Annotated in this window: 45 protein-coding genes and 1 pseudogene (1 of these 46 running past the window's edge); 16 read left to right on the top strand and 30 right to left on the bottom strand. The window is 69.4% G+C overall.

Features of this window, described 5'->3' with window-relative positions; translation table 11 throughout:
- A protein-coding gene (locus P696_RS0114505) for an ABC transporter ATP-binding protein (RefSeq protein WP_084337494.1) crosses the window boundary here: on the bottom strand, window positions 1-1386 show its 5' portion. 633 nt of this gene lie to the left of the window's left edge; the window shows 1386 of its 2019 coding nt (coding positions 1-1386); the start codon lies at window positions 1384-1386; its stop codon lies beyond the left edge, outside the window.
- 556 nt (window positions 1387-1942) lie between these two features.
- Window positions 1943-2797, bottom strand: coding sequence for a helix-turn-helix domain-containing protein (locus P696_RS0114500; RefSeq protein ID WP_157429713.1), 855 nt, complete (start codon window positions 2795-2797; stop codon window positions 1943-1945).
- Window positions 2798-3313: 516 nt separating this feature from the next.
- On the opposite strand from P696_RS0114500, the gene P696_RS0114490 reads away from it, so the two are divergent.
- Complete coding sequence (locus P696_RS0114490; protein WP_026412904.1) at window positions 3314-4054, top strand: peptidylprolyl isomerase; 741 nt, start codon at window positions 3314-3316, stop codon at window positions 4052-4054.
- A gap of 543 nt (window positions 4055-4597) precedes the next feature.
- Here the strand turns inward: P696_RS0114490 and P696_RS0114485 are convergent.
- The 12 genes from P696_RS0114485 to P696_RS0114430 all read right to left on the bottom strand — a co-directional run bounded on the left by P696_RS0114485 (window position 4598) and on the right by P696_RS0114430 (window position 17755).
- Window positions 4598-5464 (bottom strand): hypothetical protein, encoded by an 867-nt coding sequence (locus tag P696_RS0114485; RefSeq protein ID WP_026412903.1) that lies wholly within the window; start codon window positions 5462-5464, stop codon window positions 4598-4600.
- Window positions 5461-5805 carry a PadR family transcriptional regulator gene (locus P696_RS0114480; RefSeq protein WP_026412902.1) on the bottom strand — a complete coding sequence of 115 codons (345 nt, stop codon included), beginning with the start codon at window positions 5803-5805 and terminating at the stop codon, window positions 5461-5463. The genes P696_RS0114485 and P696_RS0114480 overlap by 4 nt, the downstream gene beginning before the upstream one ends.
- Window positions 5806-6187: 382 nt before the next feature.
- On the bottom strand, window positions 6188-8152 hold the full coding sequence (locus P696_RS45485) for a hypothetical protein (protein ID WP_034484961.1): 1965 nt from the start codon (window positions 8150-8152) through the stop codon (window positions 6188-6190).
- The gene (locus P696_RS0114470) at window positions 8149-9306 is read right to left on the bottom strand and encodes a 5'-methylthioadenosine/S-adenosylhomocysteine nucleosidase (protein WP_026412901.1); all 1158 of its coding nucleotides are present in this window, start codon (window positions 9304-9306) and stop codon (window positions 8149-8151) included. Before P696_RS0114470 ends, P696_RS45485 begins: the two co-directional genes overlap by 4 nt.
- Window positions 9303-10037 carry an NUDIX hydrolase gene (locus P696_RS45480; RefSeq protein ID WP_034484959.1) on the bottom strand — a complete coding sequence of 245 codons (735 nt, stop codon included), beginning with the start codon at window positions 10035-10037 and terminating at the stop codon, window positions 9303-9305. Before P696_RS45480 ends, P696_RS0114470 begins: the two co-directional genes overlap by 4 nt.
- Window positions 10038-10238: 201 nt before the next feature.
- A complete protein-coding gene (locus P696_RS45475) occupies window positions 10239-11204 on the bottom strand; it encodes an ABC transporter ATP-binding protein (RefSeq protein WP_084337583.1) in 966 nt (321 codons plus the stop codon).
- Window positions 11205-11230: 26 nt separating this feature from the next.
- Window positions 11231-12076: an ABC transporter permease gene (locus P696_RS0114455; RefSeq protein WP_342669014.1), complete on the bottom strand. Its 846-nt coding sequence runs from the start codon at window positions 12074-12076 to the stop codon at window positions 11231-11233.
- A complete protein-coding gene (locus P696_RS0114450) occupies window positions 12069-12857 on the bottom strand; it encodes an ABC transporter permease (protein ID WP_026412899.1) in 789 nt (262 codons plus the stop codon). The genes P696_RS0114455 and P696_RS0114450 overlap by 8 nt, the downstream gene beginning before the upstream one ends.
- Window positions 12858-12958: 101 nt before the next feature.
- On the bottom strand, window positions 12959-14113 hold the full coding sequence (locus P696_RS0114445) for a Gfo/Idh/MocA family protein (RefSeq protein WP_026412898.1): 1155 nt from the start codon (window positions 14111-14113) through the stop codon (window positions 12959-12961).
- A gap of 10 nt (window positions 14114-14123) precedes the next feature.
- Entirely contained in the window at window positions 14124-15191 is a 1068-nt protein-coding gene (locus P696_RS0114440) for a substrate-binding domain-containing protein (RefSeq protein ID WP_026412897.1), read from the bottom strand.
- Between the two features lie 69 nt (window positions 15192-15260).
- Entirely contained in the window at window positions 15261-16232 is a 972-nt protein-coding gene (locus tag P696_RS45470) for an ABC transporter permease (RefSeq protein ID WP_051467715.1), read from the bottom strand.
- 5 nt (window positions 16233-16237) lie between these two features.
- A complete protein-coding gene (locus tag P696_RS0114430; RefSeq protein ID WP_026412896.1) occupies window positions 16238-17755 on the bottom strand; it encodes a sugar ABC transporter ATP-binding protein in 1518 nt (505 codons plus the stop codon).
- A gap of 437 nt (window positions 17756-18192) precedes the next feature.
- Between P696_RS0114430 and P696_RS0114425 the strand changes: the two genes are divergently transcribed.
- Window positions 18193-19203: a sugar phosphate isomerase/epimerase family protein gene (locus P696_RS0114425; protein WP_026412895.1), complete on the top strand. Its 1011-nt coding sequence runs from the start codon at window positions 18193-18195 to the stop codon at window positions 19201-19203.
- Between the two features lie 179 nt (window positions 19204-19382).
- Here P696_RS0114425 and P696_RS0114420 read toward each other — a convergent pair whose 3' ends face one another.
- From P696_RS0114420 to aceA, 4 genes are all read right to left on the bottom strand, one after another.
- Complete coding sequence (locus P696_RS0114420) at window positions 19383-20549, bottom strand: ROK family transcriptional regulator (RefSeq protein WP_026412894.1); 1167 nt, start codon at window positions 20547-20549, stop codon at window positions 19383-19385.
- A gap of 534 nt (window positions 20550-21083) precedes the next feature.
- Window positions 21084-21824: a DUF7873 family protein gene (locus P696_RS0114415; RefSeq protein ID WP_026412893.1), complete on the bottom strand. Its 741-nt coding sequence runs from the start codon at window positions 21822-21824 to the stop codon at window positions 21084-21086.
- A 118-nt stretch (window positions 21825-21942) separates the two neighbouring features.
- A complete protein-coding gene (locus P696_RS0114410) occupies window positions 21943-23451 on the bottom strand; it encodes a M1 family metallopeptidase (RefSeq protein ID WP_051467594.1) in 1509 nt (502 codons plus the stop codon).
- Between the two features lie 364 nt (window positions 23452-23815).
- Window positions 23816-25099 carry an isocitrate lyase gene (gene aceA, locus P696_RS0114405; protein ID WP_026412891.1) on the bottom strand — a complete coding sequence of 428 codons (1284 nt, stop codon included), beginning with the start codon at window positions 25097-25099 and terminating at the stop codon, window positions 23816-23818.
- 198 nt (window positions 25100-25297) lie between these two features.
- On the opposite strand from aceA, the gene P696_RS0114400 reads away from it, so the two are divergent.
- On the top strand, window positions 25298-26734 hold the full coding sequence (locus P696_RS0114400; protein WP_026412890.1) for a helix-turn-helix domain-containing protein: 1437 nt from the start codon (window positions 25298-25300) through the stop codon (window positions 26732-26734).
- A 152-nt stretch (window positions 26735-26886) separates the two neighbouring features.
- Entirely contained in the window at window positions 26887-28116 is a 1230-nt protein-coding gene (locus tag P696_RS0114395) for an acyl-CoA dehydrogenase family protein (protein WP_026412889.1), read from the top strand.
- Window positions 28117-28225: 109 nt separating this feature from the next.
- Here P696_RS0114395 and P696_RS0114390 read toward each other — a convergent pair whose 3' ends face one another.
- From P696_RS0114390 to P696_RS45465, 4 genes are all read right to left on the bottom strand, one after another.
- The gene (locus P696_RS0114390; RefSeq protein WP_026412888.1) at window positions 28226-28960 is read right to left on the bottom strand and encodes an amino acid ABC transporter ATP-binding protein; all 735 of its coding nucleotides are present in this window, start codon (window positions 28958-28960) and stop codon (window positions 28226-28228) included.
- Window positions 28957-29715: an amino acid ABC transporter permease gene (locus P696_RS0114385; protein ID WP_026412887.1), complete on the bottom strand. Its 759-nt coding sequence runs from the start codon at window positions 29713-29715 to the stop codon at window positions 28957-28959. The genes P696_RS0114390 and P696_RS0114385 overlap by 4 nt, the downstream gene beginning before the upstream one ends.
- Window positions 29712-30566 carry an ABC transporter substrate-binding protein gene (locus P696_RS0114380; RefSeq protein WP_026412886.1) on the bottom strand — a complete coding sequence of 285 codons (855 nt, stop codon included), beginning with the start codon at window positions 30564-30566 and terminating at the stop codon, window positions 29712-29714. The genes P696_RS0114385 and P696_RS0114380 overlap by 4 nt, the downstream gene beginning before the upstream one ends.
- A gap of 160 nt (window positions 30567-30726) precedes the next feature.
- Entirely contained in the window at window positions 30727-31239 is a 513-nt protein-coding gene (locus tag P696_RS45465; protein ID WP_034484953.1) for an acyl-CoA thioesterase, read from the bottom strand.
- A gap of 178 nt (window positions 31240-31417) precedes the next feature.
- Between P696_RS45465 and P696_RS0114370 the strand changes: the two genes are divergently transcribed.
- Complete coding sequence (locus P696_RS0114370) at window positions 31418-32047, top strand: TetR family transcriptional regulator (RefSeq protein WP_051467592.1); 630 nt, start codon at window positions 31418-31420, stop codon at window positions 32045-32047.
- Between the two features lie 66 nt (window positions 32048-32113).
- The gene (locus P696_RS0114365; protein WP_051467714.1) at window positions 32114-33088 is read left to right on the top strand and encodes a phosphotransferase family protein; all 975 of its coding nucleotides are present in this window, start codon (window positions 32114-32116) and stop codon (window positions 33086-33088) included.
- Between the two features lie 2 nt (window positions 33089-33090).
- Here the strand turns inward: P696_RS0114365 and P696_RS0114360 are convergent, their stop codons facing one another.
- On the bottom strand, window positions 33091-33372 hold the full coding sequence (locus tag P696_RS0114360; RefSeq protein WP_026412883.1) for a hypothetical protein: 282 nt from the start codon (window positions 33370-33372) through the stop codon (window positions 33091-33093).
- A 76-nt stretch (window positions 33373-33448) separates the two neighbouring features.
- Here P696_RS0114360 and P696_RS55910 point away from each other — a divergent pair, with 76 nt between their 5' ends.
- Window positions 33449-33601: a hypothetical protein gene (locus P696_RS55910; RefSeq protein ID WP_157429712.1), complete on the top strand. Its 153-nt coding sequence runs from the start codon at window positions 33449-33451 to the stop codon at window positions 33599-33601.
- A 614-nt stretch (window positions 33602-34215) separates the two neighbouring features.
- Here P696_RS55910 and P696_RS59295 read toward each other — a convergent pair.
- The 4 genes from P696_RS59295 to P696_RS0114330 all read right to left on the bottom strand — a co-directional run bounded on the left by P696_RS59295 (window position 34216) and on the right by P696_RS0114330 (window position 37740).
- Window positions 34216-34395 (bottom strand): dihydrofolate reductase family protein, encoded by a 180-nt coding sequence (locus tag P696_RS59295; RefSeq protein WP_026412882.1) that lies wholly within the window; start codon window positions 34393-34395, stop codon window positions 34216-34218.
- 258 nt (window positions 34396-34653) lie between these two features.
- Window positions 34654-34833, bottom strand: a complete 180-nt coding sequence (locus P696_RS58100) for a dihydrofolate reductase family protein (RefSeq protein WP_026412881.1) — start codon at window positions 34831-34833, stop codon at window positions 34654-34656.
- 799 nt (window positions 34834-35632) lie between these two features.
- Window positions 35633-36730 (bottom strand): hypothetical protein, encoded by a 1098-nt coding sequence (locus P696_RS0114335; RefSeq protein WP_157429711.1) that lies wholly within the window; start codon window positions 36728-36730, stop codon window positions 35633-35635.
- 80 nt (window positions 36731-36810) lie between these two features.
- A complete protein-coding gene (locus P696_RS0114330; protein WP_157429710.1) occupies window positions 36811-37740 on the bottom strand; it encodes a hypothetical protein in 930 nt (309 codons plus the stop codon).
- Window positions 37741-38110: 370 nt separating this feature from the next.
- On the opposite strand from P696_RS0114330, the pseudogene P696_RS55905 reads away from it, so the two are divergent.
- Both P696_RS55905 and P696_RS58095 read left to right on the top strand, forming a co-directional pair.
- Window positions 38111-38287, top strand: a pseudogene (locus P696_RS55905) (IS5/IS1182 family transposase); the annotation flags it as partial.
- A gap of 451 nt (window positions 38288-38738) precedes the next feature.
- Window positions 38739-40589 carry a S1 RNA-binding domain-containing protein gene (locus P696_RS58095; protein ID WP_245627664.1) on the top strand — a complete coding sequence of 617 codons (1851 nt, stop codon included), beginning with the start codon at window positions 38739-38741 and terminating at the stop codon, window positions 40587-40589.
- Window positions 40590-40712: 123 nt separating this feature from the next.
- On the opposite strand, the gene P696_RS0114315 is transcribed toward P696_RS58095, so the two are convergent.
- Window positions 40713-41228, bottom strand: a complete 516-nt coding sequence (locus P696_RS0114315) for a hypothetical protein (protein ID WP_084337490.1) — start codon at window positions 41226-41228, stop codon at window positions 40713-40715.
- A 274-nt stretch (window positions 41229-41502) separates the two neighbouring features.
- On the opposite strand from P696_RS0114315, the gene P696_RS45450 reads away from it, so the two are divergent.
- The 3 genes from P696_RS45450 to P696_RS55900 all read left to right on the top strand — a co-directional run bounded on the left by P696_RS45450 (window position 41503) and on the right by P696_RS55900 (window position 44940).
- Complete coding sequence (locus P696_RS45450) at window positions 41503-42129, top strand: DUF2867 domain-containing protein (protein WP_051467712.1); 627 nt, start codon at window positions 41503-41505, stop codon at window positions 42127-42129.
- Between the two features lie 75 nt (window positions 42130-42204).
- The gene (locus tag P696_RS0114305; RefSeq protein WP_211245750.1) at window positions 42205-43035 is read left to right on the top strand and encodes a CE1 family esterase; all 831 of its coding nucleotides are present in this window, start codon (window positions 42205-42207) and stop codon (window positions 43033-43035) included.
- A gap of 402 nt (window positions 43036-43437) precedes the next feature.
- Window positions 43438-44940, top strand: coding sequence for a hypothetical protein (locus P696_RS55900; protein ID WP_157429708.1), 1503 nt, complete (start codon window positions 43438-43440; stop codon window positions 44938-44940).
- Here the strand turns inward: P696_RS55900 and P696_RS0114295 are convergent.
- Entirely contained in the window at window positions 44852-45661 is an 810-nt protein-coding gene (locus P696_RS0114295; protein WP_157429707.1) for a hypothetical protein, read from the bottom strand. The genes P696_RS55900 and P696_RS0114295 overlap by 89 nt on opposite strands.
- Window positions 45662-46020: 359 nt before the next feature.
- Here P696_RS0114295 and P696_RS0114290 point away from each other — a divergent pair, with 359 nt between their 5' ends.
- The 4 genes from P696_RS0114290 to P696_RS58750 all read left to right on the top strand — a co-directional run bounded on the left by P696_RS0114290 (window position 46021) and on the right by P696_RS58750 (window position 56502).
- Window positions 46021-47445, top strand: coding sequence for a hypothetical protein (locus tag P696_RS0114290; protein WP_157429706.1), 1425 nt, complete (start codon window positions 46021-46023; stop codon window positions 47443-47445).
- 454 nt (window positions 47446-47899) lie between these two features.
- Window positions 47900-48454, top strand: coding sequence for an EF-hand domain-containing protein (locus P696_RS56925; RefSeq protein ID WP_170026452.1), 555 nt, complete (start codon window positions 47900-47902; stop codon window positions 48452-48454).
- A 13-nt stretch (window positions 48455-48467) separates the two neighbouring features.
- Complete coding sequence (locus P696_RS0114280) at window positions 48468-53855, top strand: type I polyketide synthase (RefSeq protein WP_026412872.1); 5388 nt, start codon at window positions 48468-48470, stop codon at window positions 53853-53855.
- 19 nt (window positions 53856-53874) lie between these two features.
- The gene (locus tag P696_RS58750; protein ID WP_157429704.1) at window positions 53875-56502 is read left to right on the top strand and encodes a beta-ketoacyl synthase N-terminal-like domain-containing protein; all 2628 of its coding nucleotides are present in this window, start codon (window positions 53875-53877) and stop codon (window positions 56500-56502) included.
- A gap of 875 nt (window positions 56503-57377) precedes the next feature.
- On the opposite strand, the gene P696_RS0114270 is transcribed toward P696_RS58750, so the two are convergent.
- The coding region (locus tag P696_RS0114270) for an IS5/IS1182 family transposase (protein ID WP_026412871.1) at window positions 57378-57671 on the bottom strand (294 nt) is incomplete at its 5' end.

The raw sequence follows: 57671 nt of genomic DNA, 5'->3' as shown, positions 1-57671 counted from the left end.
GGAGATGATCTTGGCGAGGGTGGTCTTCCCGGACCCGTTCTCGCCCACCAGCGCGACGACCTGACCGCGCCGCAGGCGCACCGACACGTCCCGCAGGGCCGGTTCGTCACCGCTGGGGTAGGTGAAGGTGACGCCGTCCACGGTGATCTGCCGGAAGTCCCGCAGCGGCCGGACGGCCACGGCGTCGGCCCCGGCCCCGCCCCCGGTCACCGCTCCTGGCTCGGACGGCCCGGCCAGGGGCTTGCGCGTGGTGGACTCCTCGGCCATCTCGACGTAGGCGAGGTAGTCGGAGAAGTACAGGCCGTCCTCGTAGGTGCGGTTCAGGGCGTGGACGAGGTTCAGCAGGGACTGCTGGCCGGCACGGATCGCCAGGACGGCCGTCCCGGCGACGGCCAGCGGCATCATGCCCCGCCACAGCAGCACCCCGAGCGTCGCGTACAGCGCGGCGGTCGCGAGTCCGCGCAGCACGTCCCCGTACGCCTGGGTCAGGGTGCGGCTGCGCGCCACCCTCACCAGGACGCGGCGGACGTGGTCGGCCAGGATGCCGTACTGGCGGAGCAGGTACGGCCGGACGGTGAAGGACCGGACCTCGGCGGCGTGCCGGCGCCCGGTCATGAGGTCGGAGAGGATCCAGGAGCGCCGCCGGACGGCGATCAGCGACAGCTGCGCGCGGTACCCGAGCCGCGCCGAGCGGACCGCCGCCCACGCCTCCGGGAGCGCGGTCAGCATCAGCAGCGGCAGCAGGACCGGATGCAGGATGCCCAGAGCCCCGCCGGCCGCGGCGACGCCGATCGCGGCGGTGCCGAGATCGACCGTGTTGTCCACCATGGACGTGGCGGACTGAAGCCCGCGCACCTGCGCCCGGTGCAGCGCGTCCTGGTGGTCGCTGTCGTCGAAGCGCGCCAGGTCGATCGCCGTGGTCGTCGCGTACAGCCGCTGCTCGACGATCCGCTCGACCTGCGGGCGCAGGCGGGCCTGCGACCACTGCGCCAGCAGGGTCAGCGAGGCGCGGACGGTGATCGTCCCACCGACCAGGGCGAGCGCCGGCACGGCGGCGCGCACCCGGTCGGGTGTGGGCCCGGCCGCGAACAACGCCGTGAGCACCCGCGTCGTGGCGAGCAGCCCGAACGCGGTGAACACTCCCGCGACGGCGTTGAACGCGACGGTGATGACCAGGTCACGCCGGCTGGCCCGCCAGCCGAGACGGCCGACCTGCCCGATCAGGCGCGGCAGCCGGCGGGTCATGGTGAGCGTGCTGGTCTCGGCCATCTCCTGCGACCGCCGCGCCCACCCTTCCCACGCGGCCAGTTCAGGACCCAGGTCCCTCGGGTCCTCCTCCTGGCCGGGCGGGCGAAGCCGTGCCAGCAGCCGGACGATGAGATTCATCGGCAGCCCTCTCATGTGGTGTCGCGGTACGGGTGCCGTCCGGTGGTCCGGCCGGTGCGAGCGTCAACGCGGCCTCCGAGAGCCGGACCGAATCCCCGGGTGCCCTGGGGGTTCGGCTGCTTCGGAGGTGCTGCACGGGCGTCCGCCTCCAACGGCTGTGCCTTCGTTCGCGGAGGACCCGCGAACCCGGCTGCGTCCTAGCTGACCTCGACCGCCCGCGCCGGCGCCGGGCAACGGACGTACTCGGACACCCGGGCCGTGGACCCGCCCCGGGCGCGGCCGTGCGACCTTCGAAGGCGAGCCCTCCGGCACTGCCTCGGACACCTCCGGACAGGCAGCGGACGGCGACCGGCATGCGACACCTTCATGACGACATCCAGGCCTCCGTCCAGGGGCGAACGGTGCTCCCGTCCGGCGAGCACCCGCCTGACGAGGTGGAGGACAGGCGTCATCCGTGCCGAGCAGTGCCAGCCGTACAGCGGACAGCGACCTGCATCCGGACGGCGGCCTGCATCCGGACGGCGGCCTGCATCCGGACGGCGGCCTGCAGCCGGGGTTACCTGGCGGGGCGGCTTCCGGCCTCGATCGCCGCCAGCTCGCCCTTGACGAACTGGAACAGCTCACCTGGCTTGGCGCACACCAGCACCGGCACGGCCACGGCGCGGGACCGTCCATGGCTGTAGAGACCGAGGACCGCGGTGTCGTCGAAGCGGTAACAGGAGAACGCCCGGTCGCCGGGCCAGTAGCGCACGTCGATCGCGGCGCCGCCCGGCCGGGCCAGGGCCTGGTAGTCGCGTCTGGTGCTCTCGATGCGGCTGACCAGTTCCTTCCGGCCGATCGCGAACCTGTCCGACAGGACCCGGACGGTGAGCGCGTCGGCGGGGTCGGCGAGGAAGACGCGGATCCTCGCTCCGGAACGTCGCGAGAGCCTGTTCAGCTCCGGGGCGTGCAGATGCCGCCAGGTCTGGCCGTAGACGACGAAGATGTCCAGTTCGCTGACCGTCGCGAACAGCTGCTTCCATTCCAGGTCGGGAAGGTAGGCGGTTCCGATCCGCAGCAGCCCGGCCGCCTGGACGTCAGCGGCCAGCCGCTCGGGAAGGTGCTCCGGCGGCGAGGCGGCGGCGCTGCGGTGGGCGGCGAGCAACGTCCACGCGGCCAGCCACCGGGTGTCCTCGGTCGGGTCCACCCCGCAGGCCTCCAGGAAGGCCAGGAACAGCTCTCGTGACGGCAGCCGCTTGCCCCGCAGCAGGTCCGACACGCTGCTGCGCGCCAGCGCCCTGCGGTTCCGCTGCCCCCACGACTCGAGCTGACGCAGCGACGGGTTCCCGGCGCTCGCTCGAAGCCACCGCAGGCACTCCGCCAGCCCCTCGACGGACTTCCCGTCGTTCAGCGGATCAAGGTCCTCGCCCATGACGGTCACCTGTCGGACGGCGTTGCCGGGTGCCGGAATCAGGCCCGGGTTCGAGTGTCGGCGCTCGCCCCGTCCACGCGGAGGGCGTCCTCGCCACCGAGGCCGGCCAGGCTCCGTCCGGCCCTCTTCCTGGTGACGTGTCCGTCGAGGGTGGCGCGGTGACAGAGCAGCTCCATGCTGGCCTCGCTGAGGGTGGTGGTGTGGTCCCAGGGCTGGAGAGGCTGCGAGGCTAACAGCCGATCTCCGTGTTGCGAGGGCCGACGCACGGGCCCACCCGGAGTGTGTCGTTCCGTGGTCTGCGGCGGTCGGTGACCGGCGGCGCAGCCGGCCGCGCGCAGGTGGCGGCCATGCGGCTGGGGTGGTACACCGACGACGACCCGGTCGGCCAAGCCGGTGACGCCGCCGCGGCAGTCGGCCGCTATGGACATGTGACGAAGCTCCGGACGGCCCCTGTCGGACGGGACGGAGGCGCCCTAATGTGTGGCTCCCCGAAGATCAGCAGAGAGGCATCCCCCCATGCTTCAGCCCGTTCGGATCATCGCCGTCTCCGTCGCCGCCGTCGCCCTCACCGGTTCGGTGTACGCCGCGACCGCGGTCTCGGCCACGCCCGGGGGCGGCACCGCACCCCACGCCCGCATCGCGCGTCCGACGGTCGACGCGGACGCCGTCGCCGCCCCGGCCAAGGCCGCGGCGCAGGCGTGTGCGTATACGCGGGTGAAACCGGTCAGCAAGTGGGTCGGGCTGCCCGTCTTCGACCCCGCCAAGGCCGCCGAGCCCTACATCGCGCGGCTGCGCACCACCCAGGGCACGATCGCGTTCAAGGCGCTGACCGACCAGGCGCCCTGCACGACCCACTCGTTCCGCTTCCTCGCCGAGCGCGGCTTCTTCGACAAGACCCACTGCCACCGCTCCACGACCCAGCGGATCTTCGTCCTGCAGTGCGGCGACCCCACCGGCACCGGCAGCGGAGCCCCCGGCTACCAGTTCCCGGACGAGAACCTGACGGGCGCCACCTACCCCGCCGGGACGGTGGCGATGGCCAACGCCGGCCCCGACACCAACGGCAGCCAGTTCTTCTTCACCTGGAAGGACACCAAGCTCTCACCCGCCTACACCCCGTTCGGCCGGATCACCGAAGGCCTGGACGTGCTGCGCCGCATCGGCGAGGCCGGCAACGACGAGCAGAACAACCCCGGCGACGGCTACCCGAGCCGCTACACCGAGTTCCACAAAGTCCAGATCAGTCGAGGCCGGTAGTTCCGAATCTTCACCGTCACCGGCCCGGGGGTGCCCAAGGTCCCGCTGGTCGGGCTGCCGACCAACGACGGCCCGGCAGCGGACCGCCCGCGGTGTTGAATGAACACCCACATGAAGGGTGCTCAGGCAGCTTGTACCTGAGCACCCTTCGGGCTGTTCCCGCCTACCAGCAGCCGATGCAGGCAGGGCCTCCGCTGGGGCTGGCAGTCGCAGCCGTGGCGGTTCCGGCGAATCCCGTGAGGGACAGGAGGCCGATCCCCAAGGCGAGTGCCATCCGGATGGTGAGCTTCTTCTTCATCTACCGTCTCCCGTCAGCGCGACGTCCTGGCCTTTCCGATTCTGCGCCCGACGCGGCTCTGGTCAAGGGATGAGCAGGATGACCGTGGCCGTCGATTTCCAGGGCGACCCGGCCGGCCCCGCTCTCTCGCAGGGATCCATCTCGCGTGTGACAAGGCACCGTTCTCAGCGGTGCCCCCTCGGATTCTCCGTCATGGGAGGTCGATGAGTTCCGTCAACGGTCCGGCTCTGCGTTCGACGGTTCGGCTATTGCGAGTGGCGACGTTCGGGGAGGGGCTGGGGGCGCCATGCTGTCGCGATCATGGCTAGCAACAGCGCGATGAGGGTCAACCAGTAGCCGGTGTCCTGCGCGTTCGACGGCGGGTTGATCAGCGGGGAGGCCGCACCGGGCAGGATGTAGATCGCCGCCGCCAGTGCCCAGCGTGGGCTGCGCGCGATCGCGGTGGTCAGCACGCCGGCGAGCAGGAGGACGCTCTCGGTGCCAGCCCTGACCAGTTGCCAGGTCTCGCCGTATTCGTGGTCCCCGGGCATGTAGGTGAGCGTCAAGGAAGCCGCAGGGATCACAAGCCACCACAACGGTCGTACACGGAGACCCTGCGGCAGGGCCGGCCGGCTGGCCGCGAGTGCTACGGCCCCGATCGCCAGCACGCCGTAGGGGGCCAGTGAGACCCAGTTGTGGTTCGCCGGTCCGAGGATCTGCGACGGTGAGGATGTGGTCCCCAGGAGCATGGCCCGGCTGGTCGAGAGCGCTACGGCCAGGGCGAGTGGTAGGGCCACCAGCGCCCAGCCGCGCAGCAACGCCGCCACCAGCGCTGCCGAAGCGGCGAGCCACCAGGGGGAGGAATGGTCGGCGATGCCGTAGGCCATATTCGCCAGCGCCAGCGTCAGCAGGCCGAGTTGCAGCCCGTCGGCCCACCACGGGGTGGCGGCGGCGCGGGCCCGGGCGACGAAACCCGCGGTGAGGAGCCCGGCGGTCTCCCGCAGTGAGGGGGCGCGGCGAGGGGTGCCGTTCAGCAGTGTGCCGATGATCTCGGTGCCGTACTCGGCGCGGTGACCGCGTGGGAACGCCCGCAGGAACAGCCGGTACCAGCCTTCGGTGAATGCTCCGCTCATGCTCCGGCTTCCCCCGTCGCCAGGGGGGTGCGGCCTGTGACGACCCGGGCGGCCTGCTCCAATCGCAGAGCCTCGCGGGTGAGGGCCAGGCGCCCGCCCTCGGTCAGTCGGTAGTAACGACGCGGACGGCCCTGGATGGTCTCCTCGCGGTCCACGACGATCAGTCCGTCGCCCGCCAGCCGGTCCAGAGCTCCGTAGAGGGTGCCGACGGCCAGCCGGATCCGCCCGCCCGACTGCTCCTGCGCCCACTTGATGATCCCGTATCCGTGCACGGGCCCGTCGAGCAGCGCGGCCATCACGAAGTACGTGGGCTCGCTCATCACCGTGGTTCGTTTGACCATACGGGAGACGATATATCGGCTGCCGATGTATCACAAGCGGATCCCATCAACTCGGCAGGGGCACGTGAGATCGAAGGAGGTCACGGGCCACCCAGGTCGCACTTGGTGGTAGCCGCCTGTCTACATGCCGCGTTGTCCGCGCGTCTTCTGCTCCGAATCCTGCGTCGACGCGTGGCTGAAGCGAACAGGCGAAACGCGCGGCCACTGACCGCCGGCAGACCAGCGCCCGGACGCGCGACGCCGCCGGCCGACGGGCGCCCGCGGCGCCCGCGGCGCCCGCGGCGCCCGACGTCGAACGCCGCCCCGGCGCGGCCGGGGGACGGCTCGGGCATCGCAGAACCATCGCCACCCCACGTCCTCAACCGGCCGGCACCGACGCGTCTCAGGATGCTGCTTTTCGGTAGCGTTCCTGCTCGATCCATAGTTTGCCTTCTGCTGCGATCCCCTCCATGACGTGGAGCGTGTGGCTGAGGCCGGCGGCGTCCAGGGTCGTCTCTGACACCGTGGCGCGGGTCTCGTCCGCCTGGAGGCCCTCCATCGCGTCAGCCAGCATCTCGGCCTTGACCAGCTCCCCGTTGACGAGGGCGAGTTCGAAGCTGTGGTCGCCGTCGTCGGTTTGGCGCACCCGGACGGCCGCCACGGCCTCGTAGCGGTAGTTGGTGCGGTCGCGGTCGTGGAAGGTGCCCCGCTCGAAGTCGAGGTCGGCGCTGAGCTGGCGTACCCCGTCCTTGGTGAGCAGGAACAGGAGCAGGCGGTAGCGCGTGTGGCGCCAGGGGCCCTTGGGCACGCGTGCGCGCTTGGCCGGGGACCCGGGCGCCTCGATGAAGGCGTGCGCGATCATGTCGCTCATGGTCAGGCCGTAGTGGTTCAGGGCCTCGTTCAGCAGCACCTTTCGGTCGCGGTCCAGCCAGACGGCCATCTCCGGGTCGGTCGGCTTGTCGGCGAGCTTGAGCTTCCAGCGTCGGAAGGCCGCGTCGCAGTCCTGCTGGAGCTGCAACTCCTCGGCCCGGTCGGCCGCGTACCGCCGGCGCTCCAGGATGATCCGCAGCCAGGCGCGGACGGCGAGCGTCCCGGCGGGCAGCGCCAGGAACGTGGACGCGGCCGCGCTCGCGGGTGCGGTCCACGCCGCGTGCCCCACCGTCCAGGCCGTCCCGGAGGCGAGGACGGCGAGGCCGAGCAGGGTCGTCACCTTGGTGGCCAGAGGCGCTGCGAGTTCCCGCCGGTACTCCCAGAGCGTTCCCTGCTCCCACTGCCCGCGGACCCTGCCCACCCGGTATCGGATCAACCAGGCGATCTTCTCCGCGCCGGTGCGCTGCTCCCGGTAGAGGTCGACGATCTCGTTCCGGATGCTCCTGCGGATCCCCGCCGTGCCGGCCAGCCAGGCGGAGCGACTCGTGTCACGCGGCACGTACCTGGCGAAGTAGCGATCGAAGTACCGGTCCACCCTGCCGACGAAGCCGTCGGACTTCGCGCGGGGGGCATGCTCTCGAGGTTGACGGTACTCCCTGTCCTTCGCTCGGCGCCTCTCGGCGAGGAAGTGCCATTCGGCGCCCGTGCGCGCTGCGCAGGACCCGCCACCGATGCCCAGCAGGTACACGAGCAGCGTGAGCCACTGAAGGTCTCGTACCAGCAGATACGCCATGTTGACCGCTGCGGCGGTCATGACGCCCGTGGCGACGACGGCCGTGACCCGGGTGCCGGTCGGTGTCGCCGGCGGACGGGCCGGACGGACCCGGGGCGCGGCAGGGTCCGGGTGGAAGAACTTCCAGACCCGCCCGCTGCGGTCCTCCGCCATCTGCCCCTGCCCGGCCTCCTCCAGAGCACGGCTCCACATCTCGTCCTTCAGCGGTCCGTCGAGGAACAGCTCCAGATGCCGGAGGATCATGCCGCGTTGGGGGTCGTCGAGACAGTCGAAGTCCTTCAGCAAGGGGCGGAGATCGGTGTCGTGCCGCACGACGGCGTCCAGAAGGCGGATGACGGTCTTGGCGCCGTCGGCCCAGGCGTCACCGCCGACGAGCTCGCAGCCGAACGGCGCGTGGCGGAGCTTCGCGACGTCCTCCTGCGGAATCTCGTTCCACGCTCTCCCGCTGACAAGGGCGAGCTGCCAGTGGAAGCACACCCTGTTGCCGGTGAGACCGCCGGCCAGCACGGCCTCGCCCATGAGTTCCCGGGCCTTGCCCGGAATGCCGCCGTTGAGCAGCCGGACGCCTGTCTCGAACCTCTCCGCGGGCGAGGCGCCCGGGGGAGAGGAGTAGATGCTGACGTCGCCATGGACGACCCCCGCCTGCACTCCGACCTGGGCGCGCCCCTCGGCGTGGTTGGCCGTGGTCGCCTCCGGCTCGGTCATGACACGCTCCGGACGAGGCCCAGCACGCTCGCCGCCTCAGCCGCCAGGGCGGCCACGTCCGCGACGAGTCCGCGGACCTTCTTGAGCGCGAGTGTCACCGCACTCGTGTTCCTCGGTGTGGACTGCAGGGCCGCGCGGGCACCGTCGAGCTCGGCGCGCGCCGCGTGGTGGGTGTCCTCGTCGATGAGCCCGGCGTCTCGCGCCTGCTCGAGCCGTGCGGCCAGGTCCGCGATCGCTTCGAGGAGATCGGCCGGCGGGGCCTTCTCGCTCCCGATCCGGACACCGCCCTGGACCTGCCCGGCCTGCACGCCCACTCTCGCGTTGCCCTTGGCGACGTTGCGGACTGCCTCACTCATCTGGGAACTCCCCGTCGTTGCGGTCGTGCCAGGCCGATGGCGGCTCGGTTCGTCGGTCGTGAGGCTTTCGGCCAGGGCGGCGGTGAACGCCGCCGCGTTGGCCACCGCTCGCGGCTGCCAGCGCTCGCGGTCGGTGGTCTCCTTGGTGCCGTCGGCGCGATCGCTGACACCCCGGATCACCACCACCGGAAGCGACCTGTTCAGATGCGCCGCCTGCGCGACACCGGCCCCTTCCATCTCGATCGCCAGCGCGTCGTTGTAGTGACCCCGGATCCAGCGGGCGTGCGCTGAGACCGTGGAGTTGAGGACGACCTCGCCGGCGGCGATCGGCCCGAAGTGCACTTCGGGCGGCTTGCGCTTCGCACGTCCGGTCCCCGCCCAGGAACGCCCGCGGGCGACGTGCCGGGCGATCTGGTCGGCGCCGTGGGACACCTCCCAGACACGGGGACGACTCTTGAAGCCGTCGTCCTCGCTGGTTCCACCGTGGAAGGCGTAGACATGTGTCGCCACGACCACGTCGCCCAGAGCGATGTGGGAGTGCAGGGCTCCCGCCACCCCGACGAACAGCAGGGCCGTGGGGGAGAACTCGGCGATGGCGCGTTCGGCCAGCACCGCCGCGGACTGGTTGCCCTTGCCGACGAGCCCCAGGGCGATGCGGCATCGGCCGTCCTCGAGCCGGCCGACCTCGAAGCGGGTGCCCTGCGGATGCTGATGCAACCGCGGGGTGCGCAGCCTCTCTCGGACCGCGTCGTACTCGACGTCCAGTGCCGTGAGCACGACGATCGTGCTGCCGCTCATCCTTCTGTCCCCTTCGTTTCGGGAGGATCGGACGGCCGGATCATGGGCGGATACAGGTCCGTGCGCGGGCCGGCCTTGAACAGTCGGGCGGGACGTCCGGTCGTGACCTTGCGGTCGGTGTCCGCCGCGATGATGAAGCCGCGGGACTTCTGGACCTTGCGATAGAAGTTGCGGGGGTCGAGCGATATCCCCCAGACCGCCTCGTAGACCCGCTGGAGCTCGGTGATCGTGAAGGTCGGGGCGCAGAACGCCGTCGCCAGGGACGATCGCTCGAGTGTGGCCCGTGCGCGCTCGACGCCGTCCTCGACGATCTTCCGGTGGTCGAAGGCCAGCGCCAGGTCTCCGGAGAGCACCTGATCGGTGCGCTGCCAGCGGGCGCCCGCCGCGTCCGTGCCGGCCGTCGGCTCCGGAAGCCCCGGCGCGATCGCCAGGTAGGCGACCGACACCACCCGCCCGCGCGGGTCACGCCCCGGAGTGCCGTAGACGCCCAGATGCTCCAGATGCAGCGTCTCGGCGTCCAGGGCGGCCTCTTCCCTCAGTTCACGATGAGCGGCGGCGGTGAGGTCCTCCGCCGCGTGACCGAGGAAGCCGCCGGGCAACGCCCAGGCGCCCTTGTACGGCTCGACGCCACGCTCCACGAGCAGGACGTGCAGGCGCGCATCGCGCAGGGTCAGGATCACCAGGTCGACCGCGAGCAGCACGGTCGGCGGTGTCCAGTGGTCGTCGTCCATGCGGCGAGAATAGCTTCTTGTCACTCGGACAAAAAGGGGCTTCGAGCTTTCGCAGCGGCCACATCCCTGTCACCGATCAGTAAGGCGAATGGGGGTGGGAGGCGGGCCTGGGCGTTCCCACGGCGAGACGTGATCCGGCCGTCCGGCGCCTTCGATGAGCATGGGCGTTTCTCGGCCGTGCGCACCCCTCCGCCCTGCCGGTCAGGACGTGACCGGGGTGGAGATCTCCTGGTCACCCCGGTAGAGGCGGGCGACGATGTCCTCGATGCCGGTCTCGCGGAGCGCGATGTCGCGGACCTCGTGGCGGGCGGCGAGCGCGGCGACCACCGACGCGGCGTTCGCGCCGTCCGGGAGGCGCAGCGTCTGGCGCGGGCCCTCGACGAGGGTGACCTCGACGCCGTCCAGCTCGACCGGCGGGCTCGGCGCGGCCAGTTCGACGATCAGCTGCCGGTCCGCGCCCGCGGCCCGGCGGAGGGCGGCCAGGTCCCCGTCGAACGCCGGACGGCCACGGTCGATGATCATCACGCGGCGGCACAGCCGCTCGATGTCGCCGAGGTCGTGGGTGGTGAGCAGGATCGTGGTGCCGCGCTCGGCGTTCAGGCGCGCGAGGAACCCGCGCACGGTCGCCTTGCTCACCACGTCCAGGCCGATCGTCGGCTCGTCCAGCACCAGCAGTTCCGGGTCGTGCAGCAGCGCGGCGGCCAGGTCGCCGCGCATCCGCTGGCCGAGGCTGAGCTGCCGGACCGGGGTCGCCAGGAACGGCTCCAGTTCCAGCAGCGCCGTCAGCTCCGCCAGGCGCGTCCGGTAGGCGCGTTCCTCGACCCGGTACAGCCGCCGGACGAGGGTCAGGCTGTCCCTCAGCGGCAGGTCCCACCACAGCGTGGTGCGCTGCCCGAACACCACGCCGATGCGGCGGGCGAGCGCGGTCCGGGCGCGGGACGGGTCCAGACCCGCGACCCGGACCCGTCCGGACGTCGGGGTGAGGATCCCGGTGAGCATCTTGATCGTGGTGCTCTTGCCCGCGCCGTTCGGGCCCAGGTAGCCGAGGAACTCGCCCCGCTCGACGGTGAAGGTCACCCCGTCCACCGCCCGGACCGGTGTCCGCTCGCGGCGCAGCCGCCGTCCGTTCCTGCGGCGCAGGACGAAGGTCTTGGTCACGTCCGTCATCTCGATCACGGGTTCCCCTCCCGGCCTCAGCTGCCTGTCGAGCGGTAGTGGCGCAGGCCCGTCCGCCACGCCACGGCCGCGACCGCGCACAGCGCCGCGCCCACCACGGGCGAGGCGAAACGCGTCCAGCCCGGCAGGCCCAGCGGGTCGGGCCGGCCGAGGACGTACAGGGCGGGCGCCCAGTTCACGAACGCCAGCGGGACGACGAACGTCACGCCGCGGACGAAGTCGCGCGCGAACAGCGTCATCGGGTACTGGGTCAGGAACGCCCCGCCGTAGGTGATCGCCTTGGTCGCGCCCTGGCTGTTCAGCAGGACGAACTGGAGCGCCGCGCACAGCACCCACAGCCCGCCGAAGATCACCACGCCGGACACCACCATCACCGGCACCATCGCCACGCGGCCCGGCGTCCACGCGATCGGCAGGCCGGGCAGCGCGAGCGCCAGGACCAGCGCCGGCGGGACGAGCCGCCCGAACCGGCGCGGGGAGAAGTCCTCGGTCGCGATCTGGATCAGCGGGCTCACCGGGCGGACCAGCAGCGCGTCCAGCGTCCCCTCCCGGACATGTTCACCGAGCCGTTCGGTCGTGCCGAGCAGGATGTCGGACGTCGCGAACGACAGTGCCGACGTGCCGTACAGCAGCAGCACCTCCGACGAGGTGAACCCGGCGATCCGCGGCGCCCGGCTGAACAGCACCAGGATCCCGATGATGTCCAGCCCGGCCGTGACCATCGTGCCGAGCGCGAGCAGCGCGATCGACACCGGATACTGCGCGGCCGCCCGGATCCACGTCCAGGCGAGCAGGCAGTACGTCGAGACCGCCCGCACGGCCCGGGAGGACGCCCCGGCGCCGTCCACCGTCCCGCTAACCACCCTGGGCCTCCAGCCTGCGCGTCGCGGCGCGGGTCAGGAGCCGTCCGGCCACGAGCAGCCCGGCGGCCCAGGCGGCCTGGAACGCCAGCCCCGACAGCAGCGCGCCGCCGGTGCGGTGGCCGAGGAACACGTCGGCGGGCACCTGGATCAGCCCGGACCACGGCAGCGCCCGCGCGACGTCCCCGAGCGTCTCGGGGAAGGCGACGAGCGGGATGATCATCCCGGAGAAGAACAGCGACAGCACCAGCGTCACGGCCTGGACGCCGCGCTCGTCGTGCAGCCAGAACATCGCGAGGGTGACCAGGTACCGCAGCGCGAAGCTCAGCAGGACGGCCAGCCCGACCGACACCGCGAACGCGGCGGCCTCACCCGGGTCCGGCAGTCGCACCGTGAACAGCAGAGCCCCCACGACCATCGGCGGCAGGCCGCGCAGCACCAGCGTCGACATCGCGCGGCCGACGTCGTCGGCGAGCCACCACGCCTGCAGGTCCACCGGACGGTGCAGGTCGATCGCCACGTCCCCGGACCGGATGCGCTGGGCCAGCTCCATGCCGCCGAAGATCTGCACCGGCCCGATCAGGGACTGGGTGAGGAAGGAGAAGGTCACCGCGTCGGTCGCGTCGTAGCCGCCGAGCCCGGGACGGGCGTGCCAGAGCGCGAGCAGGATCGCGGCGCGGACGACGCCGAAGAAGGAGTTCGTGACGGCCTCGGCCATCGAGCCGAGCGGATAGGCGGAATATCGTCGCAGTGCGTACCAGGAGGCCCACGGAATGACGCCCACTTACCAGGAGCCTAGGACGCGTTGCTTGAACGTTCCAGTGATTTTCGCCGCCCGGAAGCGGACGGCGACCGGGCGTGGGGAACGGCGAGCGGGTGAGGGATTCAGGAGCCGATCGGAGTCCACCGGGACTCGTGGGCCGCGCTGTGTTCCACAGCGGCGAGGACGCGCTGGACGTTGAGCCCGTCGGCGAAGGACGGCGAGGGTTCGTGGTCGGTGGCGATGGCGGTGAGCAGGTCGTTCGCCTGGTGGGTGAAGGAGTGCTCGTAGCCGAGGCCGTGACCCGGCGGCCACCAGGCACCGGTGTAGGGGTGGCCCGGCTCGGTGACGAGGATGCGGCGGAAGCCCGCTTCCTCGGCGGGCAGGGTCCCGTCGTGGAACCAGAGTTCGTTCATCGCCTCGAAGTCGAATCTGACGCTGCCGAGGGAACCGTTGACCTCCAGTTGCAGGGCGTTCTTGCTGCCGGTGGCGAAGCGGGTGGCCTCGAAGCTCGCGAGGGCGCCGTTCTCGAGCCGGGCGGTGAACAGAGCGGCGTCGTCGACGGTGACCCGGCCGGTGCCGGAGCGGTCGGGGAGCGGACGGTCGGAGATGAAGGTGGTGCTCAGGCCGCTCACTCCGGTGATCTTCCGCCCGGTGACGAACTGGGTGGCGTCGATGATGTGGGCGCCGAGGTCACCGAGGGCGCCCGACCCGGCTCTGTCCCTCCGCATCCGCCACTCCAGGGGATGCTCCGGGTCGACGAGCCAGTCCTGGAGGTGCCGGGCCCGAACATGGCGGATCTCCCCGAGGCGGCCTTGCGCGACCAGGTCGCGGGCGAGCGTCACGGCGGGGACCCGGCGGTAGTTGAACCCGACCATGCTGCGGACCCCGTGTTCGGCGGCGGCCCGTGCCGCGTCCGCCATCGCTTCCGCCTCGGCCACCGAGTTCGCCAGGGGCTTCTCGCACAGGACGTGCTTGCCGGCGGCCAGGGCGGCGATGGCGATCTCGGCGTGGGTGTCGCCGGGGGTGCAGATGTCGACGATCTGGACGTCGTCGCGCTTGAGCAGTTCCTTCCAGTCGGTTTCGGCGGCCGCCCAGCCCAGCGTGGCCGCGGCGGCGGTGGCCCGCTCGCGCGACCTGCCGGAGAGGGCGGCCATGACAGGCCGCACGGGCAGATCGAAGAACGCGCTCACACCGCGCCACGCCTGGGAGTGCGCACGGCCCATGAACGCGTGCCCGATCATGCCCACCCCGAGTGTGGGCCTGCTGTCCGTCACCATGGGTCCCCTTTCAGGACTCGAAGCCGAGCGGCATGTACTTGTCGACGTTCGCCTTCGTGATCGTCTCGGACGCCAGGGTGATCGACTGGGGGACCTGCTGCTCCACCAGGTCGGCCATCCCCTTGCCCTGGGCGATGAGACGGGCGAGCTTGACGGCCGAGGACGCCATCGTCGGGCTGTAGGTGACGGTCGCCTCGAGCGGCGTGCCGCCGGCCTTGATGGTGCGCATCGCGTTGGCCGAACCCGCGCCGCCGACCATGAAGAACTCGCTCCGTCCGGCCTCCTTGACGGCGGCGAGGACACCGACCCCCTGGTCGTCGTCCTGGTTCCACAGCGCGTCGATCTTCTTGTGCGCCTGGAGCAGGTTGGCGGCGACCTTGGTGCCGGACTCGACGGTGAAGGCCGCGTCCTGCCTGGCCGTGACGGAGAACCCGAAGGTCTTGAGGGCGTCGGCGAAGCCCCTGCTGCGGTCCTGGGTGAGCGGGAGTGTCGCGATGCCCTGGATCTCCACGATCACCGGGTTCGCGACGCCCTTCTCCTTCAGCTTCCTGCCGACGTAGGTGCCCGCGGCGACGCCCATGCCGTAGTTGTCGCCCCCGATCCACGTCCGGTACGAGAGCTTGTCGGGGAAGGCGCGGTCGAGGTTGAGGACGGGGATGCCGGCGTCCATCGCCTTGCGCGCGACCTGGTTCAGCTGGTTGCCGTCGTTGGGCAGGATGACCAGCGCGCCGACCTTCTGCTGGATCAGCGACTCGATCGCCGAGATCTGCTGGTTGACGTCGTTGGTCGGCTCGACCGGCTTGTAGGTGACGTCCGAGTACTTCTTGGCGGCCGCCTGGGCGTTCTTGGCGATCGCGGCGATCCAGCCGTGGTCGGCCGCCGGCGCGGAGAAGCCGATGGTGACCTTCGCGCCCGGCTTGTCGTTGTCGCCGCCGCCCACCAGGGCGACCTGCGACGCGGACGCGTCACCGCCTTCGCTGTTGCTCGTGCAGGCGGCCAGCAGACCGGCGCCGGTGAGCGCGCCGCCGATCAGGAAGCCCCGCCTCGCCGATACGGGCACGTCGGTTTTCTTGAACATGGGTCGTACTCCTTGGGGGGAATCCCGGAGGGGAAGGAAGCGATCCGATCGGCCCGGAGGCGGGCCGGTCTACCTGTTGGAACGCTGTTGGAGCAGGACGGCCGCGACGATGATGAGGCCCTTGGCGATGAGCTGGTCGCTGGTGTCCAGGCCGTTGAGGATGAACAGGTTCGTGATGACCGTGAAGACCAGGAGGCCGAGGATGCTGCCCACGATGGTGCCCTTGCCCCCGGACAGCAGTGTGCCGCCGATGATGACCGCCGCGATGGCGTCCAGCTCGTACAGGCTGCCGTGGGTGGACGAGCCGGTGGTCGTGCGGGCCATGATGATGATCGCGGCGATGCCGCAGCACAGCCCGGACAGCGCGTACAGCATCACCGTGTGGCGCCGCACGTCGATGCCGGCCAGGCGCGCCGCCTCGGGATTGCCGCCGACGGCGAACGTGCGGCGGCCGAACGTCGTCCGGTTGAGGAGGATCCAGCCCGCCGCGACGACCGCGGCGAAGATGTAGACCAGCAGTGGCAGGCCCAGGAAACGCTGCGACGACAGGTCGACGATGGCGGAGTTCCCAGGCTTCACCAGCTGGGTGCGCCGGTCCGACAGCCGCTGCGCGAGGCCGCTGGCGGCGACCATCATCGCGAGGGTCGCGATGAACGGGACCATCCGGCCGTACGCGATCAGCAGCCCCGAGACCGCCCCGGAGATCGTGCCGACCAGGATCGCGCACAGGCACATCACCCACGGCCCGTACTCCTGCGTGGCGACCGTCGTCGCCCACACCGACGCGAGCGCCATCACCGACCCGACCGACAGGTCGATGCCGCCGCCGATGATGACGAAGGTCATCCCGACGGTGATGACGCCGATCGTCGAGGCCAGGGCCAGGATCCCGATGATGTTCGACGTCGTCGCGAACGTGTCGGCCTTCGTCGCGACGCCGACGACCGCGAGCAGCACGAGCGCCGCGACCAGGCCGAGATGGCGCCGCCCGGACACCAGGGCGGACGGCCGCGAGACGGAGGGCTTGTCGACGGTGAGCATGCCGGTCACAGCGCGCTTCCTTCCATGATCATGTCAATCACCTGGTGCTCGCTCAGGTCACGGGCGGGCGCGGCGTGGACGACCCGTCCCTCGCGCATCACCAGCACCCGGTCGGCCAGGCCCAGAACCTCCGGTACCTCGCTCGACACCAGAAGGACGGCGACGCCGCTGTCGGCGAGCCGACGGACGACCGTGTACAGCTCGGCCCGCGCGCCGATGTCCACACCCCGGGTCGGCTCGTCCAGGAGAAGCAGCCTCAACCCGTCGTCGAGCAGCCACCGGGCGATGACCGCCTTCTGCTGGTTGCCGCCCGAAAGGGTGCGGATCGGACGTTGGGGATCGGCAGGCCGCAGATCCAGATCGGCGATCCGCCTCCGGGCGTCGCGCGCCTCACGCGACCGGTCGAGCCAGCCGAAACGGCTGTAGCGGGGCAACGCGCCGAGTGTGATGTTGGCGGTGACGGACTGGTCCAGCAGCAGCGCCTGGGCCTTGCGCTCCTCAGGGGCGAAGCCCACGCCGAGCCTGACGGCACGGGGAGGACCACCACGCAGGACGACGCCGTCGACCTCGACCCGTCCGGCCGCGGACCGGGCGCCGAACACCGCCTCCAGAACCTCCGACCGGCCCGACCCGACCAGTCCGGCCAGCCCCACGATCTCCCCGGCGCGCACCTCGAACGAGACGTCCCGGAAGTGGTCCCGGTCCGACAACCCCTGGACGCTGAGCCGCACCGGCTCCGCGTCATGAGAACCCGCCGACGGACGATCGGGGAACACGTCGTCGACCTCCCGGCCGGTCATCAGCGCGACCAGCTCGGACGTCGGTGTCGTCCGTGCGTCGAGGTTCGCGCCGACGGTCCGGCCGTCCTTCAGCACCGTGATCCGGTCCCCGACACGGCGGATCTCCTCCAGCCGGTGCGAGATGTAGACGACGGCGACGCCCTTCGCCGTGAGCTCCCCGATGACGCGGAAGAGATTGTCGACCTCGTCGTGGGCCAGCGCGGCGGACGGCTCGTCCATGACGATCAGGCGCGCCTGACGCGAAAGGGCCCGCGCCATGGAGACGACCTGGCGTCCCGCGGGCGGGAGCCTCCCGACCTCGGCGCCGGGATGGATCTCGCCGTGCCCCAGCCCGCCGAGCAGCTCGGTCGCGGCGCGATGCGCGTCCCTCCTCCGGGTGAAACCGAACCGCGCCCTCTCGTGCCCGAGGAAGATGTTGTCCGCGACGCTCAGGCCCTCGACGAGGTCGAGCTCCTGGTACATGGTCGCGATCCCGGCGCCGATCGCCGCCGTGGGATGCGCGGAGCGGATCTCCGCGCCGCCGAACGAGATCGTCCCCTCATCCGGCTGATGCACGCCCGCGAGGGTCTTGATCAGGGTGGACTTGCCGGCGCCGTTCTGGCCGAGCAGGCAGTGAACTTCGCCGGGGACCACTTCGAGGTCGACGCCGTCGAGCGCCCGGACTCCCGGAAACTCCTTGACGATGCCCCTCATGACGAGCAGAGGATCCAGTTCGTCCTGCATGCCCGGTGAGCCTAGAGATAATTGCGATGACTGTCAACGGAAATATGTATGTTACTCGGCGTAAGCCGAGAGCGGTCATGAACAGGGGCGGGGGAGCGGTTGTGGCTGGTAGTGGCCCTCTTGTGAGGGCATCGACACGCGAGAACGGGAAGGGATCGGGCGGCTCGCGGGCCGTCATCGTCGATGCTGCGCCTAGTTACGACGTGGAAAATCATAAGTGCGCCCACGCGATCGGCGAGTGCCGGACGGCCCGACGTCCCGGCGGGGGCGCGCTCGGGCGGGTGGGGTCTCCGCCACCGTGACATGCCCCTATATGAGCGTCAAGACCTTAATTGCGAGAGTCTCGTCCGGACTTTTGCTTGACCTTCGTCATAAGTCGATTTACCATCCCCCAAAACCCACCCCGTCCCGGTCCACTCGCCCCTGGAGCGAACAGCATGCCCCGACCCATCACCCTGTTCACCGGCCAGTGGGCGGACCTGTCGTTCGAGGAGGTCTGTCGCCTCGCGTCCGAGTGGGGATACGACGGGCTGGAGATCGCCTGCTGGGGCGACCACTTCGAAGTCGACCGGGCCCTGTCCGAACCCGGCTACGTGGACGGACGCCGCAAGATCCTCGAGCGGCATGGGCTGGGCGTGTGGGCGATCTCCAACCACCTCGTCGGCCAGGCCGTCTGCGACCACCCGATCGACGAACGCCACCAGGCCATCCTGCCCGCCCGCGTCTGGCAGGGCGGCGACCCCGAAGGCGTCAGGACGCGGGCCGCGCAGGAGATGCGGGACACCGCCCGGGCCGCCGCGGCACTCGGCGTCGACACGGTCGTCGGGTTCACCGGCTCACCGATCTGGCACACCGTCGCGATGTTCCCCCCGGTCCCGGAGAGCACGATCGAACGCGGCTACGCCGAGTTCGGCGAGCGGTGGAACCCCATCGTGGACGTCTTCGACGCCGAAGGCGTGCGGTTCGCCCTCGAGGTCCATCCGAGCGAGATCGCCTACGACTTCTGGACCACCGGGCGAACCCTCGCGGCCGTCGACCGGCGGCCGGGCTTCGGCCTGAACTGGGATCCCTCGCACATGGTCTGGCAGGACGTCGACCCGGCGGACTTCATCCTGGAGTTCGCCGACCGGATCTACCACGTTGACTGCAAGGACACCAAGGTCAGACCGAGCGACGGACGACGCGGCCGGCTGTCGTCCCACCTGCCGTGGGGCGACCCGCGTCGCGCCTGGGACTTCGTGTCCACCGGCCGCGGCGACGTCCCCTGGGAGGACTGCTTCCGCGCGCTCAACACCATCGGCTACGACGGCCCGATATCGATCGAGTGGGAGGACGCGGGCATGGACCGCCTTCTCGGCGCACCGGAGGCCCTGCGGTTCGCCCGAGACCTCGACCGCCTCCGCCCGCCCTCGTCCTCCTTCGACTCAGCGTTCGCCCGCGAAACCTGACCGCGAAGAGAACCCCCGGAGATCTCCGGGGGCTCGTTGCGATTTCGGGGATTCCTACACCGAGGCCGAGTCACCTGGCCTGACGGTCTCGGCAACGACGTGCGAGATGTTCTCGCAGGGTCTAAGGGGACACGAAGTCTGGCTCTTCAGCGGTGCGCCCCACCGGAACGGGGCGCTGGCTAGGCGAGCGAGCGGTCCACGGCGTCCGGCGCAAGGGTCTCCTCGATGACCAGGACCGCGGCGCCGATGACACCGACGCTCTCGCCGAGCTTGGAGACACGGATCTGGAGATTCGCGGTCGCCAGCGGGAGCGAACGGCTGTAGACCCGCTCGCGGACACCGGCCAGGAGCTGCTCACCGGCGTCCGCCAGCTCACCGCCGATGACGATGACGCCCGGGTTGAAGAAGTTGGCCAGGGACGCGAGCACCTCACCCACCTCGCGCCCCGCCTGCCGGACGACCGTGAGCGCGGACAGATCCCCGGCGCGGACGAGCCGGACGACGTCCCACGCGTTGCCCGCGTCGAGCCCGGACTCCCGAAGCCGCGTGGCGAGGGCGTCGCCGCCCGCGACGGCCTCCAGGCACCCCGTGTTGCCGCAGCGGCAGACCGCGTCGACCGCCTCACCGCCGATGGCGATGTGCCCGATGTCGCCCGCGGCGCCCTGCGCCCCGCGATGCAGACGGTGCCCGCTGATGATGCCCGAACCGATGCCGGTGCCGAGCTTCACGAAGATCATGTGCTCGACCTCGCGGCCGGTCGACCAGTGCTCGCCCAGCGCCATGATGTTGACGTCGTTGTCGACCAGCACGGGGCCGCCGAGGCGCTCGCCGAGCCACCCGGGGACGTCGAAGCCGTCCCACCCGGGCATGATCGGCGGATTGACCGGCCGCCCGGTCTCGTGGGACACCGGCCCGGGCAGTCCGACGCCGACGCCGCTCACGTCCTCCATGGAGCGGCCGGTCTCCCCGAGCAGCTCGCCGAAGGTGTCGACCAGCCAGCCGAGGACCTTCTCCGGTCCGTCCGCGATGGCGATCTCCTCGCGCCGCTCGGCCAGGATGCCCGCACCCAGGTCGGTGACCGCGGCCCGAGCGTGCAGCGCGCCGAGATCGGCGGTCAGCACGACCCGCGCGCCCCGGTTGAAGGCGAAGGCGACCGCGGGACGGCCTCCCGAGGACACCGACTCGCCCGAGGGCACGATCCAACGCGCGTTGAGAAGGGCGTCCAGCCGCTGGGACACGGTGGACCTGGCCAGGCCGGTCAGCTTGCCCAGCTCGGTGCGGGTCCGGGCCCGGCCGTCGCGCAGGATCGCCAGCAACGCCCCGGCACCGGCAGTCTCCGTCGTCAACTCGCAACCCCCCGGATCATCTTCCGATGATCCCACACTTTGTTACCACTTTCATCGCCAGACTTACGCCCCATGATTGTCATAAGTCACCTCCAGGCCGGCCGGGAGACGAGGCCGGGAACGGCGGCGGGCCCCGGGAGCCTGCCCTGGTCCCGGGGCCCTGGAGGTTCCGCCCTTTCCCACGCCGGCGGCGTTTAAGGGAACGGATCATCATCAGTCCGCCGTGCTCTCCCGATTGAGCTATCGGACCGTGGAAGAGGTCCGAGCCAGATTCGAACTGGCATCCGACGGAGTCCGTCCGTCCCCGGTCGATCCGGCGATGAGCGGAGATGCTGAATCTGGAGCGAGAGTCTCAACTTCATGCGGCCGCCTCTACCTGCTTGGGCTACCCGGGCGTGAAGTGCACGGGGGAGGATTCGAACCTCCACTGTCGCCGACTCGGATCAGACTGAGCTTCAGCCTCAGCTTCACGCCCCCTACGGGGCGCGTCCCCGCGCTCCAAGCGGGGGAGTCTCTATGGTTCTCCGTTGGGTTTCAGTTGTCGGGGGCGAAGAGGTAGGCGAACACCGCGTCGCCGATCTTGCGGTCGGTGACCTCGGTCGCGTTGGCCTCCTCGCGGGCGAACTTCACCGCCGCCTGGAGCCGCTCGACCCGGTCGCGGAGCCCGTTCACGCGCCGCGCCGGGAGCGCGCCGGAGAAGGTCACCTTCGTCCAGGTGCCCACGACGACGTCCTCGGTGTACATCTCGACCTGCGCCGGGTGCTCCTTGGTCGCCTCGTACAGGACGTGGCTGCGCGGGATCTTCTTGGTCCGCGCGGTCTCGACCGGCGCGGTGCGCCACACGTCCTGGCTCTCGTCGTAGGACCAGGACTCCGACGGGTCGAGCACCGGCAGCTTGTCGACGAGCGTGCGCAGGTCGGTGAGCTGCTTCTCCAGGAACAGCAGGTGCGGCACCGGGACGGCGGCCAGCAGCGTCCGGCCGTCCACGACGACGTCGGCGACGGCGTCCCGGTTCGCCCAGTCCTTGGTGGCGGTCACGTCGAACAGCCTGGTCAGCGCGCGGGCGACGTCGCGGAGCGCGTCCTCGGCCTTGACCTGGACGCGGGTCGACTCGGCCGGCAGCGTCTCGCCGTCCTCGTCCCGCGGCCGGTAGGTGCGCGACAGGCCGGAGAGCAGCGCGGGCTTCTGCAGCTCGTGGTAGGCGTCGGTCAGCTCGCGCTGCGTGCGCGACTTCACGCCCTTCTCCACGGCGATGATCTGGTTCAGCTTGGGCATGGAACGGCGCCCCCTCCCCGTGCGGTGAAAGATGTCGACGCGAACGAATTGACTGCGTTCGAACGCGTATGAACGTGATCACCGTAGCGAGGGGGCGCCGTCGGACGCATCCGAATTTCTACGGAAGTGCGGGCTTTCCGGTCGAATAGATCCAGGTCTGGAAGAACGGGTTCAGATCCTGGCCGGAAATGCTGTTCGCGAGCGCAACGAACTGCTCGGTGTTCGCGTTGCCATAGCGGTGCGTGTCCGCCCAGGTCCGCAGCAGCGAGAAGAACTTGTCGTCACCGATCTTCTCGCGCAGCAGCTGCAGGACGGTCGCGCCGCCGCCGTACACGCGGGAGTTGAACATCGTGTCCCGCTGCGGGTCGGAGATCTTCACCGACCAGTACGGGTTGTCCGGCGCGTCCGGGAACGGGTGGGAGTCGTAGATCGCCCGGACCCGGTCGTGGACGGTCTGGCCGCCGTGCTTCTCCGTCCAGTAGTACGCCGCCCAGGACGCGAAGCTCTCGTTCAGCCAGATGTCCTTCCACTTGGCGACCGAGACGCTGTCGCCGAACCACTGGTGGGCCAGCTCGTGCGCGATGGTGGAGGTGCTCCGGACGGCCGAGTAGACCGGCTTGCTCTGCGTCTCCAGCGAGAACCCGAGCGGCGTGCCGTCGTAGACCGCGTTGTCGGCGATCGCCCCGGTCGTCTCGAACGGGTACGCGCCCCACATCTGGGACCAGAGGTCGGTGGCCTCGGCCGTGGTGTCGGTGAAGAACTTGACCGCGTCCGGCTGGCTCGTCTCGAGGACGGGGTCGACCGCGACGTAGTTGTTCAGCCCGCCGGGCGTCTTCGACTGCGCGACGTCCCACTTGCCGATGTCGATGGTCGCCAGGTAGCTGGCCATCGGCTTGTTCTCGCGCCACCGGAACGTGCTGGACTGCGTGGCGGCCTTGCGGCGGCTGAACGACGCCAGGCCGTCCTTCTTTCCGTCGGGCAGGCCGTTCGCGACGACGGTCAGGCCCTTCGGCACGGTCACCGTGTAGTCGTAGGTGGCCTTGTCGCTCGGGTGGTCGTTGACCGGGAACCAGGTGGACGCGCCGTTCGGCTCGTCCCCGATGAACGCGCCGTCCGGGGTCTTCAGGAACCCGTAGGGCGAGCCGAACACGATCGGCGAGCCCACGATGGTCTGCGGGACGCCGCCGTAGGTGACCGATACCCGGAACGTCGAGCCCTGCCGGAGCCCGTGCCTCGGCCTGATCTTCAGCTCCTGGCCGCGCCGGTCGAAGGACGCGCGGCGCCCGTCCACCTCGACCCTCGCCACGTCCATCCCGGACAGGTCGAGGTCGAACGAGGACAGGTTCTGGGTGGCCCGCGCGGTCATCGTGACCGTCCCGTCGAGCTGCCCGTAGTCGGTGTCGTAGGCGACCCTGAGCGAGTAGTGCAGGGCGTCGTAGCCGCCGTTGCCCTCCAGGGGGAAGTAGGAGTCGCCCACGCCCTCGGCGCCCGGGGTGAAGCGGGCCGGGGACGCGGACGCGGGGACGGCGGACGCCAGCCCCAGCGCGGTGACGGCGGCCAGCGCGAGCGGAAGGAATCGGCCGGGAGCGCGGAGGGACGGGATGAGGCGGGGGGAACGCCTTGCCATCGGGGGTGATCCTCTCCCTCGGGGGGTGTGGAGATCACATTGCCCCCGAAGGGGGAGAAAGTCGATAGATCTTCCCCAAGTGGACGAATCACCTCACGGGTGACAACCGCGACGACACCTCGCGCGTCGTGCGCCCGTTCACGCCACGCGCTGCAGGCCGGGCGTCCTGGAGGTGGCGCCCGTCCCCGGAAACGACGGAAGGCCCCCTCCGGGTGTAGGACGGAGGGGGCCTTCTGCCGCGGGACGGCCGTGGGGGCGACCACGGCCGGTGGGCCGATCGACCGGGCCGGCCTCGCGGCCGGCCCGGTGGGGCCGTGTCGACCGGCCCGTCACGGGTGTTGGGGGGACGACCCGGTGACGCGGTTTAGTGGAACTGCGCCTCTTCGGTGGAGCCCTTCAGCGCGGTGGTGGAGGAGTCCGGCGAGATCGCGGTGCTGACCATGTCGAAGTAGCCGGTGCCCGACTCGCGCTGGTGCTTGACGGCGGTGAAGCCGCGCTCGACCGACGCGAACTCGCGCTCCTGCAGCTCGACGTAGGCGGTCATGCCCTCGCGGGCGTAGCCGTAGGCCAGGTCGAACATGCCGTGGTTGAGGGCGTGGAAGCCGGCCAGGGTGATGAACTGGAACTTGAAGCCCATGTGGCCGAGCTCGCGCTGGAACTTGGCGATGGTCGCGTCGTCCAGGTGCTGCTTCCAGTTGAAGGACGGCGAGCAGTTGTAGGCGAGCATCTGGTCGGGGTACTCGGCCTTGACCGCCTCGGCGAACCTGCGGGCCTGCTCCAGGTCCGGGGTGCCGGTCTCCATCCAGATGAGGTCGGAGTACGGCGCGTAGGCCTTGGCGCGGGCGATGCACGGCTCGATGCCGTTCTTCACGTGGTAGAAGCCCTCGGCGGTGCGCTCGCCGGTGATGAACTCGCGGTCGCGCTCGTCCACGTCGGTCGTGATCAGGGTCGCGGCCTCGGCGTCGGTCCGCGCGATGATCAGGGACGGGACGCCGGCGATGTCCGCGGCCAGGCGCGCGGTGTTCAGCGTCTTGACGTGCTGCGAGGTCGGGATGAGGACCTTGCCGCCCAGGTGGCCGCACTTCTTCTCGGAGGCCAGCTGGTCCTCCCAGTGCACGCCCGCCGCACCGGCGGCGATCATGCCCTTCATCAGCTCGAAGGCGTTGAGCACGCCGCCGAACCCGGCCTCGGCGTCGGCGACGATCGGGGCGAGGTAGTGGACGTCGCCCGAGTCCTCGCTCCACTGCACCTGGTCGGCGCGCAGCAGCGCGTTGTTGATGCGGCGGACCACGGCCGGGACCGAGTTGGCCGGGTAGATGCTCTGGTCGGGGTAGGTCTGGCCGGCCAGATTGGCGTCGGCGGCGACCTGCCAGCCGGACAGGTAGATGGCCTTGAGCCCGGCCTTCACCTGCTGGACGGCCTGCATGCCGGTGAGCGCGCCGAGCGAGTGGACGTAGTCCTCTTCGTGCAGCAGCTTCCACAGGCGCTCGGCGCCGAGACGGGCGAGAGTGTGCTCCTCCTGCACCGAACCCCGCAGCTTGATGACGTCCTCGGCCGTGTAGGTCCGCTCGACGCCCTGCCACCGCTGGTCGGTGCTCCACTGCCGCCGCAGCTCGTCCGCTGCGCCCTTGAGGCGACCTTCGCTCATCGTTCTTGCCCTTCCATAAGCCCGGGACGGGACGGAACCGACCGGGGCCGAACCGCCCCGGGGATGTCGTCCCCTGGGTGCTTGCCTCGACTATGCCCCCGGCGAACCCGACAAAAGGGGCCCAGAACGACGAAACTTCTGCCGAATTTTCGCTATGATGAAGCCGTGACGACCTTGCGGCCAGAAGAACCCCTTAACTTGACGAGTGACGTAGATCTCGTCACCTTCGGGCAGCGGCTCCGCCATCTCCGGCGCAGCCGCGGGATGACGCTCGCCGACCTCGGTGAGCGGGTCGGCCGCGCGCCGTCCCAGCTGTCCCTGCTGGAGAACGGGCGGCGCGAGCCGAAACTGTCGCTGCTGCAGGCGCTGGCGAACGCGCTGGAGGTCCCGGTCGAGGAGCTGCTGCGCCGCCAGCCGCCGTCCCGCCGAGCCCAGCTGGAGATCGCGCTGGAGGAGGCCCAGCGCGACCCGCTCTACCGGCGGCTCGGCCTGCCGCACCTCAAGATCGGCAAGCGGATGCCGAACGAGATCCTCGAGCACATCCTCGCCCTGTTCGGGGAGCTGCGGCGCTCGCACACCAAGCCCACCGCGTCCCCGGAGGAGGCCCGCAAGGCCAACGCCGAGCTGCGCCGCCAGATGCACGAGCGCGGCAACTACTTCGGCGAGATCGAGCGGGTCGCGGCCCAGACCCTCGACGCGGTCGGCTACCGCAGCGGCGCGGTCTCCCAGGGCATGCTGATGGGCCTGGTCGGCCACTTCGGGTTCAGCCTCCAGTACGTCCGCGACCTGCCCCGGTCCGTCCGGTCCATCACCGACCTGCGGAACCGGCGGATCTACCTGGAGCGCGAGCAGCTCGGCATGCACACGCCGCGCACGATCCTGCTCCAGACCCTCGGGCACATCGCGCTCGACCACGACCAGCCCCGCGACTTCGCCGACTTCCTGCGGCAGCGCGTCGAGGCCAACTACTTCGGCGCGGCGATCCTCATGCCCGAGCGGGCCGTCGTCCCGTTCCTGTCGGAGGCCAAGCAGGCCCGCGAGCTGTCGGTGGAGGACCTGGCCGACGTGTTCTCGGTGTCCTACGAGATGGCCGCGCACCGGTTCACCAACATGGCGACCCACCACCTCGACCTGCAGCTGCACTTCACCAAGAACGACGAGAACGGCACGATCTACAAGGCCTACGCCAACGACGGCCTGGTCTTCCCGCAGGACGAGGACGGCGCGATCGAGGGCCAGCGGATGTGCCGCCAGTGGGCCGGACGCCACGTCTTCGGCGCCGCCGACCGGTTCTCGGTCTACTACCAGTACACCGACACCCCGACGGGGACGTACTGGTGCCTGTCCCACATCGACCCCTCGCACGAGCGCGACTTCGCCATCACGCTCGGCGTGAAGTTCGAGGACTCCCGCTGGTTCCGTGGCCGCGAGACCACCAACCGGGTCAAGTCGGCCTGCCCGGACGGCGACTGCTGCCAGCGTCCGCCGCGTGAGCTGGCCGAACGCTGGGAAGGGATGGCCTGGCCGTCCGCCCGCGCGCACTCGCACGTCCTGTCGGTCCTGCCGCCCGGCGCGTTCCCCGGCGTGGACGAGGCGGACGTCTACGCGTTCCTGGACAAGCACGCCGCCGAATAGTCGCCACGAACCTGGGAAAACGCCCGTCGGAACCTTGACACGGAGGTTCCGGCGGGCGTTTCGTCATGTGACCCCGGCCACCTGTTACCCGCGGTAACGCAGGATGGTGCTACCGTGGGTAACAGTTGATATTGGAGGAAGGGTCAATAACGATGTCCGACACCGAGGCGACACCGTTCTCGTTGGAGCTCAGTGAGGACCTCTCCGAGGTCAAGAACTGGGTGCACGAGTTCGCCCGCGACGTCATCCGCCCCGCCGCCGAGGAGTGGGACGAGCGCGAGGAGACCCCCTGGCCGATCATCCAGGAGGCGGCCAAGGTCGGCCTGTACTCCCTGGACTTCTTCGCCACCCAGTGGCTGGAGCCCACCGGCCTCGGCATCCCGGTCGCCTTCGAGGAGCTGTTCTGGGGTGACGCGGGCATCGCGCTGTCGATCGTCGGCACCGGCCTCGCCGCCGCCTCCGTCGCCGCCACCGGCACCCCCGAGCAGATCGCCGAGTGGGTGCCGCAGATGTTCGGCACCGCCGACGACGTCAAGCTCGGCGCGTTCTGCGCCTCCGAGCCGGACGCCGGCTCCGACGTCGGCGCGATCCGCGCCCGCGCCGTCTACGACCAGGCCAAGGACGAGTGGGTGCTGAACGGCACCAAGACCTGGGCCACCAACGGCGGCATCGCCGACGTCCACGTGGTCGTCGCGTCCGTCCACCCCGACCTCGGCAGCCGCGGCCAGGCCAGCTTCATCGTCCCGCCGAACACCCCCGGCCTGCGCCAGGGCCAGAAGTTCAAGAAGCACGGCATCCGCGCGTCCCACACCGCCGAGGTCGTCCTCGACGACGTGCGCATCCCGGGGAACCTCGTGGTCGGCGGCAAGGAGAAGTTCGACGCCCGCATCGCCCGCGTCCGCGAGGGCAAGAGCGCCAAGGGCCAGGCCGCGATGAAGACCTTCGAGACCACCCGTCCCACCGTGGGCGCGATGGCCGTCGGCGTCGCCCGCGCCGGCTACGACTACGCCCTCCAGTACGCCACCGAGCGCGAGCAGTTCGGCCGCAAGATCGGCGACTTCCAGGCGATCGCCTTCAAGCTCGCCGACATGAAGTGCCAGGTCGACGCCGCCCGCCTCATGGTCTGGCGCGCCGCCTGGATGGCCCGCAACGGCAAGGACTTCACCAGCGCCGAGGGCTCCATGGCCAAGCTCATGGCCTCCGAGGCCGCCGTCCGCGTCACCGAGGACGCCATCCAGATCCTCGGCGGCAACGGCTACACCCGCGAGTACCCCGTCGAGCGCATGCACCGCGACAGCAAGATCTTCACCATCTTCGAGGGCACCAGCGAGATCCAGCGCCTCGTCATCGGCCGCACCGTAACCGGCCTCCCCGTCCGCTGACGTTTCCCCAGCTCAGAACCACTGCGGACGCTCGTCCTCGGCCTGCCGGAGATCATCATGCGGCCGAGGACGAGCGCTGGGAGATCCCGTTCGGGACCGTGCGTCGCCTCTACAGGACGTCGGCCAGGAATCTCCTGAGTCGCGGGTTCTCCGGAGTCTCGAAGATCCGCTCGGGTGGCCCGGTCTCCACCGCGACCCCGTGGTCGAGGAAGACCACCGAGTCGGCGACCTCCCTGGCGAACCCCATCTCGTGGGTGACGACCACCATCGTCATGCCTTCCCCCGCCAGATCGCCCATCAGCGCGAGCACCCCCTTGACCAGCTCGGGGTCGAGCGCGGAGGTCGCCTCGTCGAACAGCATCACCTGAGGATCGAGGGCCAGCGCCCGGGCGATCGCGACACGCTGCTGCTGGCCCCCGGACAACCGTCCGGGACGGACGCCAGCCTTGTGCGCGAGACCGACCAGCTCCAGCCGGTCCCGGGCGATCTCGACCGCCTCGTCCTGGCTCAGGCCTCTGACCCTGCGCAGCGGCAGCGTGATGTTGCGCAGGACGCTCAGATGCGGGAACAGGTTGAACTGCTGGAAGACCATCCCGACCCGCCTGCGCAGCCAGTCGGGATCATGGTCCAGCACGCTGTGCCCGTCCAGCAGGATGTCGCCGGAGTCCGGCTCGATCAGGCGGTTGACGGTGCGCAGGAACGTCGACTTGCCGGACCCGGACGGCCCGATCAGGCAGACCACCTCACCCGCGCCCACGTCCAGATCCACGCCCCGGAGCACCGCGGTGCCGCCGAGCGTCACGTGGATGTCGCGGGCAGCCAGCCCGACCGCCTCGAACGTCATCGCCGCACCTCCGTCAGCGCCTCGATTGCTTCCCCGGATTCCTCGGCCTCCTCGGCGACGGGACGGCCGTCGCGCAGCCGCCGGTCGATGAAGTTGACGGCGTGCGTGAGCGGCACCGTCAGCGCCAGGTAGAACAGCCCGGCCAGCACCAGGGCCGATTCGTTGCCGGTGTTGGCCGCCGCGTCCTGGCCGATCCGGAACAGCTCGCGCTGCCCCGCCGCCAGGCCGAGGAAGTAGATCAGGCTGCTGTCCTTGAGCAACGCGATGAGCTGGTTGACCCATCCGGGCAGGATCCGCCGTACGCCCTGCGGAACCACCACCAGCAGCATCGCGGTGCGGTAGGTGAGGCCCAGCGCCCGCGCCGCCTCCAGTTGCCCGGGCTCCACGCTCTGGATCCCGGACCGGAAGATCTCCCCGATGTAGGCGGCGGCGATCAGTGACAGCGCCAGGATGCCCAGCGGGTACGGGTCGGGGCCCCACAGCGACATGCCCGTCGGGGCCAGCCCGACCCCGATGAGCAGGATCGTCACCACCGCGGGCAGCCCGCGGAACGCGTCGGTGTAGACCCGGGCCGGCCAGCGCAGCCAGCGGGTCCGGGCGATACCGCAGAGCGCGAGGACCATGCCGAGCAGCGTCCCGAGCAGGGCGGAGGAGAACGACAGGATCAGCGTGTTCGGCAACCCGGTGGTCACCATGTCGCCGAACGCCCGCCTCATCGACTCCAGGTCGAAGAAGGTGTCCCAGATCTCGTTCATTCGGGCAGTGCGACCGAGCCGCTACCCGGCTTGAAGCCGGCGGGGATCTGCCGGCCCGGGAAGTACTGCTGCTCCAGGCGCGTCCAGGTGCCGTCCGCGATGACCTGGTCCAGCCCCTTGTTGAGGGCCGCCGCGAGCGCCGGGTTGTCCTTGGCCACCGCGAACGCGGTCGGCGTCGGGCTGAGCTGCTTGCTGACCAGGACGACCTTGCCGTCGCTGTCCTTGGCGGTCTTCTCCCCGATCTCGGCCGGAGAGATCCATGCCTCGGCGGTCTTGGTCTTCAGCTGGTTGAGCGCGCTGTTGTAGTCCGGCACCCGGACCGGGTCGAACCCGTGCCCGGTCGCGAAGTCGTCCTGCACGGTGCCCTGCACGACGACGACCCGCTTGCCCTTGAGCTCGTCGAAGCTCTTGAGCGCCGAACCGGCCGGGACGTCCAGTCCGAGGTATCCGAAGTCGTAGCCGTTGGTGAAGAGCGCGGTCTTCTTCCGCGCCTCGGTGATGGTGATCGAGGAGCTGCCGACGTCGAACTTGTGCGTCGCGACCTGGCTCAGCAGCGCGGAGAAGTCGGTCCCGGCGAAGTCCACCTTCAGGCCGATCTTCGCGGCGACCGCGGTCAGCAGGTCGTTGTCGAAGCCGGTGAACCTCCCGTCCTTCAGGTAGACGTTCGGCGGCGCGTCGGTCAGCGTCCCGACCCGAAGGACCCCGGACTTCAGCAGCTTGTACGATGCGCCGGAGGCCGCCGTGGTCGACGTGGACCCCGAGGACTTCGACCCGCCACCGCCACACGCGGAGAGCCCGGTGGCGACGGCGAGGACGGCGGCGGTGGTCACAATAGCCCGCAGCGGGCGCATGGCATCTCCCTAGGAACGATCCAAATCTCCACCAAGTCTGTCGGTTTAGTAGGAAATGCGCAAACCGGATTTCCGGGCCCGTGCGCTCGGGACATGGGGCGGCCGGTGCTCCCGGGTGGGGGCACCGGCCTCTGGGGGACTCCTTTCTGGCGGCCCGGGATCAGCCGAAGCCGATGCCCCAGTGGTCGCCGGCGGGGCGGGGCATGGGGAGGGTGCTCGGGTCGCCGTCGGCGGGGACGAGCTGGGCGCCCGGACGCAGGAAGTCGCCCTCCTGGTTGCCCGAGCGGAGGAGCAGCTCGCGCTCCTCGTGCTCCCAGACCAGCGGTTCGCCGGTGAAGGGGGCGACCTTGACGACGGTGAGCGAGCCGTCGACGCACGGGCCGTCCTCGCCGCTGCGCACCTCGAACTCGTAACTGAGGGAGGTGCGGCCCAGACGCTCGACCCGGAGGAGGGTCTCGACCACCTCGTGCCGCCAGAGGCGGCGGCGGTAGCTGGCGGTGTAGTTGACCCGGGGCATGACGGGCAGGTGGTCCAGGCCGAGCCGGTGCAGGAGCGTCTGCTCGGCCGACTCGACCCACCGGATCACCGTCGAGTGGTGATAGTGCCCGGTGACGTCGGTGTCGCACAGTTCGACGCGCTGGAGCACGCTGACGCTGGACGGTTCCGCCGGCATTGTCGGTTCACCTCTTGATATTCGGCAGACGGTGGAGGGATCGCCCCGAAACTATGGCCGTGGTGCACGCAGAGCAAGGAGTCGATCACTTGATGTTTCGTGTGTCGCGGACATGGGTACACGTTCCCGGCTCGCCGGGCGGGCGGGGGTTGCCTACGTGCCGTAGGGTGGCCGCACGATGACCAGGGTTGACGGGATTTCGGGGCGGGGCGCGGGGCGCGATCCCGGGCGGCGGCGCGCGCTGCTGGAGGCCGCCGACCGGGTGATCCAGCGGGAGGGGCCGGAGGCGTCGATGGCCGCCATCGCGGCCGAGGCGGGGATCAGCAAGCCCATCCTGTACCGCCACTTCGGCGACAAGAGCGGCCTGTACCAGGCGCTCGCCGAGCGGCACGCGCGCAAGCTCGTCGAGGGCGTCCGCGCGGAGTTCTCCCGCGCGGCGCCGGTGCGCGACCGCACCCGCACGACGATCGACACCTACCTGACGATGGTCTCGTCGAACCTGAACCTCTACCGGTTCCTCATGCACCGGGCGAGCGCCGAGGACGCGGCGACGCACAGCGCGATGAGCACGATCATCCGCGAGCTGGGCCGGGCGCTGGCCGAGGTGATGGTGGCCGAGGGCGAGCTGGACGACACCGTCCGCGCGTACGTGTGGGGGCACGCGGTCGTCGGGATGGTGCAGACGGCGGGCGACTGGTGGCTCGACCACACCGCCGAGGTGCCGAGGGAGACCGTCGTCGACACCCTCGCCGACCTGATCCTGGACGGGCTGCCCGGCGACTTCGCCGGCCGCGTCTTCGAGGGCTGACGTCCGCCGGGACTGACGTCCGCCGGGGACTGATGTTCCACGAGAGCCGATGTCAGGATGGCCCGCATGGACCTTGAGCGGCTGGCCGGCCCCTTGGGCGAGGTACTGCAAGAGCGGTTCGGGCCCGGCGCGCGGGTGCGTGGGCTGCGCCGGGATGGGAGCGGCGCGTCCCGGGTGACCTGCGGGTTCGAGGTCGTTGACGGCGACGGGGCGGTGGTCCCGCTGATCCTGCGGCTGGGGACGCCCGGCGCGTCCGCGAGCGTGCCGCTGGTGCGGGAGGCGGCGCTGATCAGGGCCGGGGCCCGCGTCGGCGTGCCCGGCCCCGAGGTGCTCGCGGCGGGCGGCGAGGACGGTCCGCTCGGCGTCGAGTTCGTGGTCATGGAGCGGATCGAGGGGGAGACGATCCCGCGCCGGATCCTGCGCGATCCGGCGCTCGCGGACGTCCGTCCCCGGCTGGCGGCGCGCTGTGGGGAGATCCTCGCGGCCGTCCACCGCGTCCCGGCGGACGAGGTGCCCGGCCTGGACGCGGGCGATCAGCTCGACGTCTGGCGGGAGATCCTGGCGGCGGCGCCGGAGCCCTATCCGGCGCTGGAGTTCGCGCTGCGATGGCTCGACCGGAACCGTCCTCCGGCGCGTCCGCGGGTCGTGGTCCACGGCGACTTCCGGAACGGGAACCTGATCATCGGCCCGGACGGCGTCCGCGCCGTCCTGGACTGGGAGCTGGCGCACCTCGGTGACCCGCTCGAGGACCTCGGCTGGCTGTGCGTGAAGGCGTGGCGGTTCGGCGCGGGCGCGCCGGTCGGCGGTTTCGGCGCCTACGACGACCTGGTGTCCGGCTACGAGCGCGCGGGCGGCGGCCCCGTGGACCGCGACGCGCTGCACTGGTGGGAGATGTTCGGCACCGCCCGCTGGGGCATCCTCTGCGTCGTCCAGACCGAACGTCACCGCCAGGCCGCCGAGCGCTCCGTCGAACTAGCCGCCCTCGGCCGCCGCGTAGCCGAAAACGAATGGGACCTCCTCCAGATGCTGCCCTCCACGTAACTCTAGAGCCGTCTCGGCGAGGTCCCGAGGTTCGCAGGTGCCAGGACGTCGACCGCGACCCGCCATGCAGCGGAGCTAAGCGCGCGGTCGCCGTACTCCACGTCGACGGACCCGAAGCCGCACTCGCCACGACGCACCCCCTGCTCGCCGACCGCCAGATGGCCGGGCTGCCACCTGCTGACGCGGTGCGCGGCGACATCCTCACCCGACTTGACCGCCACGCCGAGGCCGCAGCCGAGCTCGAGCGCGCGGCCGGACTCGCACCGACCAAACAGGAACGGCAACTCCTTCTCAGTCGCATGCCACAGGCACTCGCCAACGCAACGCCGACGGCCAGTCCGCCCAAGGCCCGGACAACGGGTGCGGACCGCTCAGGGGCACAACGCCAACTCGTCATCGCCGGACCGTTCGGTGGAGCTCATCGGCGCCGACGTGAGCGAGACCGCCGCAACGACCGTGCGGCTCGCCCGGAAGCTGTTGCGCCGTCCGCTCCCGGCGGACGAGTGTGGCTGAGCCTGCACGCCTCAGCCGCCGTCGACCCCCGCGGGGACACTGTCCCGGTCGGGGAGGGGCTGTCACCACGCGAGAACACCGAATAGCACGAGTTTCCTCGCTCGCCGCGCTGAGCCGTTTGCCAGCCTCACGTGCCCGCGGCCGTCGTGGAGGCGGATGGTCTGGGGTAGTCGGGCGCCGGTGGAGGGTCGTATCCGGCTGCCAGGGCGGCGACACGGCCCGAAAGTGACGCTGGGCAACGCAACACATTCGCGTTCGCCCAGGTCCAACAGGTGGGTCGCGTGGGACTCGAACCCACAACCTACGGATTAAAGAGGCGCCCTGCGCTCTCGTGCCGGGCGCGGGGCATCTTGTTCGTCTGTGGCTCAGGCTGGCCACAGTTGCAGAAGGTACTGCTCGAGTCCCTCGGGGAAGCCGCTTCCTCGTCCCTGGAGCTTCTCGCTGCCTTTGCAGAGGATGCGGTGTCCGTACCAGCCTGGGGTGATTGAGGTGCCTCGGATCTTCCGGACAGGTCCACAACCCTAGCTATGGACGTGTCCGGAAGTGGTCCGGGACCCTATCGGCGGGGCCGTGGCCGTGCCGGATCGTGTCATCACGTTCACGTACGCGCCGCTTTATGTGCTGTCCCGTGTCGCCCTCCGGCCTCCGCTACCGCAACCACCGAGCGACCACGGAGCGACGAAGCGCGGGGCGTAGGGGGAGCCGACGAAGAACGGTGCACCGACCAGGTGGAGCTCGTCGGCCAGTCCGGCGGTGAGGAATCGGGTGTGGACGGTGCCGCCGCCTTCGACCATGAGCCGCTTGACGCCGCGGTCGGCGAGGTCGCGCAGGAGGGGTTCAGGTCGAGCAGGTCGCCGGCGTCGATGACGGTGGCGACTTGGTTGAGCCGCTCGCGGGCTTTGTCGACGGCGGGGCTGGCGCATGAGACGATCTTGTCGAGGTCACCGGCGGCGGAGGACCTGGCGTCGGGGGCGAGGTCCCCGCGGGCGGTGAAGGTGACCTCGAGAGGGCTTTCGGGCAGGCCACGGTCACTGCGGGACTGTCGACGGTCCTCACTTCGAACGAGCAGGCGGGTTGTCCTTGCGGATGGTGTTGGCTCCGACCAGGATCGCGTCCACGCTGGCGCGGACGTCGTCGACGCGGTCGAAGTCCTCGTCGTTCGACAGCAGCAGGCGCTCTTCGGTGGCGTCGTCGATGTAGCCGTCGACCGACGCCGCGCAGGACAGCAGCACACAGGGCGTTCATCACGTGGGGCTCCAAGCTGGGTGCCATTCACGATTGAAGACGGCGCGTGAACCGGGGACAGAACAGTCGAACACCTCCAGCACCTTGGTCGCCAGGGACGGCACCTGAAGGGAGGCGACCCACAGCGTCGCGGCGTCGAGGGCGGCGCCGTCCTGCCGATGATGCGCGGCGCGGCCCGGATGAGCGCGGATGCCGCGGACCTACTTCATGCGCAGTTCGGCGGGGACGACGGCGGCTGGTAGCGGTGGCTCTGGACTCGCCACCAGGCCCGGAGAGAGGAAAACCCAGGTTCTCCCGGAGCTGAAGCTCCTCGACCGCTCGAGGGGCGCGGAGCGACCCAACCCCAGTTGGAAACCAACTTGCCGCGCTTGAGGCATCCTCGGCCAGTTGGCACGTAGAAGTTAGCCGAGTCAGCTCACCGAAGGCAGTTAGCTCGGACGGTCCGGACCGGCCCCAGAAGCCGCGGGACGAACAGGCAGACGACCTAACTCACTCCTGCTTGGCGGCGGGTCGAGTGACGAGCAAGCGCCTCCGCTCGGGCAGGGATTGCACGCTCTTGCCCCGCCATGCACTTCCTTGTCACGTCGCCGTCCAACGCGACCCACCCCGTCCCGAATCCTGAGGAACTACGGATCGATCAGTTGAAGGCCTTCAGGACTTTTCGTAGCTCATCGAAAGCTAAAGGTCGTCCCCGTTACGGGACAACCTTTAGCTGCCAGGGCGAGAGGATTCACCCGTGGACCGTGACGGTGCTGCCTGGCTGCACTCCGCAGACCGGGTCGGCGTCTAGCTGCTTGGCCTCAACGCGTAGTAGGTGATGCTGTGGCTGCCGTCCGCCTCAGGGATGAGAGTCCGGTCGACGAGCAGGTCCTGGCCGTTGATGGTGACGACCTTTCGGTGCTGTCGGTATTCACCGAAGAATGGGTCCGAGCTGTCGTCGTTGATGAACCAGTCGGTCGGGCCCCCGCTGAAACGGCCGAAGGCGAACCCGTCCTCGCGGGTCGTGCCGGGTTCAGGGACGGCAAGGCCCCGTTCCATGAACTGCCGTTCGCCGTTGACCGTGCGGGTCATCATCCACAGGGTGAGGCCCCTGAGGGTGGCGGGATCGGAGTCCACAGGGGTGCCGGCGAACTCGTTGTCGCCCTCGGCGAAACTGAAGAGCTTGAAGCGCTCCCACTGCGAGATGGGCTTCCAGGCGGTAGCGCCGGTTGGGGTGAAGGTGGTGATGCCCCACTGGTCGCGGAAGGCGTGCATGACCATTCCGATGCTGGGCGGGTCGCTGGCCGGACTGCCTGACCTGACCTTGATCTGGTAGCGGATCGACCCGTCGGAGGGGACCATCCGGCAGGCCAGGAAGTGCTCGCCGGACGAGGCGACGTCACGGCAGGTCTGCTGGATCTCGCCGGCCGGCAGGCCTGGTATGCCAGCGGCGTTGTAGAAGGTCATCGCTTTCGGGGTACCGCTGAAGATGGGGTAATAGTTGAGGGTCTGTGTGCCGTCGGGGTTGTCGGCGGTCTCCCTCACTTGGTATTCGGCCTTGTCGTGTGCCTGACGGGTGACGACGTCCAGTCGCAGCGGCGCGAGATCGGTCTCCTCCTTCGGCGTTCCTTTGGTTTCATCGGTGCCTGGCGCGAAGACGTATTGTGCCGCCCGGTCCCATGTGGAGAACGTTTTCCAGTCGGTGATCCCGGTGGGTTCGACGGCGATCTGGCCCCACTCGTCGCGGAAAGCGTCCATGATCTGCTTGTCGGTCGGTCCGCCTTGCTTCGCGGATGCCGTGGTAGCCGCGGCAGCGGGTGCGGCGCCGGCCGGTGTCCCGGTCAGTGCGGTCGTGCCGAGCAGCATCAAGACTGCCAGCGTTGTCGCAGCGGCTTTCGTTTTCATGAGTCTCCTTGTTTCGCCTTTTCTGTTGTTGTGGTGGCGGATGTTTGTCATGTCCCTGGCATATTCAAGGACACATCAAATCAGGCCACTCGGCGCAGGACGTAGTAGGAGATCTGGTGGACCGGCGTGATGACGCGCGTCACGAGGAACGTCCCATCGCTTACCGTTATCGGCTTGCGGTTGAGCTGGTACTCCGCGCCGGGGAGCGGCACACCCTCCGTCGGTGAGGTGTAGAAGTACCAGTTGTCCGGCGTGCCGCGGAACCGACCGAAGGCGAACCCATCGTCGCGGGCTTGGCCGTCCTCCAACACGACTGTGCTGTCCTCCGTGAACTCCTCCCGTCCATGCACCGTGCGGCGCATCAGCCGTACCTCGAACGGCCGCAGCTGGGTGGCTGCCACGGGCGTGCCGGTGAATTCGTCGGTGCCGGGCGGGAACTGAATCTGGCGGAACCGCTGCCAGGCCGAGAACTGGTGCCACGCCGTCGCGTCCGTCGGCTGGAAGCGGTTCTGCCCCCACTGGTCGCGGAATGCGCCGACCAGGTCGTCCACCGTGGGGAGTCCGGCGGCGGGCTTACCCTCAGGCACCTTGACGTGGTAGCGGATCGAGCCGTCGGCGGCGATCATCCGGCAGACTTGGAAATCTCGGCCCTCCTTCATCAGAGCGCGGCAGCGCTCCTGGATCTCGCCCGGCGGGATCCCGGGGATCCCCGCGGCGTTGTAGAAGGTCATCGACGTCGGAGTGCCGCGAAAGACCGGGAAGGGGTTCGCCGCTGTCCCAGCCGTTTCGCTGATCTCGTACTGTGCGCGGTTGTGCGTCTGACGGGTGAAGACCTGCAGCTTCAGCGGGCCCAGACCGGTCTCCTTCTGCGGCCGGTCGGTGAACTCGGTGGTGCCAGGCGGCAAGACGTACTGCTCGGCGCGTACCCACGACGACACCTGTTCCCAGTTGCCGATTCCGGTGGGGCGGAACGACGTCTCGCCCCATCGGTCATGGAAAGCGTCGATCATCTGCCGGTCCGTTGGCCCCTCGCCCGGGGGCGCGGTCGCTACTCCAGCGGGGGCCGTCACAACGGTCGTGAGGGACACCGCCGCTCCCGCGACCAATACCAGGAAATGCCTTTTGATCCTCAATGCAACCTCCTCCGATTGTCGTGTGGAAAGTAATACGGCCCGCGATCCGGCGGTGGATTCATGTCCCTGGCCATGGAAAGTCTGCACTGGTGGCCGGGTCGGGTCACCGAATTCCGCCGATGCGGCGCATCTGTGCCCTTCTGTCTCTCATCACGTAGGCCGAATGCGAATCGTTCATCGAAAGCGTGGCCCGATCCGGCCAACGACCACCTGTACCGCTCGAAAACTCAGCTGAGGCTTTGACGGCACCGTCACCCAGCTGATCGCGGCGATCCGCCGGGTGGGCCGGTCGGTGCCGGGCACCGCCGAGCTGATCGCGGCCGAGTGCTTCGCGCATGACCACACCGACCCGGGCAAACCGGGTATCGCGTGGGACGACGTGCAGGCCAAGCAGCAGCTGGATTCCGGGCTGGTGAACGACGCCCTGACGGTGGTGGCCGCGTTCGAGTAGGCCCAAGCGGTCGCGCTGCTGGCGCCGGTGGCCGTACCGGCTGCCACGCGGCCTGCTCGAGCGGGACGGCCCGCCACATCCACGGCCAAGCGGGTCCGCGCGAAGTTGGCGCAGGTCAGGTCAGGTCCGGACGGCCTCACACGACCCCGAGCGGGCCAGGACGGCATCGCACGCACCACGACAACCCCCGGCACCCGTGAGCGCACGCGACAACGCGAAAACCAGGGTTGACCAGGGGGAACGCGGAGCGCCGGACAGCCACCGGACGACTATCGAGCAGCCACAAGGGAAATCTGGGGCAAAAATGGCACTGGGCAAACGCGGCATTTTCGCGTATGCCCAGGTCAGGTGGGTGGGGCGCGTGGGACTCGAACCCACAGCCTACGTGCCTCCATGACGGGGGGAACGCCCAGCTGGCCGTCCCGTGTTCGAGCGTTTCCGGGACCGGCATGATCGTGGGAATCTGTGCGGCATGCGTCCTTCACGGGTCTATGTCCGCGGGCTCCCCTTGCCCGGTCCCCTGATCGAGTCGATGGCCTCGGGCGCCTGGCCAGCGCAGGACGACACCCGGCTGCGCGCGATCATGCCGTGGTTCGCAGGTCCACTGGACATCCTCGCGGACGTGCACCAGATGCGTCGCGAGTCTGAGGCCCTGAACCGGATGACCGATGACGGCGTCACCGCCGAGCTCTTCCGGCAGGCTCGTGGAAGTCACGCTACTGATCTGGTTGAACTTCCCTGGCTCGATGCCGAGCTGGCTGTGCCCATCGGCGTCAACCGCAAGTCCGGCGCCGACGTCGTCCTCGCGCTGGACTACCGGACAGGCAGCAACGATCCGAGGGTCGTGGCCTCCGACCGGTGGACAGACCCGGACCAGTGCGCCTGGCGGGCCGTCGCGCCCGCGTTCTCCGCGTTCGCGGGCGCCTTGGGCGTCGAGGCACGGCGCCGCTACCAGTACGTCGGCCCGGAAGAGATCCGCGTGCAGATCTGGTCGCAGGGCAGCGGGCGTCCGGTCACGTCGCCCGCCGATCTCGCTGACTGGCTCGCTCGGCAGGACGGCAGCGAACGTGGGGAACCCATGACGTTCGTCATCGACGAGTCCACGACCCTTCGCCTGGCCCCACGACGCAGCGAGCATGTCGTCTGCGCGGGTGGCGCTCCCGTGCTGAGCGCCGGCGAGATCACCTTCGAGCCGAGCGGTGATGGCTGGCGGGTGAGCGAGATCAGCAACCAGTCGGCCGGCTACTGTCCCGAGCCGGATTCCTATGCCGCGGTTCAGGTCGCCCTCGACAACGCCGGGCTCGATCATCCGGGTTCCTTCACGGTGCCGATCGTCTTCCGGCGCTGTGTCCACTGCGGCCAGCTCAACATCGTGAAGGACGACCACTACGCCTGCGCGATGTGCGACGAGCCGCTGCCCGCGGCCTGGAACGCGGACGCTCCCGGCGCCCCCGCACCCCGGCCGAGAAACGGGACGACCATCGGAGACATCGTCTCGGGGACGGTGTTGGCCGACGAGCGGCCCTTCGGACCACGAATACGGCTCGACGGGGATGCGTCATCGACGCCCGCCTACGTCAGGGACTTCCCATGGAAGGGGAGGCGCTCTGAGGCGGTGAGGGACGATCAGCCGGTCACCGCTGAGGTCGTCTCCATCGATGATGCCGCCGGACGGGTCTGGTTGTCCCTCGCCGCGACCGAGCACCCCGAACTGTGGCAGTTCCTGAAGAGCCTGCACACTGGCGACGTCCTCGACGGCACGGTCGCCGACGTCCAGAACTTCGGCGTCTTCATCTCCCTGGACGAGGGGCCGGCACACCCGTCCTTTCCCGGAGTCGGATTCGTCACGGTCCCCGAGCTCGCCTGGGAGTACTTCGAGGAGGTGACCGACGTGGTCCACGTCGGTCAGCGAGTCCGCGGCGAGGTCCTCGCCTTCGACACCACCAACGGCGAAGCCCGGCTCTCCCTGCGTGCGCTACGCCCAGACCCGTTCCAGATCTTCGCCGACAACACCGCCCTGGAGCAGTGCCTCACCGGCACCGTCACCAAGATTGTTCCGTTCGGCGTGTTCGTCGAAGTCGCCGCCGGTGTCCACGGCCTCGTCCACAAGGACGAACTCGCCGACGTCCCGGTCGATTCGCCCGAACAAGTGGTTCGGCTGGGTGAGCAGGTACAGGTCACCGTCATCGGTCTGGAACGCGACCGGCGCCGCCTTCACCTATCCCGCACCCGCGGCCACGACCCCAGCACGCTGGCGACCGAGCGGCCAACCTGAGCCGCTTCAACTCGACACGGAACTCCGCCTCGCGACCGGGGGACTATTCCGCTGACCGGGCCATGCGTACCGCGAAGCTTTCGGTCTCGGCCGGGTGGTCCGGTGGGCGGCAGGACCTCTCGGCTACTTGTGGCGGCGGTGGTAGGACATCGTGACCGCCGCCAGCAGCGGGCCCCAGGCGAGGAGTGGCAGGTAGAGCACCTCCTGCAGGACTTTCCATCCACCCGTCGGATGGCCGGGAGCGGTGTCGCTCGCCCCGTAGCTCCACTGAACGAACTCCAGCACGTCCCAGATCAGAAACAGCAGGACGGACCCGACGGCCGCGGGAATGACCGCGGCTTTCGGCGCGACCCGCTTCCCCCCGATGAACGGGATCCAGCTCGGCGCCACCTCGCCCCAGGGCGACACCAGCCCGAGCGTGAGCAAGGCCAGCGCCTCGCTGAGCACGCTGAGCCCGATCACATACGCCACGCCCCAACCGGGGATGTGGAAGTCCTCGCGAAGCGCCTGCTCGCTGTAACCCACCGGCAGTCCGAGTCCCAACGCCACCCGCCACAGCCCCGACGGCAGCGTCGTCCAAGCGACCGCGTGCGCGGCCCTTCTCGCCCAGACCGGCGAATCGATCCTTGAGTCGTTCACGCCCCTCACCCTTGTCCGCCCGGCTCCCGGCCGCCTCCCGCCGCAGAACGAGCCGACTCCCCCTCGCGGGTGACCTCCTGTGGCCTTCTGTGTCGCCGCACACACTGAAGCGTCAGGGCGGCCGTGGGGGCTTGATCCACGCGGCCCGCGGTGTTCGCAGGGGCTCCCGTGACGTGATCCACCTCATCCGAACAAGATCTATACGCATCCGTACATGGGCGTCTAGGGTCGATATATACGGCAGCGTATATTGGTGGGTCTCAAGGAGGAGATCATGTCGACACGGCTTTCGCGTACCGAGCACATTTCCCGTCCGTGGCGGATCCACGAACTCACCCCGGACTTCCAGGTGGAGGACGTGTGGCGCTATCGCACTCCCGGCGCCGGCCCGGACGATTTTCCGATGATGCTCGACGCGCTCGAAGCGTTCGCCGGACCCGCGAACTCGGGCCCGATGGTGCGGTTCCTGTTCGCGGTGCGCTGGAAGCTCGGTGCCCTGTTCGGCTGGGACAGGCCCAAGGAAAGCCTGGGTGAAAGGGTCCGCTCGCTGCGGCAGATCATGCCGCCCGACCTTCCTGCGGCCGCGGACGTCGACGCCGTCCCCGGCACTCCGTTCAAGCAGCTGTACGTGCTTGATGACGAAAGCGCCATGGAGTTGGCGAACAAGACCGTGCACACGGTGTGTCACCTGGGATGGGTGCAGGCCGACAACGGCGAGTACGAGCTGCACATGGCCGCCCTCGTCAAACCCAACGGAATGTTCGGACGCCTGTACATGGCCTTCATCAAGCCGTTCCGGTACCTCGTCATCTACCCCCAGATGACCCGGCAGTGGGAACGCGCCTGGCGCGACCGCGATCGCCTCACCACGGGCATCAACGACCCGGCCGTCCGGAACTGAGAAGAACTGCGAATGCCACACCCGCGCATCGCCCGAGGCGGCATCACAGTGGCCGGACAGCATCGCACTTACACGTTGGTCACGCCTCGCGAACTGCGTCCCGGCGGCAGGCTCGTCCTCATCTTCCACGGCTCCAAGCAGAATGGCGGGAAGTTCCGCGCCTTCACCGGCGGTTCCTTGGACTCCCTGACCACTGAAGCGGGGGCTGTGGTCGCCTACCTCGATGGTTACAAGGGCCATTGGAACGACGCGTGCGCCGACAGCCGTGTCGCCGCACGTGTCGAGGACGTGGACGACGTGGCCTTCGCCAGGGCCGTGGTCGGCGCACTGGAGCGCAGTCATCGCATCGACCGTTCGAAGGTGTACGCGGTCGGGTTCTCCAACGGCGGGGGAATGGTCATCCGGCTCGTCCACGAAAGTTCCGATCTGCTGGCCGGGGCGACCGTCATCGCGGCCACCCAGCCGGCGCCGGAGAACTTCCGCCATGGCACTGTGCCCGCCGTCCCGATCCCGATGCTGCTGATCCACGGAACGCGGGACCGGCTCGTCCCCTATGCCGGCGGAAGAATCGGTGGAAGGGCGCACCGGTTGGCCCGGCTGATGTTCCGCGTCGGCGGACCATTCCTGTCGGCACCGCAGACCGCGGCCTACTTCGCGGCCCGCAACTCGATCGACCGCCCGCCCAGCACGCGGAAACTGCCACAGCATGACGGATCCCGCGCCACATCGGTCACCGCCCTGGACTACCGGCAGGACGGCAGGCCGCCGACCACGTTGTACACGGTGCACGGCGGAGGCCACACCGTCCCCGGCCCGCATCCCGCGCCGCGCATCATGGGCAGAACCTGCCCCAACCTGAATCTCGCCGAAGCGATCAGCGCCTTCTTCGCCCTCACACCCGCCTGACACCCCAGCCCCCCGCCCGCACCGCGACGCACAGGGGCAATGGGCGTCGAGCAGGAGCTCCGCCGGGCGCCCGCCACGTCCGGATCTCCCGCGATGTGATCTGCTCGGCCTGCAAACCAGGTGTTTGACGCCCTCGACCTTGTGACGTCCGGTGCAACGGGGGTGCCGAAACCACCGAGCAGCCATTGCCATCGTGGCATCCGAGCGCGCTGCCCTGGACTGGGCGTGGGCGGATCACAGGAAGCTTCGCAGGCAAGCCGAGAGCGAGTCTCGCTGATAACACGAAGACCCGCGCCGCTCGTTCCGACGCGGGGATTTCCTCCTGCCAGGTTGCCTGGACACTGTCATTCCCAGTTGGTGTTTCAGGTTGCGCGTGTCGATGGAGTGTTGTCCCCTGCGGGCATGCGGCGATGGGCGGCGTTGAACGCCAGGCAGCTGTCGGTGTTGCAGCGCGTGGGGAGTGATGCGGGCGAGGTGAGTGCGAAGCGCTCTGAGCTGGGGACGACGATGAACGCGCTGCGAGATCGCGGCTTGGTGTGGACGTCTCACCGTGGTGGTGTGTGGTGTGTCGAGATCACTGAAGCCGGAAGCTTCTACCTCCAGAACGGATACCACCCGGATCGCCCCGCCTCAGACGATGCGGCCGCCGCGTCGCCGAAGCGGTCTCCCTCGAGGGATGTGGCGGCCGAACTCATCGCGGAACTCGGCAGGCGCGAGGACGCGACCATCCGCATTGACGAACCGGACGACGCGACACGGGCCCGCTACCGCAAGGCGATCAACGCGGCCAAACGAAGAGGGCTGGTGCCGGAAGGCAAGCAGCTCTTGCATACGGGCAGAGACGCCGGGCCGCTCATCATCAGACTCGGCGAAGATGGACCAGAGACCAGGACCGACTGGAACCGCATCCGGCTGCGCGTCCGCGACGAGGTCATCGGTGACGATCTGACCGAACTAATTGGACGGGACCAGCAGCTTCTCAAGGTCAGCGATCAGGCACGGGGGCGTGCCCTCGAGTTGGTGAAGGGACTCGCCCGGAGGGCGGAACGGCGCGGACACGCCGTCGCGGCTTCCCGGAAGAACCGGCAGATGTACCTCCGAGTTCATGAGCACGCGTTCGTCATCAAGATCTCAGAAGACGTGGATGAGGTTCCACGACGTCTGCCGGCCAACGACCCGCGACTTCGTCATGCCTACGACTGGCAGCGCGTCACGCCCCCCGAGTACGACTCGGTTCCATCCGGACGCTTGCGTATCGAGCTGTCGCCGCGCACACCCGAAGCCAGGGAGTGGGCGGACCAGGGCAGGTCCAAGGTCGAGAAGAAGCTCGCCGAGGTGCTGGACGAGGCCGAGCGCCAGGCCGAGCGAGCCGAGGAACAGGCGCGTGAGAACCGGCGCCGCCATCAGGAATGGCTGGTCGAACACGAGCGCCAACGGGCAGAGTACGAGCGCGAGCAAGCGGCGACCGAGGCCCAATGGAAAACGGCGATGGGTACGGCGCGAGCTCTGGCGATCGAGGACCTGCGCGCAAGGGCTTTCGAGGACGCACTGGACAGGTGGCATATCGCTGGGCGGATCCGTGAGTTCTGTGACGATATCGATCGCGCCGCCGCTGCCTCCGGAACACCGGACGTGGCCGGCGAGTGGACGGCTTGGGCGAGAGCCCGAGCAGATCGGCTCGACCCCACCCTCCGGCTGCCGGACCTGGCCGAGCGCTTCCACCCCGAACCCGGCCCGGACGACCTTCGCGCCCACCTGGGCGACTGGAGCCCCTTCAAGCCCAGGAAGGAATACCGCCCTCCGGGCGGCGAGCCCGTCAGCGGCCCTTCTTCTTTCTCGTCCGGCTCCGGAGCACCAGCCTGGATACTGGCACGCCAAGGTCGCTTTCCATGGTGGAGGCGATAGCGTCCTGGCCGCATCGACGCAGCTCGACGATGGCGCGCTCGACCAACTGACCCAGTCGCTGCACCTCCGCCCGCAGGGCCTCCAGCTCGTCCAGCCGCTCGATGATCTCCCTGCCGCACCACTCCCGCACGATGTTCAGCTCCACGAGCCGTTTCGTGTGGCGATCCCTCAGACGCTCCGGCGGCACCCAATGCTCCTCGCGTTCGCGCCCGACCGTGAAGGTCCAGCCGTGGACCGACTCCAGCTCGATCCGTTCCTCCTCCGCCATCACCATCTGCATGACGGCCTCGGCGTTGAGTTCCGCCACCCTCTTGGCGATCTTCACGGCGAGCGACCAGGGCCCAATGAAGGACCCATCGATCGTGAAAGCGAGAGGTTCCCGCCGGACCTCGTCCGGATCCATCCCCAACCTGCCGCAGACCGCGAGCAGATCCGGGATTTGGACGGTGCAGCATTCATCCTGGGTGTAGCCCAACTCGACCCCGTCGAGGAACTTCCCGTCGCTCAACAGGGATGACACGGCGTAGTACTGCGGAGTCTCGTAGGCGTGCGCGGACACCTCGACACCGGCGGCCATCCGCCGCTCCTCCTCCAGCCAGCCCTCACGCTCGTCCCACAGAACGATCAAACGCCCTCGTGGAACCCACTCCTCGTGTCCGTCACGATCAAGGAACCGGACCAGGCACTTGTTCCCCTTGGGAGCCGACTCAAGATACTTCACACGCTCAACCGGACAGTCGTTGTCACGCGCTCGCGCTCGGTACGCCCAGACCCGCCCTGCGTTCATGCGTCCATTGAATTCCCGGAGCCCCGCGCAGACCGGAGAATCGGCGAAGACGCGGAACCGGTTTGGGTATCTCGACAGATCGGCCGTCGAAGACCCCGCGCAGGTACCTGACCAGCCGGGTGACGGGGGCACCTTTCGTGTGACGGCGCAGCGCGGTGCGGCGCGTCGGGTCGCTCGCGGCGAGCATTTCCCGGTGAACCTCGGCGCAGACCCGAGGGGCACTCCTACGCTCGAAGGAACACGGGGTCCTGCAGGTGCCTCGCGATCTCGAGGTATGGAGGTGACCGATACCGATGGCGCAATCGCCGCCAATGGAAGTGCTCTGTTCGCCGCTGCTGACCCTGGACGAGTTGGGGGCAGGACTGGCCAGCCTCACCGTCACGGTCCGGATGGGCTCTACCGGAGTCACACACGCACCCCATTGCCGGCAGGTGGGAAAGAAGGCCGCAGCCGAGCAGACCCTGACCGTCGGTGAGCTCCGCGCCGCCGGTCAGATCCGCCCCTGCCGCACCTGCGGTGGAGCAGTCATCCAGAAGCTCTCCGACAGCCAGGCCAAACAGCTCAATGCACTCATCCCGATCCTGGAGACACGCGTCGAGGCGATGCGCCAAGCGGAACGAGAGCAGCGAGCCCAGCGCGAACGCGTGCATCGAGCGGACACGATCGACAAGCGTGCGGGCCACATCGTGGACGGCGGGAGCTGGAAGATCGCAGCCGAACGAAAGTACAGCGACCGATACCCGGCGAACCCACGTGCAGCGGTCGTTCCGTGCTCAGACTGCGACGCTGAGGCGACCATCGGCTTCCAGCCGCGAAGCCTCGAGGTCACCTATGCCTGCCCTGCGGCCTCAACGCACGGATTCCTACGCCTGGACGACGACGAGGAACCGCTGGCCACATGGCCGCACCGTCAGCCGAACAGGCTGGTCGCTCTCAGCCTCGTCGCACCGGTCCTCGCCGGGCAGGACACCTCCTGGGCCCTCACATACGGCACACGGGTCGACGACTACCAAGGCACCATCTCCGCCCTTGAAACCTTCGACCAGGAACATCCAACCCAGTTGCGATTGACACCGGACATCAGGTGTGGCGACTGCGGCGGCCCCCTGAACACTTGGCCAGGGACCACATCCGAAGAGGGACAGCACAAGGCCCGTTATAGCTGCGACAACCGCCACGAAGACAGCAGATACAGAAGCCACGAGAAGAGCCGTGTGGACGAAGAGATCGACTGGATCCTGCACCGCAGGCTCCATGACCATCCGTCCTGGGCGACCGCCCCGGAACTGGAACCCGACGAGCAGCAGGTCGCCACCCGCGCCGATGACCTCGCACGAAAAATCTCGATCTTCGATTCCCGTGTCGGTGCAGCCAAAGCGGTCGCTGAACTGGTCGAGACCAGGGCACGACTGGCGCAAGAGCTGAGCCAGGTCACCAGGATTCGCGAGCAGGGAGCTCTGGCCACAGCGGAACTTCCCAGATACGCCAGTGGACCCGCTTCATACGCTCCCCGCTGGGAGTTCACCAGCCTTGCCCGGACCCTCCTGACGACACGCATCGACGTCACCAAGCAAGCGATCACGGTCATCACCCCTCTCGACGACGGAACACCGCTCCACCGCCTCCTCCGCACCCGCGAGATCCAGGACGAGCTGACCGAACTGCGCCACCGCCAACGCACCCTCGAGCAGGAACTCGCCGCCCTCGATCGCAACTGACACGGAAGATCAACCTGGCCACCCGTCACAGAGAAATCGCAAGTTATTGCAGGCAATCTGGGATTGCGGACCCGCCGAGTCCGCCTAAGGCAGTGTTGTGGCTGGCCGCGAAGGTGTGTGACAAGGAGCAGCATTCCGGGGCGGTGAGGTGCCGCTGGCGTACCTGTGGGAGGAGAAGCTCGGGCAACCGCCCGGGCCGCAGCTGGCGGATTCGGCTCTGCGATCAGCCAGATGGAGAAGGCGCGGGCCGCCTACCGAAGCTGCCGAGAAGTGCATATCCCTCTTTCCTGGTATTTGGCTACGGGAATGCCTATCTGGGGCGGATCTTCCTTTCGGTATTGGGTGGATTCTTCTCGCCTCTTCGGGCATCCGGATATGGCTCTTCGGTCTATGGGGGGAATCTCGTGGCGAACCTAGTGTGGAGGCAGGAAATCTCAAGGAAGGATGTCCGGCCTTGTCTCTGGATATTCGAGAATGGAAGATTCGCCGGGTCTTTGGCTACTATGACCACAATAAGGATGGTTTTCTCGATCGTGGAGACTTCGAGACCCATGCTCGGGTGATCGCGGGACGGCTCGGTCAGGACGCCACCGACAGCGCGAGCCTGCTTCGAGGCTCGCAGGCGTTCTGGGGCGAGGTGGCCCAGGCAGCGGGAATCGAGTCGGCCGGCCGCCTGGACATCGATCAGTGGGCGACGGCGATCCTGGGCCTGAGGCCTGGTGACCCGTCGGGGTCGACCTTCGTCCTGCACATGGTCGATGTGATGCTCCGATCGCTGGACGCCAATGGGGACGGGGTCCTGTCGCCGGATGAGTTCGCCCGCTTCTACGAGTCCTTCGGCGGGAGCCGGGCCCAGGCGGACGCGGCGTTCCGGTTGCTGGACCGCGACGGCAACGGCGTCGTCGACGGCGGGGAGTTCCGGCTCGCGATCCACGAGTACTTCTTCAGCGGGGACCCGGACGCGCCGGGAAGCCGGCTCCTCGGGGACCCCGAGGGATCCGCGGCGTAGAGGAAACCCGGGAATGCCGTCGGGGGAGATCGCCATCATCGGCATGTCCTGTCGCCTCCCGGGCGGAATCGATGGCCCGGAGGCGTTCTGGGAGGTGCTGGCCGCTGGTGGGGACGAGGTCACCCAGATGCCGGAACCGCTGTGGAAGGAACGGTTTCCCGAGAGCCTCGGGTTGCCGCCCGAGCAGCGAGAGGCGCTCCGTCACCATGCTCGGCTGGCCGATGCCGACGGCTTCGACGCGGATTTCTTCGCTCTGTCCCCGCGGGAGGCGCGGGCGATGGATCCGCAGCAGCGGCTGACGCTCGAGCTGGCGTGGGAGGCCCTGGAGGACGCGCGGATTGCTCCCGCGATCCTCCGGGGTGCCCCGGCCGGGGTGTTCATCGGCGCAATGCGCGACGACTACGCGGCCCTGGTGTCCGTTCAGGAGAGCACTGCTCATACCGTGACCGGCACTCAACGCGGCATGATCGCCAACCGTGTGTCCTACGTGCTGGGGCTGTGCGGTCCGAGCATGGTGGTGGACACCGGTCAGGCGTCCTCGCTGGTCGCGGTGCATCTGGCGGCCGAGTCGCTGCGCCGGGGCGAGGCGTCGGTAGCGCTGGCCGGAGGGGTGCATTTGAACCTCAGCCCCGACGCCGAGGTGAGCATGGCGCGTTTCGGGGTGCTGTCCCGCGAAGGCCGGTGCTTCGCCTTCGACGCGCGTGCCAACGGCTATGTGCATGGTGAGGGCGGCGGGCTGGTGGTTCTCAAACGACTGGAGGAAGCGCTCGGTGACGGTGATCGCGTCTACGGCGTGATCCTGGGCAGCGCGGTGACCCATGGGGGATCGGGGCCGCATCTGACGGCGCCCAGCGCGGACGGGCAGGAGCAGGCCATCCGGCAGGCCTGCGCCCGGGCGGGCATCGCTCCGGCGCGGGTGCAATACGTCGAAGCGCATGGCAGCGGCACCCGCCTCGGTGACCGGGCGGAGGCCCGTGCGTTGGCCGCGGTGTTCGGCCGCCGTGCGGATGCGCCCCTGCTGGTCGGCTCGGCCAAGACCAATGTGGGCCACCTGGAGGGTGCGGCCGGGATCACCGGGCTGATGAAGACGTTGCTGGCCATCGCGCATCGGAGGATCCCGCCCGGCCTCAACTTCGAGGCCGCGCCCCCGGACCTGCCGCTGGAAGCTCTGGGGGTGCGCGTCCAGACGTCGGCTTGTGATTGGCCGCGCTCCAGCATGCCGCTGGTCGCCGGGGTTTCCTCACTCGGCATCGGTGGCGCCAACGCCCACATGATCGTCGGTGAGGCACCCGGTCGCTGCGCGACGGCCTCACCGTTGTTGTGGCCGTTGTCGGCCCACTGCCCCGACGCCCTGGTCGCCCAAGCGGGGCGGCTCCACGACCACCTGGCTGCCCGCCCTCACATCGACCTGCACGACCTGGCCCTCTCCCTGGCGACCACACGCAACCAGCTGAGGCATCGGGCCGTGGTGACAGCGCCGGCAGCCGACGGAGCGGCGCGGGAGATACTGCTGGATGCCCTGGCGGCGCTGTCGGCCGGACACCCGCATCCGCGTGTGGTGGGTGGCATGTCCACGGATCCAGGTGCTGCTGGCCCTGTGTTCGTGTTCCCGGGCCAGGGCGCACAGTATCCGGAGATGGGCCGTGACCTGTACGCGTGGTCGCCCGCCTTCGCCGCAGCGCTGGAGGACTGCGACCGAGCACTCATCCCGTTCACCGGCTGGTCGGTCATCGACGTCCTGCATGGCAAGGAGGGGACGCCGCCACTGGACCGGGTGGACGTCGTCCAACCCGCGCTGTTCGCCGTGATGGCCTCCCTCGCCGCGCTCTGGCGAGCGTTCGGCATCGTCCCCGGCGCGGTGGTGGGCCATTCCCAAGGGGAGATCGCCGCCGCCTATGTGGCAGGTGCGCTGTCATTGGAGGACGCTGCGCGGACCGTCGCGCTGCGAAGCCGGGAGCTGCCGCGCCTGGTCGGGCGGGGAGCGATGGCATCGGTGTGGCTTGGCCCCGAAGACCTGAAGCCCCAGCTCGCTGGATGGTCCGGACGACTGCACGTGGCGACGGTCAACAGCCCTACCAACACCACGATTGCGGGCGACGGTGCGGCGGTCGCCGAGTTTCTGGTCCATTGCGAACACGAAGGAGTCCACGCCCGCCAGGTACCGGTGTCCTACGCCTCGCACTCGCCGCAGGTCGAACAGATCCGGGACACACTCGCCGACCGGCTTCGCGGCCTGCGGCCGCGCCCCTCGAACGTGCCGTTCTACTCGACGGTCGCGGGAATGCCTTACGACGAGCCCTTGGACACCACGGTCATGGACGCCGCCTACTGGTACCGCAACCTCCGCCAGCCGGTGCTGTTCCACCGCACGGTACGGGCATTGACCGACACCGGTCATCGTGCCTTCGTCGAGGTGTCGCCGCACCCCATCCTGATCTCTGCGGTCACCGAGACCCTCGCCGACACCCAGGTTGAGGACAGCGCGGTTGTCACCGGAACGCTCCATAGGGACCGCCCCGGTTCGGAAGCGGTCGCGACGGCGCTGGCCGCCCTGCACACCCGCGGCACCAGCCCCGACTGGACGGCCCTGTACCCCCGCGCCCAACGCATCGACCTACCCAGGTACCCCTTCCAACGCCAGCCCTACCAGATCAGTGACGGATCCGCTCGCCGTCCGCCGCCCGACATGCCCCCTGCAGCCGCCGCGCGGGCGGTTCAGGATGCGATGAGAGCCTCGGGCAGCACGCAGCGAGGCGTGTCCTCGAGCACCCTGTCGACCACGACGCACCCCTGGCTGACCGAGCACGTCGTGGACGGAACCCCGATCCTGCCCGGGACTGTCTTCCTCGGTCTCGCGCTCGACGCCGGCGCCGGCGATGGCTACACCGCCATCGCCGAGATGTCGCTGATCACGCCACTCTCGCTGCCCTCCGCAGGGGATGTCCAGATGCGTGTCACCCTCGGTGAGAGCGGAGGGTTCACCGTGGACGCCCGCCATGGCACGGCACCTTGGACACGCCACGCCACCGGCGTCCTGGGCGGCGACGCCGGCCAGGCCACCGGTGGCGCAGACGCGCCGGGCGCGCCCTGGCCGCCGCGCGGAGCGCACCGCCTGGACATGAGCGTCTTCTACCCCGACCTGGCCGGGCGGGGGCTGTCGTACGGGCCGGCGTTCCAAGGGGTGAGGCGGGCATGGACCAGCGGCACCGACGCCTACGCCGAGGTCGCCGTACCGGACGAGCACGGGGCCACCGGCCACCTGCTCCATCCCACTGTCCTGGACGCAGTCCTGCACCCTTTGACGCTGTTGACCGACGGGCTGCCGCTACCGTTCACTTTCACCGGCGTCGAGGTAAGGGCGACCGAAGCGCGGCTGCTGCGAGTCCACGCGGCACCGATCGGGCCGGACACCTATCAGGTGATCGCGACCGATACCTCCGGCGCGCCCGTCTTCACGATCGCCGCGATTGCTCTGCGGCCCAAAGACCATGTCATCCCGCCACAACACCTGCTGCGACTCGCCTGGCCGGTGCTCTCCACAGGTGAGCCGAATCCAGGCGGGCCGATCCCGGGCGACGCGCGCACGGTGGTCGTTCTGGCGGACAGCCACGTCCCGCAGTCCCTGGCCGCCGCCCCCCACCGAGCGTCCCTCGTCGAAGGACGGCACGACGAGCTCACGCTCTGGGCCGCGCCATCGTCGCCGGAGACGGCCGACCCGTGCCACACCACTCGCATCTTGCTCCGGGACGCTTTGAGGGTCCTGCAGGCATTCGCCGCGCTGCCTGAGGGAAAACTCCTCATCCTCACGTGCGGCGCCGTCAATACCGGTGAGAGCGATCCCGCCCCGGATCTGGCGCACGCGGCGCTCTGGGGGCTCGTACGCAGCGCACAGCAAGAGCATCCTGGCCGGTACCTACTGCTGGACCTTGACACCGAAGCAACCGCCCCTCCGACGCAGTTGGCCGCCTGGCTGGCCCGGCTTCCCGACACCGACCACAACCAGTTCGCGCTGCGTGCCGGCGTGCTGCGCGGCCCTCAGCTGGAACCCCTGCCCCGAGCACGACCCTCCGCCGCAGCCGCCGGATCGATGCTGGACCTCACGGAGACCGTGCTGATCACCGGAGGAACCGGAACGCTGGGGGCGCTGGTCGCCCGCCACCTGGCCGCGCAGCACAAGGCCCAGGGCATCCTGCTCGTCTCGCGCAGAGGCCCGGACGCTCCCGGAGCCGGAGAACTCCTCAACGACCTGGCATCGCTCGGCGCGCAGGCCACGATCAAAGCCTGCGATGTCGCCGATCCCACCGAGGTCGACGCCCTCTTGGCGGACATCCCGGACGACCGTCCGGTGACCACGGTCATCCATACGGCCGGAGTCCTGGCCGACGCGCCCCTCACCGCACTCACCGAACAGCATCTCCACGACGTGCTCCGCGCGAAGATCGACGGAGCCTGGATCCTCCATCGACGCCTCCCCACAGCGTCACTCGTGCTGTTCTCCTCCGTCTTCGGCGTTCTCGGCAACAGCGGTCAAGGCAACTACACCGCAGGCAACGCCTTCCTCGACGCCCTCGCCCACCAGCGCCACGGGCAGGGACTCCCCGCGATCAGCCTCCCCTGGGGGCTTTGGGAGTCCCGTTCGGGAATGACCGGACATCTCACCGACATCGGCCACCTCACGCGAGCGGGGCTGACACCCATCACCGTCGAGCACGGAACCGCGCTGTTCGACGCGGCCCTGGCCACGGCGCTCCCGGTCGTCGTTCCCGCCCCGCTCAACCCGGACGTTCTTCGTCGCAAGGCCGCGGAACACACCCTTCCCCCGATCCTCAATGCCCTCGCGTCACCCACCACCGCACCCGATACATCGACATCCGGGACAACGCTCCATTCACCCGGCGCGCATGGAGTCGGCCCACTGGAGCTCGTCCTGGCGCAGTCTGCCGAGATCCTCGGCCACACCGACTCCTCGGCGATCGACCCCGACCGGCCGTTCCGGGAATGCGGATTCGACTCTCTGATGGCCCTGGAACTCCGCAACCGCCTCACCGCCGCCACCGGCCTGAAGCTCCCGCCCACCCTCATCTTCGACCACCCGGCACCCCGCATCCTGGCCGCTTACCTGGCCTCCCGCGCACGCAGGACCACTCCCACCGAACCCATCTCATCCGCTGCCACAGCGTCCACCCAGCCCCCAGGCCCACCGGCACCGGACGTCGCAGCCCGACCGGCCCCTGTCGGCCTCGTGCGTGTCGAGACGGTGCCGGACCACCCGGAAGCAAAGCGTCCGGACACCCACGAATCTAAGCAGGAGACCCGCATCAGGAACGCAGACGCCGACGAACTCGTCCGGCTCGCGCTCCAGAGCGCCCGTCGTGAGCACGGCAAGAGACCCGGACGGTGAGATCGAGGAGAGGACCGGCGTGAAGGCCACCAGGAAGGCGCTGACCGAGGCGCTGCGGGCATCGCTTCTGGAAAACGAGCGGCTCCGCCGAATGACGACCGGTCAGGCCGAGCCGAGCCGCGCCGCGGTGCAGGACGAGGCGGTGGCCATCGTCGGGATGGGTTGCCGGTTCCCCGGAGGAGTCATGTCCTCGGCTGACCTGTGGGATCTCGTGGACGCTGAGCGTGACGTCGTCGGCCCGCTGCCCCATGACCGCGGATGGGATCTGGACGCGCTCTACCATCCCGACCCCGACCGGCAAGGAACCTGCTACACCCGCGCTGGCGGGTTCCTCGACGATGCGGCCGGTTTCGACGCCGCCTTCTTCGGCATCTCTCCCCGCGAAGCCACCGCGATGGACCCGCAGCAGCGGCTCCTGCTGGAGGTCGCTTGGCAGGCCCTCGAACACGCCGGCATCATCCCCGCGGAACTGGCCGGAACCAGCACCGGAGTGTACGTCGGGGTGTACGCCTCCGACTACGGCGCGCACGTCCCCAGCAGCGAGGGCCTGGACGCCCACCTCCTGACCGGGACAGCAGTCAGCGTCGCGGCCGGCCGCATCGCCTACTGCCTCAGGTTGCGCGGCCCCGCACTCGTCGTCGACACCGCGTGCTCGTCATCGCTGGTAGCCGTCCACCTGGCCGCCCGAGCCCTCCAAGCAGGACAATGCACGCTCGCGCTCACCGGTGGTGCCACGATCATCGCGGACCCCCGATCCCTCATTGGGTTCTCCCGGCTGCGGGCGCTCGCGGTCGACGGGCGCAGTAAGGCCTTCGCCGCTGCCGCCGACGGCATGGGCATGAGCGAAGGCGCTGGCGTCCTGGTCCTGGAACGCCTGTCGGACGCCCACCGCAACGGCCACCGCATCCTGGCGATCGTCCGTGGGTCGGCCGTCAATCAGGACGGCGCCTCCAACGGGCTGACCGCACCCCACGGCCCCTCTCAGGAGCAGGTCATCCGCGCGGCCCTGGCTGACGCCCGGCTCGCACCCGCGGACATCGACGCCGTCGAAGCCCACGGGACCGGGACCCCACTCGGCGACCCGATCGAAGCCCGAGCGCTGATCGCCGCCTACGGCAACGACAGACCTGCCGCCCACCCTCTGTGGTTGGGTTCCCTCAAATCGAACATCGGGCACACCCAAGCCGCAGCAGGTGTCGCCGGGGTCATCAAAATGGTGGAGGCGATCCGGCGCCGCCATCTCCCCAAAACCCTCCTCGCCGACCACGCCACCCCGCACGTGGACTGGTCCGACGGCACCGTCCGGCTCCTCAGCACCGCCATGGCATGGCCCGAAACCGGACGTCCGCGCCGCGCCGCCGTATCCGCCTTCGGGATCTCCGGCACCAACGCCCACGTCATCCTCGAAGAACGGTCGACACCACCCCGACCTACTAGGAAACCGGCCTGGCCCGCAAGGTCCGAACCGGCATCGTTCCCGCTGTCCGCCAAAACACCGGCCGCGCTCCGGGCCCAGGCCGGCGCCCTGCGGGACCACCTCCTGGCCCATCCCGACGCCGACCTTTCCGACGTGGCGCACTCCCTCAGCAGATGCCGATCACGCTTCCAGCACCATGCAGTGATCGTGGCCCGCGACCGCCGAACACTGCTCGACAGGCTGTCCACTCTGGTAGACGGGCGACAAAACCCTGACGCGGACGGCGAGGACGCCGTCTGCCTTCCCTCTGATCCCGCCGCGAACCCGCCCAGGCCGATCGCGGAACCGGACCTGCCCACCTACCCCTTCCAGCACGAGCGGTACTGGGTCACCGCTCGACCACAACCGGCGGCCCCGGAAACCCTCGGCACGATCTTCAAACAGGCGATCATCGACCACAAGGCCGCCCACGGACTCGAACTCCTCTACGCGGCAGCCCGTCTACGCCCCACCTTCGCCGTCACCGACCTGCCCCACCCACACGCCCCGACCCACCTCCGCCCGGCCGCCCCCGCCTCCCGCAGCGGACATTCCCCGGCCCTCGTATGCCTCGACTCCTTCTCCCCGACCGACGGTGACTCCACCTACGCCGCCCTCACGCGAGCGTTGAGAGACAGCAGAGAAGTCATCGCGCTCCGCCTCCCCGGATTCACCCACGGCCCGCTTCCCGAAGACCTCCCAACGCTCTGCACCGGACTCGCATACCACGCCGATGCCGCGACGCGCGGAGCGCCCTACATCCTGGCCGGCATGTCCTCTGGCGGTTGGGTCGCCCACGCCGTCGCCCACCATCTGGAACAAACCGCTGGCACGACACCGGCGGCGGTCCTGCTCATCGACGCACCACTCCCGTGGGAAATCGCTGATCATCTCCAGGTCATCGCCACCGGCCTGCTGCGGCAGACCGGTGACTTCCTGTCCACCGGACACAGCCAGACCACCGCTCTGGGCTGGTACCTGGGCGGACTGTTCCGCCGCTGGACACCGGCCCCTCTCACCGCACCCCTGTTGTACGTGCGGGCGGTCGACAACGACCTGGAACCCTGGGGCGCCGACTGGGAGATCACCGCATCCACCCAGATCCCGGGCGACCACTTCACCATGATCTCTCAACACTCCACGCAGATGGCGGACAGCATCCAGGCTCTGCTCCTCGAACAAGGCCTCTGACGTAGAGCAGCCGGCTTGAACGATCACGACCGAGCTGAGGATCCGTCCTCACGGCCGATGGGTTCATCCCGCCCCACCGCCTCGCCAACCCCAACACCCGCCGTGCCTGGGCCTCGGCGATGGCTCGAGCTCTTCGACCGTGGGGCTAAAGGTCACGGCGAAGTCCGGGTCGTAGGCTTCGCATCCGCGGAGCAGCACCGGGTTAACTTTCCGCTGCTGTGCGGGACAACCGCGAAGCCTGCGCCGCCCCATACTTGTCCGCGCGATGGAGAGCGCGGCGCACCCAGTAGCTCCAATGCTCGTCTCCGTCCATCACGATGACGACTCGTGGTGGACGCGGCGTGTGCTGACAGACGCGTACGACAAGGTCCCAACCGAAGCCACTGCAAACTCAACCACGCTGCGGTGCGTCAGGAACGTCAAACGTGTCGCTTAGTCGCTGGTGGGCCAGGGTTTGCCGGTTCTGGTGCCCCGTCGAGATGACGGAGGGCTGCCCCTCGGCGGGCGGTAGGGCCCGTCGACGTTGGGGAAGCGGCCTGCCGCTGCCAGCCCCGGCGGCTCAGGCCGAGCGTGTCGCGTAACAGGTTCTACCAAGGCTCGGACGTGCCGCTGCTCAGCCCGAATCGAGGTCTTGGCGAACCCAGGTCGCAGAGGAATACCGACCGCGCTCACTCCCAGCGCCGAGCACCCGGCGAACGCGCGAACGCCCAGCTCAAGCAGGAGAGGTTCCAACAAGTCCGCTGCTACGCGCACATAGCCGCGACCGTCAGAGCCATCCACCTCCTTCAACCCGCGATGCCCAAGCTCCCTGTTGCCCTGCTGACGGGCATCGCGGGGCCGCCCGCCCGGTCGGCGCCTAGGGCCTGTCCGGTGGATCATGTGTTGATCCAGAGGAGTGTGCTGACCAGGGTGAGTGCTGCCTGGTAGTTGCGGGCGAGTTTGTCGTAGCGGGTGGCGATGCCTCGCCATTGCTTGAGTCGGCCGATGCAGCGTTCGACGACGTTGCGGCGCCGGTAGAGGGCCGGGTCGAAGGTGGGTGGGCGTCCGCCGCGGGTGCCTTGCCGGGCCCGTCCGGCCTGTTGGTCGGCGCGCTCAGGAATCGTGGCGGCGATCCCCCGGCCGCGCAGGTGGCGGCGGATCGCGCGCGAGGAGTACGCCTTGTCACCGGT

Origin of the sequence: Actinomadura oligospora ATCC 43269, from assembly GCF_000518265.1 — a bacterium.
GTDB classification, from domain to species: Bacteria; Actinomycetota; Actinomycetes; order Streptosporangiales; family Streptosporangiaceae; genus Spirillospora; species Spirillospora oligospora.
Note: the sequence above shows the minus strand (reverse complement) of the source record. Positions and strands in the feature narration are given on the sequence as shown.

Excerpts from the sequence above, each read along its gene's own strand:
- P696_RS0114500 (WP_157429713.1), bottom strand. The coding sequence starts at position 2,797 with ATGGGCGAGGACCTTGATCCGCTGAACGACGGGAAGTCCGTCGAGGGG.
- P696_RS0114490 (WP_026412904.1), top strand. The coding sequence starts at position 3,314 with ATGCTTCAGCCCGTTCGGATCATCGCCGTCTCCGTCGCCGCCGTCGCC.
- P696_RS0114485 (WP_026412903.1), bottom strand. The coding sequence starts at position 5,464 with ATGAGCGGAGCATTCACCGAAGGCTGGTACCGGCTGTTCCTGCGGGCG.
- P696_RS0114480 (WP_026412902.1), bottom strand. The coding sequence starts at position 5,805 with ATGGTCAAACGAACCACGGTGATGAGCGAGCCCACGTACTTCGTGATG.
- P696_RS45485 (WP_034484961.1), bottom strand. The coding sequence starts at position 8,152 with ATGACCGAGCCGGAGGCGACCACGGCCAACCACGCCGAGGGGCGCGCC.
- P696_RS0114470 (WP_026412901.1), bottom strand. The coding sequence starts at position 9,306 with ATGAGCGGCAGCACGATCGTCGTGCTCACGGCACTGGACGTCGAGTAC.
- P696_RS45480 (WP_034484959.1), bottom strand. The coding sequence starts at position 10,037 with ATGGACGACGACCACTGGACACCGCCGACCGTGCTGCTCGCGGTCGAC.
- P696_RS45475 (WP_084337583.1), bottom strand. The coding sequence starts at position 11,204 with ATGACGGACGTGACCAAGACCTTCGTCCTGCGCCGCAGGAACGGACGG.
- P696_RS0114445 (WP_026412898.1), bottom strand. The coding sequence starts at position 14,113 with ATGGTGACGGACAGCAGGCCCACACTCGGGGTGGGCATGATCGGGCAC.
- P696_RS0114440 (WP_026412897.1), bottom strand. The coding sequence starts at position 15,191 with ATGTTCAAGAAAACCGACGTGCCCGTATCGGCGAGGCGGGGCTTCCTG.
- P696_RS45470 (WP_051467715.1), bottom strand. The coding sequence starts at position 16,232 with ATGCTCACCGTCGACAAGCCCTCCGTCTCGCGGCCGTCCGCCCTGGTG.
- P696_RS0114430 (WP_026412896.1), bottom strand. The coding sequence starts at position 17,755 with ATGCAGGACGAACTGGATCCTCTGCTCGTCATGAGGGGCATCGTCAAG.
- P696_RS0114425 (WP_026412895.1), top strand. The coding sequence starts at position 18,193 with ATGCCCCGACCCATCACCCTGTTCACCGGCCAGTGGGCGGACCTGTCG.
- P696_RS0114415 (WP_026412893.1), bottom strand. The coding sequence starts at position 21,824 with ATGCCCAAGCTGAACCAGATCATCGCCGTGGAGAAGGGCGTGAAGTCG.
- P696_RS0114410 (WP_051467594.1), bottom strand. The coding sequence starts at position 23,451 with ATGGCAAGGCGTTCCCCCCGCCTCATCCCGTCCCTCCGCGCTCCCGGC.
- aceA (WP_026412891.1), bottom strand. The coding sequence starts at position 25,099 with ATGAGCGAAGGTCGCCTCAAGGGCGCAGCGGACGAGCTGCGGCGGCAG.
- P696_RS0114395 (WP_026412889.1), top strand. The coding sequence starts at position 26,887 with ATGTCCGACACCGAGGCGACACCGTTCTCGTTGGAGCTCAGTGAGGAC.
- P696_RS0114390 (WP_026412888.1), bottom strand. The coding sequence starts at position 28,960 with ATGACGTTCGAGGCGGTCGGGCTGGCTGCCCGCGACATCCACGTGACG.
- P696_RS0114385 (WP_026412887.1), bottom strand. The coding sequence starts at position 29,715 with ATGAACGAGATCTGGGACACCTTCTTCGACCTGGAGTCGATGAGGCGG.
- P696_RS0114380 (WP_026412886.1), bottom strand. The coding sequence starts at position 30,566 with ATGCGCCCGCTGCGGGCTATTGTGACCACCGCCGCCGTCCTCGCCGTC.
- P696_RS45465 (WP_034484953.1), bottom strand. The coding sequence starts at position 31,239 with ATGCCGGCGGAACCGTCCAGCGTCAGCGTGCTCCAGCGCGTCGAACTG.
- P696_RS0114370 (WP_051467592.1), top strand. The coding sequence starts at position 31,418 with ATGACCAGGGTTGACGGGATTTCGGGGCGGGGCGCGGGGCGCGATCCC.
- P696_RS0114365 (WP_051467714.1), top strand. The coding sequence starts at position 32,114 with ATGGACCTTGAGCGGCTGGCCGGCCCCTTGGGCGAGGTACTGCAAGAG.
- P696_RS59295 (WP_026412882.1), bottom strand. The coding sequence starts at position 34,395 with ATGGTCGAAGGCGGCGGCACCGTCCACACCCGATTCCTCACCGCCGGA.
- P696_RS0114335 (WP_157429711.1), bottom strand. The coding sequence starts at position 36,730 with ATGAAAACGAAAGCCGCTGCGACAACGCTGGCAGTCTTGATGCTGCTC.
- P696_RS0114330 (WP_157429710.1), bottom strand. The coding sequence starts at position 37,740 with ATGATCGACGCTTTCCATGACCGATGGGGCGAGACGTCGTTCCGCCCC.
- P696_RS45450 (WP_051467712.1), top strand. The coding sequence starts at position 41,503 with ATGTCGACACGGCTTTCGCGTACCGAGCACATTTCCCGTCCGTGGCGG.
- P696_RS55900 (WP_157429708.1), top strand. The coding sequence starts at position 43,438 with ATGCGGCGATGGGCGGCGTTGAACGCCAGGCAGCTGTCGGTGTTGCAG.
- P696_RS0114290 (WP_157429706.1), top strand. The coding sequence starts at position 46,021 with ATGGCGCAATCGCCGCCAATGGAAGTGCTCTGTTCGCCGCTGCTGACC.
- P696_RS0114280 (WP_026412872.1), top strand. The coding sequence starts at position 48,468 with ATGCCGTCGGGGGAGATCGCCATCATCGGCATGTCCTGTCGCCTCCCG.